This window comes from Azospirillum sp. Sh1, from assembly GCF_008365135.1.
Taxonomy (GTDB): Bacteria; Pseudomonadota; Alphaproteobacteria; order Azospirillales; family Azospirillaceae; genus Azospirillum; species Azospirillum oryzae.
The window spans coordinates 115012-172682 of record NZ_VTTK01000006.1; the positions used below are offsets into that span (position 1 = coordinate 115012).

General features: G+C 67.8%; 44 protein-coding genes, 1 pseudogene and 2 CRISPR repeat arrays (2 of these 47 only partly in view). Of the genes and pseudogenes, 21 read left to right on the forward strand and 24 right to left on the reverse strand.

The window, feature by feature from the left end; all coding sequences use genetic code 11:
* The 5 genes in view from FZ029_RS08785 to FZ029_RS08805 are tightly spaced (at most 38 nt apart) and all read left to right on the forward strand, a layout consistent with a single transcriptional unit that may run on beyond the window.
* Window positions 1-670, forward strand: the 3' portion of a protein-coding gene (locus tag FZ029_RS08785; protein WP_188051873.1) for a non-ribosomal peptide synthetase. 8114 nt of this gene lie to the left of the window's left edge; only the last 670 of its 8784 coding nucleotides appear in the window; its start codon lies off the left edge, out of view; the stop codon is at window positions 668-670.
* A complete protein-coding gene (locus FZ029_RS08790; protein ID WP_188051874.1) occupies window positions 670-3621 on the forward strand; it encodes an amino acid adenylation domain-containing protein in 2952 nt (983 codons plus the stop codon). The genes FZ029_RS08785 and FZ029_RS08790 overlap by 1 nt, the downstream gene beginning before the upstream one ends.
* 37 nt (window positions 3622-3658) lie before the next feature.
* A complete protein-coding gene (locus FZ029_RS08795) occupies window positions 3659-9598 on the forward strand; it encodes a non-ribosomal peptide synthetase (RefSeq protein ID WP_149268915.1) in 5940 nt (1979 codons plus the stop codon).
* Window positions 9599-9636: 38 nt separating this feature from the next.
* Window positions 9637-9873, forward strand: coding sequence for an AbrB/MazE/SpoVT family DNA-binding domain-containing protein (locus FZ029_RS08800; protein WP_149268916.1), 237 nt, complete (start codon window positions 9637-9639; stop codon window positions 9871-9873).
* 6 nt (window positions 9874-9879) lie between these two features.
* Window positions 9880-10287, forward strand: coding sequence for a type II toxin-antitoxin system VapC family toxin (locus tag FZ029_RS08805; RefSeq protein ID WP_149199757.1), 408 nt, complete (start codon window positions 9880-9882; stop codon window positions 10285-10287).
* Here the strand turns inward: FZ029_RS08805 and FZ029_RS08810 are convergent.
* The 7 genes from FZ029_RS08810 to FZ029_RS08840 form a co-directional block, all read right to left on the reverse strand.
* Entirely contained in the window at window positions 10265-12913 is a 2649-nt protein-coding gene (locus FZ029_RS08810) for an EAL domain-containing protein (RefSeq protein ID WP_149268917.1), read from the reverse strand. The two genes, FZ029_RS08805 and FZ029_RS08810, sit on opposite strands and share 23 nt — an antisense overlap.
* A 34-nt stretch (window positions 12914-12947) precedes the next feature.
* On the reverse strand, window positions 12948-14666 hold the full coding sequence (locus FZ029_RS08815) for a HAMP domain-containing methyl-accepting chemotaxis protein (protein ID WP_247892217.1): 1719 nt from the start codon (window positions 14664-14666) through the stop codon (window positions 12948-12950).
* Window positions 14663-15184 carry a DoxX family protein gene (locus FZ029_RS08820; protein WP_149268918.1) on the reverse strand — a complete coding sequence of 174 codons (522 nt, stop codon included), beginning with the start codon at window positions 15182-15184 and terminating at the stop codon, window positions 14663-14665. Before FZ029_RS08820 ends, FZ029_RS08815 begins: the two co-directional genes overlap by 4 nt.
* Window positions 15181-16005, reverse strand: a complete 825-nt coding sequence (locus FZ029_RS08825) for a putative DNA-binding domain-containing protein (protein ID WP_149268919.1) — start codon at window positions 16003-16005, stop codon at window positions 15181-15183. Before FZ029_RS08825 ends, FZ029_RS08820 begins: the two co-directional genes overlap by 4 nt.
* Window positions 15995-16888 carry a DUF692 domain-containing protein gene (locus FZ029_RS08830; protein ID WP_149268920.1) on the reverse strand — a complete coding sequence of 298 codons (894 nt, stop codon included), beginning with the start codon at window positions 16886-16888 and terminating at the stop codon, window positions 15995-15997. The genes FZ029_RS08825 and FZ029_RS08830 overlap by 11 nt, the downstream gene beginning before the upstream one ends.
* Before the next feature lie 4 nt (window positions 16889-16892).
* Window positions 16893-17195 (reverse strand): DUF2282 domain-containing protein, encoded by a 303-nt coding sequence (locus FZ029_RS08835; protein WP_149268921.1) that lies wholly within the window; start codon window positions 17193-17195, stop codon window positions 16893-16895.
* A gap of 71 nt (window positions 17196-17266) precedes the next feature.
* The gene (locus FZ029_RS08840) at window positions 17267-17932 is read right to left on the reverse strand and encodes a peroxiredoxin-like family protein (RefSeq protein WP_246457353.1); all 666 of its coding nucleotides are present in this window, start codon (window positions 17930-17932) and stop codon (window positions 17267-17269) included.
* Between the two features lie 147 nt (window positions 17933-18079).
* Here FZ029_RS08840 and FZ029_RS08845 point away from each other — a divergent pair, with 147 nt between their 5' ends.
* Window positions 18080-19015: a LysR family transcriptional regulator gene (locus tag FZ029_RS08845; protein WP_149268922.1), complete on the forward strand. Its 936-nt coding sequence runs from the start codon at window positions 18080-18082 to the stop codon at window positions 19013-19015.
* A 379-nt stretch (window positions 19016-19394) separates the two neighbouring features.
* A CRISPR array of direct repeats spans window positions 19395-21347; the repeat unit is 32 nt; unit sequence GTTTCAATCCACGCCCCCGCACGGAGGGCGAC.
* A 192-nt stretch (window positions 21348-21539) separates the two neighbouring features.
* On the opposite strand, the gene cas2 is transcribed toward FZ029_RS08845, so the two are convergent.
* The 14 genes from cas2 to FZ029_RS08915 all read right to left on the reverse strand — a co-directional run bounded on the left by cas2 (window position 21540) and on the right by FZ029_RS08915 (window position 40892).
* Window positions 21540-21830, reverse strand: a complete 291-nt coding sequence (gene cas2, locus FZ029_RS08850; RefSeq protein ID WP_149268923.1) for a CRISPR-associated endonuclease Cas2 — start codon at window positions 21828-21830, stop codon at window positions 21540-21542.
* 9 nt (window positions 21831-21839) lie between these two features.
* Window positions 21840-22889 (reverse strand): type I-C CRISPR-associated endonuclease Cas1c, encoded by a 1050-nt coding sequence (cas1c, locus tag FZ029_RS08855; protein WP_149268924.1) that lies wholly within the window; start codon window positions 22887-22889, stop codon window positions 21840-21842.
* A complete protein-coding gene (cas4, locus tag FZ029_RS08860) occupies window positions 22886-23545 on the reverse strand; it encodes a CRISPR-associated protein Cas4 (protein WP_149268925.1) in 660 nt (219 codons plus the stop codon). Before cas4 ends, cas1c begins: the two co-directional genes overlap by 4 nt.
* Before the next feature lie 3 nt (window positions 23546-23548).
* The gene (gene cas7c, locus FZ029_RS08865) at window positions 23549-24421 is read right to left on the reverse strand and encodes a type I-C CRISPR-associated protein Cas7/Csd2 (protein ID WP_149268926.1); all 873 of its coding nucleotides are present in this window, start codon (window positions 24419-24421) and stop codon (window positions 23549-23551) included.
* A 6-nt stretch (window positions 24422-24427) separates the two neighbouring features.
* A complete protein-coding gene (cas8c, locus tag FZ029_RS08870) occupies window positions 24428-26281 on the reverse strand; it encodes a type I-C CRISPR-associated protein Cas8c/Csd1 (RefSeq protein WP_188051875.1) in 1854 nt (617 codons plus the stop codon).
* On the reverse strand, window positions 26278-26973 hold the full coding sequence (gene cas5c / locus FZ029_RS08875) for a type I-C CRISPR-associated protein Cas5c (RefSeq protein WP_149268977.1): 696 nt from the start codon (window positions 26971-26973) through the stop codon (window positions 26278-26280). Before cas5c ends, cas8c begins: the two co-directional genes overlap by 4 nt.
* Window positions 26974-27107: 134 nt before the next feature.
* Window positions 27108-29396 carry a CRISPR-associated endonuclease Cas3'' gene (locus FZ029_RS08880; protein ID WP_149268928.1) on the reverse strand — a complete coding sequence of 763 codons (2289 nt, stop codon included), beginning with the start codon at window positions 29394-29396 and terminating at the stop codon, window positions 27108-27110.
* 227 nt (window positions 29397-29623) lie between these two features.
* A CRISPR array of direct repeats spans window positions 29624-31237; the repeat unit is 32 nt; unit sequence GTCGCCCTCCGTGCGGGGGCGTGGATTGAAAC.
* 226 nt (window positions 31238-31463) lie between these two features.
* A complete protein-coding gene (locus tag FZ029_RS08885) occupies window positions 31464-32333 on the reverse strand; it encodes a ParB/RepB/Spo0J family partition protein (RefSeq protein WP_149268929.1) in 870 nt (289 codons plus the stop codon).
* Window positions 32323-33351, reverse strand: a complete 1029-nt coding sequence (locus FZ029_RS08890; RefSeq protein WP_149268930.1) for an AAA family ATPase — start codon at window positions 33349-33351, stop codon at window positions 32323-32325. The genes FZ029_RS08885 and FZ029_RS08890 overlap by 11 nt, the downstream gene beginning before the upstream one ends.
* Window positions 33352-33526: 175 nt before the next feature.
* Window positions 33527-34462 (reverse strand): replication protein RepA, encoded by a 936-nt coding sequence (locus FZ029_RS08895; RefSeq protein ID WP_149268931.1) that lies wholly within the window; start codon window positions 34460-34462, stop codon window positions 33527-33529.
* 355 nt (window positions 34463-34817) lie between these two features.
* On the reverse strand, window positions 34818-38372 hold the full coding sequence (locus FZ029_RS08900) for a DEAD/DEAH box helicase (RefSeq protein WP_149268932.1): 3555 nt from the start codon (window positions 38370-38372) through the stop codon (window positions 34818-34820).
* Window positions 38373-38658: 286 nt separating this feature from the next.
* Entirely contained in the window at window positions 38659-39249 is a 591-nt protein-coding gene (locus tag FZ029_RS08905) for a hypothetical protein (protein ID WP_149268933.1), read from the reverse strand.
* Window positions 39242-39871, reverse strand: a complete 630-nt coding sequence (locus tag FZ029_RS08910; protein WP_188051876.1) for a ParA family protein — start codon at window positions 39869-39871, stop codon at window positions 39242-39244. Before FZ029_RS08910 ends, FZ029_RS08905 begins: the two co-directional genes overlap by 8 nt.
* Before the next feature lie 154 nt (window positions 39872-40025).
* Window positions 40026-40892: an NmrA family NAD(P)-binding protein gene (locus tag FZ029_RS08915; RefSeq protein ID WP_149268935.1), complete on the reverse strand. Its 867-nt coding sequence runs from the start codon at window positions 40890-40892 to the stop codon at window positions 40026-40028.
* Window positions 40893-40997: 105 nt separating this feature from the next.
* On the opposite strand from FZ029_RS08915, the gene FZ029_RS08920 reads away from it, so the two are divergent.
* The 12 genes from FZ029_RS08920 to FZ029_RS08975 all read left to right on the forward strand — a co-directional run bounded on the left by FZ029_RS08920 (window position 40998) and on the right by FZ029_RS08975 (window position 53430).
* Entirely contained in the window at window positions 40998-41891 is an 894-nt protein-coding gene (locus tag FZ029_RS08920; protein WP_149268978.1) for a LysR family transcriptional regulator, read from the forward strand.
* Between the two features lie 14 nt (window positions 41892-41905).
* Complete coding sequence (locus FZ029_RS08925; RefSeq protein ID WP_149268936.1) at window positions 41906-42160, forward strand: hypothetical protein; 255 nt, start codon at window positions 41906-41908, stop codon at window positions 42158-42160.
* A gap of 222 nt (window positions 42161-42382) precedes the next feature.
* Window positions 42383-43552: a transporter substrate-binding domain-containing protein gene (locus FZ029_RS08930; protein ID WP_149268937.1), complete on the forward strand. Its 1170-nt coding sequence runs from the start codon at window positions 42383-42385 to the stop codon at window positions 43550-43552.
* A gap of 22 nt (window positions 43553-43574) precedes the next feature.
* A complete protein-coding gene (locus tag FZ029_RS08935; protein ID WP_149268938.1) occupies window positions 43575-44180 on the forward strand; it encodes an ANTAR domain-containing protein in 606 nt (201 codons plus the stop codon).
* 539 nt (window positions 44181-44719) lie between these two features.
* Complete coding sequence (locus tag FZ029_RS08940; RefSeq protein WP_149268939.1) at window positions 44720-45967, forward strand: transporter substrate-binding domain-containing protein; 1248 nt, start codon at window positions 44720-44722, stop codon at window positions 45965-45967.
* A gap of 57 nt (window positions 45968-46024) precedes the next feature.
* Entirely contained in the window at window positions 46025-46894 is an 870-nt protein-coding gene (urtB, locus tag FZ029_RS08945) for an urea ABC transporter permease subunit UrtB (RefSeq protein WP_149268940.1), read from the forward strand.
* 119 nt (window positions 46895-47013) lie between these two features.
* Window positions 47014-48141 carry an urea ABC transporter permease subunit UrtC gene (urtC, locus tag FZ029_RS08950; protein ID WP_149268941.1) on the forward strand — a complete coding sequence of 376 codons (1128 nt, stop codon included), beginning with the start codon at window positions 47014-47016 and terminating at the stop codon, window positions 48139-48141.
* Window positions 48142-48155: 14 nt separating this feature from the next.
* Window positions 48156-48905, forward strand: coding sequence for an urea ABC transporter ATP-binding protein UrtD (gene urtD, locus FZ029_RS08955; RefSeq protein WP_149268942.1), 750 nt, complete (start codon window positions 48156-48158; stop codon window positions 48903-48905).
* Window positions 48898-49593, forward strand: coding sequence for an urea ABC transporter ATP-binding subunit UrtE (gene urtE / locus FZ029_RS08960; RefSeq protein ID WP_149268943.1), 696 nt, complete (start codon window positions 48898-48900; stop codon window positions 49591-49593). The genes urtD and urtE overlap by 8 nt, the downstream gene beginning before the upstream one ends.
* Window positions 49594-49712: 119 nt before the next feature.
* Window positions 49713-50753, forward strand: coding sequence for an aliphatic amidase (locus FZ029_RS08965; RefSeq protein WP_149268944.1), 1041 nt, complete (start codon window positions 49713-49715; stop codon window positions 50751-50753).
* An 84-nt stretch (window positions 50754-50837) separates the two neighbouring features.
* Entirely contained in the window at window positions 50838-51638 is an 801-nt protein-coding gene (locus FZ029_RS08970; RefSeq protein WP_149268945.1) for a CbbQ/NirQ/NorQ/GpvN family protein, read from the forward strand.
* 40 nt (window positions 51639-51678) lie between these two features.
* On the forward strand, window positions 51679-53430 hold the full coding sequence (locus FZ029_RS08975; RefSeq protein WP_188051877.1) for a VWA domain-containing protein: 1752 nt from the start codon (window positions 51679-51681) through the stop codon (window positions 53428-53430).
* Window positions 53431-53605: 175 nt separating this feature from the next.
* Here FZ029_RS08975 and FZ029_RS08980 read toward each other — a convergent pair whose 3' ends face one another.
* The 3 genes from FZ029_RS08980 to FZ029_RS33570 all read right to left on the reverse strand — a co-directional run bounded on the left by FZ029_RS08980 (window position 53606) and on the right by FZ029_RS33570 (window position 56650).
* Window positions 53606-54739, reverse strand: a complete 1134-nt coding sequence (locus FZ029_RS08980; RefSeq protein WP_247892218.1) for an AraC family transcriptional regulator — start codon at window positions 54737-54739, stop codon at window positions 53606-53608.
* A 61-nt stretch (window positions 54740-54800) separates the two neighbouring features.
* Complete coding sequence (locus FZ029_RS08985; protein ID WP_247892219.1) at window positions 54801-56081, reverse strand: DEAD/DEAH box helicase; 1281 nt, start codon at window positions 56079-56081, stop codon at window positions 54801-54803.
* A gap of 404 nt (window positions 56082-56485) precedes the next feature.
* Window positions 56486-56650, reverse strand: a complete 165-nt coding sequence (locus FZ029_RS33570) for a DUF6481 family protein (RefSeq protein WP_247892220.1) — start codon at window positions 56648-56650, stop codon at window positions 56486-56488.
* Between FZ029_RS33570 and FZ029_RS08990 the strand changes: the two are divergent.
* The 3 genes and pseudogenes from FZ029_RS08990 to FZ029_RS09000 form a co-directional block, all read left to right on the forward strand.
* A pseudogene (locus tag FZ029_RS08990) lies at window positions 56630-56740 on the forward strand (IS5/IS1182 family transposase); the annotation flags it as partial. The gene FZ029_RS33570 and the pseudogene FZ029_RS08990 overlap by 21 nt on opposite strands.
* A gap of 583 nt (window positions 56741-57323) precedes the next feature.
* On the forward strand, window positions 57324-57515 hold the full coding sequence (locus tag FZ029_RS34055) for a Thivi_2564 family membrane protein (protein ID WP_149268947.1): 192 nt from the start codon (window positions 57324-57326) through the stop codon (window positions 57513-57515).
* Between the two features lie 39 nt (window positions 57516-57554).
* On the forward strand, window positions 57555-57671 hold the 5' portion of the coding sequence (locus FZ029_RS09000) for a CsbD family protein (protein WP_149268948.1). It continues 69 nt past the right edge of the window; only the first 117 of its 186 coding nucleotides appear in the window; its start codon is at window positions 57555-57557; its stop codon lies off the right edge, out of view.

Below are 57671 nucleotides of genomic sequence, written 5' to 3' on the forward strand. Positions count from 1 at the left end.
CCACAACGAAAGCAGCCATCTGGACCGCTGGCCGCGCAAGCAGTGGTTCTTCGCCGAGCAGGTTGCGCCCGTCGGCGGCTGCACCCCCATCGTCGACTGCCGCCGGATGCTGACGCTCCTGCCGGCCGATCTGGTGACGATGCTGGAGACGCGCGGGCTGCTCTATGTCCGCACCTTCACGCCGCGTCTCGACGTCGATTGGCGCGATTTTTTCAAGACCGACGACCGCGCGGCGGTGGAAGCCCACTGTGCCGCCGGCGGGATCGACCTGCGCTGGCTCGACCCCGACACGCCGCAGACCCGGACCCGCAGCCCGGCGGTGATCCGCCATCCGCTGAGCGGCGAGCGCAGCTTCTTCAACCAGATGCAGCTCCACCACCCCGCCTGCCTGGAACCGGAGGTGCGGGCCGACCTGCTGGAGATGGCCGGTATCGAGCGTTTCCCCCGCAACGTCCTGTTCGGCGACGGCGAGACGATCCCGGACGAGACCATGGCCCTGATCGGCGAAGCGTATGAGGCCTGTGCGGTGCGTTTCCAATGGCTGCGCGGCGATGTGGTGATGGTGGACAACATGCTGACCGCCCACGCCCGCGATCCGTTCGAGGGGCCGCGCCGCATCGTGGTGGCCATGGGCGCCATCGTCGAACGCCGGGCCGTGGAGGTGCTGTGATGGACGAGTCGACCGCCCTGACGCCGCGCCAGCGCGACATCCTCGACGCCATCGCCAACGGCGCTCCCGACGGTTCGCCGCTGGAGCTGGTCATCGACCTGGACGGCCCGCTCGATCCCGACCGGATGCGCCAAGCGGTGGAGGAGGCTGCCGCGACCTTCGACGCGCTGCGCACGGCTCTGCTGCCGGTGCCGGGCTTCCGGACCCCGCGGCAGGTCGTCGGCGCCGAGCCTCTCGTCGCATGGACGGAGACCGATAGCGAGACGGCCATGCCGCTGGACCCCGCCGCCGGCCGGGTCTTCCGCGCGCAGCTGTCGCGGCACGGGGCCGAAAGTGCCACCCTGACGCTGGCCGTCTCACCACTGGTCTGCGACCGCGGTGGACTGACCCGGCTCGTCGCCGCCATCGCCGACCTTTATGCCGGCAGGACGCCCGCCGCCGGGATCGGCCTTGCCCGCTTCGCCGCATGGCGGGAGGAGCTGGACGCATCGGAGGATGCGGCGCACGGACGCGCCTATTGGGCCGGCCTGGGGCTGGAAGCCCTGACCGACCCGCGGCTCCCCGGCCCGGCCCCGGTCATGCCGGGGGCTGGCACCGCCACCCGCAGCATCCCGCCGCAGACCGCCGCCGGGCTCGGCAGCCTCGGGCAGCCGGTCGATGCCGTGCTGCAGGCCGCATGGTGGATGCTGATCGCGCGAATCACCGGCGAGGACGCGTTCCGCGGCCTGTGGATCAACGACCCGCGCCGCGACTACGACATGCTCGCCGACGGCATCGGCGCCTTCGAAGACACGCTGCCGCTGGCCCTGAGCCTGTCCGGCGACGAAACCATCGACAGGCTGCTCGCCCGTGTCACGTCGATGATGGACGCTCACCGCGACGCGCAGGAACAGCGACCGGACGGCGTCCTGTCGCCCGGTGCGGCGGCCTTCGCCCTGACGGACCCCCGGGAAACCATCGACAACGGGGGCCTGCGTTGGAAGCCGCGCGGCTGGCCGGCGCCGCGACCGGCCGGCGCCCTCACCCTGGAGGTGACGATGGCCGGCGGACAGCCGGTGGGCGTCACCCTGCACGCCGATCCCGCCCGCTTCAGCGTCGCCGCCATCGAGGCGCTGGCCGACCAATATCTCGCCGCCCTGGCTTCCCTTCCCGGCCATCGCGCCGGCCGCGTCGCCGACCTGCCGCTGCTGGCGGAGCGCGACCGCCGCTGCCACGCGGCTCTCGCCGGCCACGAACCCGCCGCCGCGCCGACCATCCCCGCCCTGCTGTCGGGCCTCGCCACCAGCCATCCCGACGCCCCGGCGCTGCAGGACGGCACACGCCGGTGGACCTATTGCGAACTCGACCAACTGGTCGGGTGTCTGGCCCGCCATCTGCACCGCGACGGGGTCGAACCTGGGCGGCGTGTGGTGCTGGCCCTGCCCCGCTCCGCCGAACTGGTCATCGCTCTGCATGCGGTGATGCGGGCCGGTGGCGCTTATGTGCCGGTCGATCCGGACTGGCCGGAAGCGCGGCGGACCGCGGTGATCGCGGCGGCCGACCCCTGCCGGGTGCTGGATGCCGCCGATTTGGCCGCCCTCCTGGCACAGCCGGCGCCCGACGCCGCATTGCCCATCGTCACCGCGCAGGATGCCGCCTACGTGCTGTTCACCTCCGGCTCCACCGGCACGCCGAAGGGCGTGGTGATCGAGCATGGACAGCTCGCATCCTATGTGGCGGCGTCCGGTGCGGCGCTCGACCTCGCCGCCTGCCGCCGCTTCGCCCTGACCTCGACCGTCGCCGCCGATCTCGGCAACACCTCGCTGTTCGGGGTGCTGGCCGCCGGCGGCTGCCTCGTGGTGGCCGACGAGGCGACGATGACCGACGGCGCCGCCTTCGCCCGCTTCATCGCCGACGAGGCAATCGATTGCGTGAAGATCGTGCCGTCCCATCTGGCGGCCCTGATCGACACGCCGGCTCCGGTGCTTCCCGGCACGCTCATTCTCGGCGGGGAGCCTACCGCCCGGCCGCTGCTGCAGGCCATCCGCGCCGCGGCCCCCCGCTGCCGCGTCTTCAACCATTACGGCCCGACCGAGACCACCGTCGGCGTGATGGTCCATGCGCTGCCGCCGGAAAGCCCGCTGCCGGACCAACTGCCGCTCGACCGCATGCTGGCGGGAAGCCGGGTGCTGCTGCTCGACCCGGCGGGACGGCCGGTGCCGATCGGCGCCGTCGGCGAACTCGTCATCGGCGGTGCCCAGGTCGCCCGCGGCTATCTCGGCCGCCCGGACGATCCCGCCTTCCGCGCCGATCCGGAACGCGACGGAGGGCGGCTGTACCGCACCGGCGACCTTGCCCGGCTGCTGCCGGACGGTGGCCTCCAGCTGGTCGGCCGCGCGGACGATCAGGTCAAGATCCGCGGCTTCCGCGTCGAACCGGCCGAGATCGTGGCCGCGATCCTCGCCCTGCCCGGCGTCGCCCAGGCGGCGGTGAAGGTCTGGGGCGAAGGGCGGCTGGTCGGCTATGCCGTTCCGTCCGCCGGGGCCGCCCTCGACCCGGCCGCGCTGCGGGAGGAGCTGCGGCGCCGGCTGCCCGACGCCATGGTCCCGGCGGAGCTGCTGCCGCTCGACCGCCTGCCGCGGCTCGGCAACGGCAAGATCGACCGGGCCGCCCTGCCGGAGACGGCGCGCTCCACCGCCGAAGCGGACGAGGCGGCGGCACCGCTGGAAACGCTCATCGCCGGGCTGTTCGCCGGCCTGCTGGAACGCGACCGGGTCGGCTTGGCCGAGAACCTGTTCGACCTTGGCGGCCATTCGCTGCTGGTGATCAAGCTGGTGTCGCGCCTGCGCAAGCGGCTGGGCGTGGAGGTGCCGCCGGGCATCGTCTTCGACCACCCGACCCCCGCCGGTCTCGCCCGTGCGCTCCGCGCGGAAGAGACCGAGCCGGGACAACTCGACCGGGCCGCTGCCTGACAGCTCCCCCCTTTCACGATACGGACGGTTCCGGTACATGGCCGACACGCTCGCCCCCACCCTGCACGACATCGCGCTGGGCTTCGCCCGCCTGCCGACGGAACGGCGGCGCGCCTTCCTCGACGCGCTGCGGGCACGCGGCATCGCCTTTTCCCGGCTGCCGGTGCCCCGCCGCGGCGATCCGACCGCACCGGCGCCGGCCTCCCCCGCGCAACGCCGTCTGTGGACCTTGCATCGGCTCGATCCTTCCTCGGCCGCCTACCACATGCCGGGGGTGTTCCGGCTGCGCGGCGCGCTCGATGCGGCGGCGCTGGAGGCCGCGCTGAACGCCGTCGCCGAGCGGCACGACATCCTGCGCACCGTCTACCGGGAAGACGGCGACGGCCGGCTGTGGACGGTCACGCGGCCACCCCGGCCGTTCCGTTTGGGTCGGTACGACCTGTCCGACCGTCCGGCCGACGCGCAAAGCCTCGCGGAACAGCTTGCCGCCGCACCCTTCGATTTGGAGCGGGCGGAACCCTGGCGCGCCGACCTGCTGCGGATCGCGCCCGACGACCATTGGCTGGTGGTCACGCTGCACCATATCGCCGCCGACGGCGCCAGCATCGGGCTGCTGATGGCCGACGTGGCGGCAGCTTACCGCGCGACCCGCCAAGGCCGCCTCCCCGATCTTCCCGATCTTCCCGGCCTGCCGGTCCAGTATGCCGACATCGCCGCATGGCAGGCGGCGTGGCTCGACGCCGGCGAGGCGGACCGCCAATCCACCTTCTGGCGTGACACCCTGTCCGGCGCACCGGCCCGTCTGGGCCTGCCCGGCAGCGAGAATGGCAACGGCAGTGAAGGCGGCGATGAAGGCGGCGAACAGACCGCCGTCCTTTCGCCTGAGCTTTCCGACCGGCTGAAGGGGCTGGCCGCCGGCGAAGGCTGCACGCCCTTCGTGTTGCTGCTGGCCGCCTATGCCCTGCTGCTGAGCCGGATGAGCGGACAGGACGACCTGATCGTCGGCATCCCTGTCGCCGGCCGCCGGCAACCGGAGGCGGAGCGGCCGATCGGCTGCTTCGTCAACACCCTGCCGTTGCGCCTGCGCCTCGCACCGTCCCGATCCTTCCGCGATTGGCTGCGCGAGGTCGCCCGGCTGGTGGCCGACGCCCAGGACAACCAGGATCTTCCCCTCGACGCCATCCTCGAAGCCGGCCGGCCGGAGCAGGGCGCAAGCCCGGCGGTTCAGGTCATGTTCGACCACCGCCCGGATCCAACGACCTTCGATGGACTCGATGGGCTGGAGGTGGAGCCGCTGGAGCTGCCGGTCCGCACCGCCAAATTCGACCTCGCCCTCGCGGGCAGCGGGCGGCCCGACGGCTCGATCCTCGTCCGCCTTGCCCATCGCGGCCCAGCCGGTCCCGCGGCGCGCATCCTGCGGCGCTGGCAGCGCCTGCTGGTCCAGGTCGCCGCCGATCCCGACCGTCCGCTGCGCGCCCTCGACCCGCGCAGCGAGGAGGAGATCCACGCGGTATCCTGCTGGTCGCGCGACCCTGGCTGGTCCGGAGCGACGCCCGATCCGGTGCCGGTCCTGCTCGCCCGCCTCGCCGCCGAACGGCCGGACGCCCCCGCCATCCTGTTCGGCGACGGCGTGCTGAGCCGGGGCGAGCTGGACCGCCATGCCAACCGTCTCGCCCACCGTCTGATCGCGCTGGGCGCCGGGCCGGAGCGGCGCATCGGCATCTGCCTGCCCCGCTCGCCCGAACTGATCGTCGCCTTCCTGGCGGTGCTGAAGTCCGGCGCCGCCTTCGTGCCGCTCGACCCCGCCCACCCAGCCGACCGGCAGCATGCCATCCGCGACGCCGCCGGCCTGTCGCTGCTGATCGCCGCCACCCCGCTGGACGGCGTTACGACACTCACCCCGCAGGACGCCGCCGACGAACCCGATCACGCCCCCGACGTGGCGATCCACCCGCGCAGCCTCGCCTATGTCATTCACACCTCCGGCTCCACCGGAACACCGAAAGGCGTGGCGGTGGAGCACGGCCCGCTCGCCATGCACTGCATCGCCACCGCCGCCGTCTACGACATGGGACCGGACAGCCGGGAGCTGCATTTCCTGTCCTTCACCTTCGACGGCGCGCACGAGCGCTGGATGACCGCCCTGGCGGCCGGCGGCGCCATCCTGCTGCGCGACGACAGCCTGTGGACCGCCGAGCAGACCTATGACGCCATCCGCCGCCATCGCCTGACCCATGCCGGCTTCCCACCCAAATACCTGCAGCAGCTGGCATCCTGGGCCGAGCAGCAGGGCGGCGAGCCACCGCCCGTCCAGCTCTATTCCTTCGGCGGGGAGGCGATGCCGCGCGCCGGGCTGGAGCGGCTGTTCCGCAGCCTGCGGCCCCGCCACGCCATCAACGGCTATGGCCCGACCGAGACGGTGGTGACGCCGCTGGTGTGGAAGGGCGACGGCAGCTGCCTCCCCGATTCCCCCTATGTGCCGATCGGCCGCCCGGTCGGCGACCGCAGCGCCCACATCCTCGACGACGACCTGAACCCGCTGCCGGTCGGCGTCACCGGCGAGCTGTGGATCGGCGGCGGCGGGCTTGCCCGCGGCTATCTCGATCGTCCGGCGGCGACGGCCGAGCGCTTCGTCCCCGACCCGTTCGGCGGTCCCGGTGCCCGCCTCTACCGCACCGGTGATCTTGCCCGCTGGCGCGAGGATGGAACCGTCGAGTTCCTCGGCCGGCGTGACCATCAGGTCAAGCTGCGCGGTTTCCGCATCGAGCTGGGCGAGATCGAGGCCCATCTCGCCGCCGAACCCGGTGTGCGCGAGGCGGTGGTGATCGCCCAGGAGACCGGCGGCGTCACCCGGCTCGTCGGCTATCTGGTGCCGGCCGCCGGCCATCGCCCCGATCCGGCGGCGGTGGCCACAGCGCTGGCCGGGCGCCTGCCCGCCCATATGGTGCCGGCGCGGCTGATGGTGCTGGACGCGATCCCGGTCACGCCGACCGGCAAGCTCGACCGCGCCGCCCTGCCGGCGCCGCGTTGGGAAACGGACGTGCAGGCCGCCCCCTCGACCCCGGTGGAGGAACTGCTGTCCCAGCTGTGGCGGGACGCGCTGAACGTCGAAAACGTCGGCGTCACCGACAATTTCTTCGAGATCGGCGGCGATTCCATCATCGCCCTGCAGATCGTCGCCCGCGCCCGCGCCGCCGGCCTGCGCATCACGCCCAAGCAGTTGCTGGAACGCCAGACCATCGCGGCCCTGGCCGTGGTGGCGGAGGAAGCGGCGCCGACCGTGGCCGTCGCCGAACCTCCCGCCGGCCCCTCGCCGCTGGCGCCGATCCAGTGCTGGTTCTTCGACCAGCCGATCCCCAACCGCAACCGCTGGAACCAGTCGGTCCTGCTCGCCGCGACGACGCCGGTGGACCCCGGACGGCTGGCGGCGGCGCTCGCCATGGTCGCAGGCCGGCATGCCGCCTTGCGCCTGCGCTTCACCCGGCAGCCGGATGGCGGCTGGACGCAGACCCATGCCGACGGGCCGGCCGCCATCCCGCTGGAGGAGGCGACGGCCGCCGACGATGCCGCCGTCACGCGGCTGTGCGACGAACTGCAAGGCGCCCTCGACCTCGCGCAGGGGCCGCTGTTGCGGGCGCTGCTGATCCGCAAGGCCGATGGTGGGCAGCGGCTGTTTCTGGTCGCCCATCATCTGGTGGTGGACGGCGTTTCCTGGCGCATCCTGCTGGAGGAACTGGCGGCGGCCTTGCAGGGTCCCTGCCTGCTGGACCGGCTGCCCGCCGCCGGCACGCCCTTCACCCTGTGGACGCGGCGGCTGGCCGACGCGGTTCCCGACTTCCTCGACCAATTGGACCATTGGCGCGCCGCGCTGGACACGCCGCCCCTGCCGACCATCGGCGAGCTTTCACTCAATACGCGGCGCCATGCCGTCACCCACAGCCTGCGGCTTGACGGAAAAGCGACCCGCCGGCTGCTGACCGAGGCGTCGGCCGCCTACCGCACCCGCATCGACACCCTTCTTCTCACCGCCGTCGCCCTTGCGGCCACCCGCCGCTTCGGACGCGACGCCCTGACCGTCCATGTCGAAGGGCACGGGCGCGACGCACTTTTCCCGGACATCGACATCGGCCGGACCGTCGGCTGGTTCACCAGCGTCTATCCCGTCCGTCTCGCACCGCCCGCCTCCTGCGACGGCGCCATCCGCCACGTCAAGGAGGTGCTGCGCGCGGTGCCCGATGGCGGCATCGGCTTCAACCTGCTGCGCCATCTGGGACCGCCGGAGGCCCGCGCCGCCCTGTCCGGCACGCCGACGGCCATCTCCTTCAATTATCTGGGCCGATTCGATGCCGCGGACGACGCTCCCTGGCGCCCGGCCCCGGAGGAATGCGGCGCCGGCACCGATCCCGATGCGCCGCTGGGCGCCATGATCTCCATCGACGGGCAGGTGATGGCGGGCGAACTGGTCCTGCATGCCCGTGCCAGCCGCGCCCTCTTCCCCGATGGGACGATCGACGGTCTGATGGACGATGTCCGGGCCACATTGGCGGAGTTGGCCGCCCACTGTGCCGGCGTCGAGGCGGGTCAGGCGACCCCATCCGATTTCCCGCTCGTCCGGCTGAGCCAGGCGCAGATCGATGCCCTGCCGGTGCCCGCCCCCGCCATCGCCGACATCCTGCCGCTGACTCCCATGCAGGCGGCGATGCTGCAACACGGCCTCGCCAACCCGCGGTCCCGGGCCTACACCGTCCAAGTCTGGGCAGTCATTGACGGGCTGGACGTCGATCGGTTGGCGGCGGTGTGGCGCACGGTGATCGCCCGTCACGACGTGCTGCGCGGCGCTTTGGTGCGCGACGGCGTCGACGAGCCGGTCATGGTCGTGCGCAAGACCGCGGAGATGCCCTTCACCCTTCTGGATTGGCAGGACGAACCCGATCCAGATGCATCCTGGCAGGACCTGTGCGACGACGAGTACCACCGTGGCTTCGACTTCGCCGAGGCGCCGCTGATGCGGGTCGTGCTGGCGCGCACCGGCCCTTCCACCCACCGCTTCCTGTGGACCTGGCACCATGCGCTGCTCGACGGCTGGAGCATGTCGCGCCTGCTGGGCGAGATCCTGCGGCTTTACGACGGGGAAACGGTGCCCCCGCCGGCAGCGCGGGTCCGCGATCTGGTCGCCTGGACCCAGGAGCGCAGCCGGGTGCAGGATCGCGCCGCCGCGCAAGCGCACTGGCGGTCCTGTCTTGCCGCCCTGCCGGCGCCCACCCGCCTGACCGCCATCCTGCCGCCCCCCGACGAACCGGGACCCGACGGGGCCGAGGAGCGCATCATCGACGAGGCGGCGGTGCGGCAACTCCAGCGCTTCGCCAGCGCCCGGAAGGTGACGCTGAACACGCTGATCCAGGCCGGCTGGCTGCGGCTTCTGGCCCGGCTGTGCGGACAGGACACGGTCGCCTTCGGTGCCGTCATGTCCGGCCGGTCCGTCGAGATGCCGGGGATCGACCAAGTGACCGGCCTGCTGGTGGGCGTCCTGCCGCTGGTCCACGAGGTGGTCGAAGCCGGCACCCACGAAGACGACCGGGAAGACGATTGGCTTCGCGGGCTGCTGGCCGCCAACATCGCCGCGCGACAGTACGAGCATGCGCCGCCGCCTGCCCTTCAATGCTGGACCGACCCGGCCTCCGCTCCCTTCGACAGCATCATGATCTTCGAGAATTATCCGGTCGACGACGCCCTGCGGCAGAGCGAACGAGCAACCCTGTCCTTCCGCGAGGTCGGCAACCGCGGTCGGATGAGCTATCCGCTGACCCTGGTGGTGGTTCCGCGCGACACGCTGGTCCTGCGGCTGGAATATGCCGGCGCCCTGTTCCACCCACGCGATGCGGCGGCATTGGTCGACGGGTTGGTCCGCGAGGTGGGGATTTTGGGTCAGTGCCAGCCTGCCGCTCCACCACTTGCGGAATGCCTTGGAACGCGCTAAGTAATACTCAGCATCGCACTGGTATTACCGAGGCGGCCATGGCCACGACGCTCACCACCAAGGGGCAAGTCACCATTCCCAAGCCCATCCGCGATCGGCTGGGCATCGGGCCCGGCAGTGCCGTGGAATTCGAGATTGCGGAGGACGGACGCGTCATTCTGAAACCGGCGGACCGAACGCTTCCGGCGAAGAGCCGGTTCGAGCGCCTGCGGGGCCGCGCCACCGCGGGCCTGAGCACCGACCAGATCATGGCGTTGACGCGCGGCGAGGACTGACCGCCGATGACTCTGGTCGACACCAATGTCCTCCTCGATCTGGTGACGAACGATCCGGTGTGGGCGGATTGGTCCATCCGGCAATTGGACGGTGCCGCCGTCAAGGGACCGCTGATCATCAACGACGTGGTCTATGCCGAACTGTCGGTTGGCTTTGAGCGGATCGAAGACCTCGACGATCTGCTCGACGAGGCCGGGATCGCCATGGAGGAGATCCCGCGCGAAGCCTTGTTCCTGGCCGGCAAGGCGTTTCGCCGCTATCGCACCGCAGGCGGCGCCCGCTCGGGCGTGCTGCCGGATTTCTTCATCGGCGCCCATGCCGCCGTGCTCGGGCTGCCGCTGCTGACCCGCGATGCCAAACGCTACCGTTCGTATTTCCCGTCCGTCGTTCTCATGGCGCCGGAAGCACAGTAGGGCCGGCGGCCGACAGCAGCGCCTCGGCATCGGCCACGGACAGCGGGCGGGCGAACAGATAGCCCTGGGCATAGTCGCAGCCGACCCGGGTGACGACCTCGCGCTCCGCCTCGGTCTCGATCCCTTCGGCGACGACCTCCAGCCCGATGCGGTGGGCCAGTTCGACGATGCCGCGCAGCAGCGATTCCTGCCTGGGATCGGAGCCGAGCGCGCTGATGAAGCTCTTGTCGATCTTCAGCACGTCGAAGGGCAGGCGGCTTAGCTGCGACAGCGAGGAATAGCCGGTGCCGAAATCGTCCATGCACAGCGCCACCCCCAGCGCATGGAAACGTTCCAAAATGGCGCGGGCCTGATCGTGATCGGTGACAATCATGCTCTCCGTCACCTCGATCTTCAGCCCTTCGCTGCGGCCGGCCGCCAGGAAGGCGAGCATGTCGTCGACATGGCGCTCGTCCAGCATCTGGCGCGCCGACAGGTTGACGTTGACGGTCAGGGCGGCCCCTCCCGCCAGCCGGCGCCAGCGGGCGAGCTGGTCCACGGCCCGTTCCAGAACATGGCGACCGAGCGGCAGGATCTGGCCCGTCTCCTCGGCGATGGGGATGAATTGCGCCGGGCTGACGAAGCCGAGGTCGGGGTGGCGCCAGCGCACCAGGGCTTCGAAACCGGCAAGCCGTCCGTCCGGCAGCGACAGGATGGGCTGGTAAACCAGGAAGATGTCGCCGGCCTCCAGCGCCGGGTTCAGATCGCGTTCCAGGCGGCTGCGGATCAGGATCGCCTCGCGCAGGGAGGCGTCGAACAGCACGGTGCGCCCCTTGCCATGTTCCTTGGCGCGGTAGAGCGCGATGTCGGCGTCACGCAACAGGCTGTCCGGATCGTCGCTGGTCCCGTCGTCGACCGCCAGACCGATGCTGAGCCCTACCCGCAATTCCATGCCGCCGGCAGAGAGCGGGCCTTTGAACGCGGATTCCAGCGCCTGGGCGCGGGCAATCGCCGCCTCGCGGCCGGCGGGGACCGTCACGACGAATTCGTCGCCGCCCAGCCGGGCGACGAACTCCCCCGGTTCCAGCAAGGCGGCGATCCGCTCCGCCGTCGCCACCAGCACGCGGTCGCCGACGGCATGGCCGAGGCTGTCGTTGATCAGCTTGAAACCGTCGAGATCGAGGAACAGCAGCGCCAGGTCGCTCCGCTCGCCGTCCTGCGCCGCCTGCCGGTCGTGCAGCCAGCGGACCAGGAAGGCCCGGTTGGGCAGCCCGGTCAGGAAATCGTGGGTGGCCTGATGGACCAGCCGCGCCTCGTAGGATTTGCGGTCGCTGATGTCTGCTGCGGAACCGGCCAGCCGCGCCACCCGGCCGTCCGGACCCGCGGCGACGATGCCGTGCAGATGGAGCCAGCCGGTGCCATGCTGCGGTCCCCCGCCCTCCTCCCCGATGCCTGGCGGCAGGACGCGGAACTCCACGTCGAAACTGGCGCCGTCGGCCCCCTGCTCCCCCTGGCGGATCGCCGAGAGCACGGCGTGCCGGTCGTCGGGATGGATGTGGGACAGCAAGGCCGCAAGGCCGGGTTCGCCGGCGGCGGCCGGAAGATGGAGCATCTGACGCAGCCGGGGCGACAGGAACAGGTCGCCGCTGTCCAGATCCCAGTCCCACAGGCCGTCGTTGGTGGCGGCGGCGGCCATGGCATAGCGGCGCTCGCTCTCGCCCAGCCGGCGGCCCTTCTCCTCGATGGCGGCGAACAGGCCGCGCAGGGCGACCCGGCTGTCCTCCAGGCTGCGGCCGAGCAGGCCCAACTCGTCGTGGCGGAAACCGCCATCCACCCTCCCCGCCTTGCCCCAGCCCTGGAACGACCGGTCGAGGTCGCGGCGGGCCAGCCGGCGGGCATCCTCCACCAGACGGCCGAGCGGACCGACGATGCGGCTGCGGGTGAACCACACCGCGGCGCCGGCCAGCCCCAGAACCAGAATGGCGATGACGCCGCCGCCGACCGCCATCAGCCGCTGCAGGGCTTCGATGTCGTCCAGTGTGGCGGCGGTCAGACGGGCGCGCTGCGCGCTCAGATGGCTGTTCAGCGCCGCCAGCCCCTTCACCGCGTCGCGGCGGCAGGTGTCGAAGGCATCCGCCGGGATAGCCGCCGCCGGGTCCTCCATCTGCACCTGGATGGCGTCGAGGAAGGCGGCGATGGCGGCGATGGCCCGCGCCTCGTTCTCGCTGGGGGTGACGATGTCGCGGTAGATCTCCAGATTGGCCCGCGACAGGGCGAGCGCCCGGTCCAGTGCCGCATGGTCGGCGGCGCCGCTCTCCGCCCCCTCGCGGTAACGGTCGATGACGCCGCCGAGGCCGAGATGCCCGCGCAGTTCCGAAAGCGCATCGGATTTGGTGGCAGCCTGCAGGTCGTAGTCGCGCCAGCCCTCGGCGACCGCACCCATGCCCTGCATCAATTGCAGCCCGACCGCCAGCATCACCGCCAGACAGACGACCAGCGCCGCCGCCAGAAGCAGCGCCGAGCGCGCGATGGTCAGGGTCCGGCGGCCCGAACCGGCGACCGGTCCGGATGCGGCCCGGGTCAACCGGCCGGAGATGGCCCCGGAATCTTCGCCGGTCCCGGCGTCCTCGCTGACGATGTCGCTCACGCCGCCCTTCCCTCTTCCCCCGACCCCGCGGGAATCACGCGCGCAACGCCTTCGAGAAGCTGTGCGCCGCGCCTTCCAGCCGCCTGGTCTCGCTGCCGAGCGATTGTGCGGCGGAGAACATGCTTTCCGCAACCGCGCCGGCCTGTTCGGCGGCCTGTGCAACCTCGGAAATCGCTGCGCTGACCGCACCGGCGGTGCCGGCGGTCTCCTGGATGTTGCGGGCGATCTCGCGTGTCGCCTCGTCCTGCTGGGTGACGGCGTCGGCGATCTCCTGCGCCATGCGGCAGACCTGCTCCAGGCTGCCGCCGATTCCCTGGATGGCGCCGACCGCGCCGTCGGTGGCACTGCGGATGGTCGCGATCTGCTGGGTGATGTCCTCGGTCGCCCGCGCGGTCTGGTTGGCGAGGTTCTTCACCTCCTGCGCCACCACGGCGAAGCCCTTCCCCGCCTCGCCGGCGCGGGCGGCCTCGATGGTGGCGTTCAGCGCCAGCAGGTTGGTCTGGCTGGCGATGGCGTTGATCAGCCCGACCACCTCGCCGATCCGCTGCACCGCTTCCGCCAGGCTGGCGACGGTGGCCGACGAGCGGTCGGCCTGTTCGACCGCCGCCGTGGTCATGGCGACCGAACCGCGCACCCGCTGCCCGATCTCGGCGATTGAGGCCGACAGTTCCTCGGTGGCGGCGGCAACCGCCTGGACGGTTCCGGCGGTGCGGGCGGCAGCGGCCGAGACCTCCTGCGTGCCGCCGATGGTCCGGCTGGAGGATTGCGCCAGTTCCTGCCCGGTGTGGTGCAGGGTGCCGGCCCGGCCGGCAAGGGCGGCGGCCAGCGCGCCGATCTCCGCTTCGAAGGAGCGGAGGTTGCGTTCCAGTTCCTCCTGGCGCCTGCGCGCCTGTTCGGCTTCGGCGCGTTCACGTTCGCCCGCTGCACGCAGCCGGACCAGCCCGTCGCGGAACACCCCGACGGTGCCGGCCATGGCGCCGATCTCGTCGCGGTGGCCGACCGACGGCACGGCACTCTCCAGATCGCCGCCGGCCAGCCGTTCCATATAGGCGGCCAGCCGGGCCAGGGGATGGACGATGCGGCGATGGGTGAACCACAGGAACAACCCGGCGATGGCGACCAACAGCACCAGCGCCACGCCGCCGCCGGTCAGCACCGTGCCGTTCAGGGCGGCGATGCCCTGGCGGTTGGCTTCGCCAAGAGCGGCACGCGCCCGCGTCAGTTCGCCGTTCAGCGTCCGCATGGCGGCCACCGCCGGCGCGGTGTCGAGTGCGGCGGTGCGGGCCAGCCGGTCGAGCGGGGTGTGAACCGCCACCGCGGCTTCCGCCTCCGTCAGCTTGGCCTCCAGCTGTGCCAGCGCCGCGGCGATGGTGTCGAGCGCCGCCCCCTCGGCCGTGGTCAGTTCGCCGGCATAGCGGTAGACCTCCAGATTGGCGGCGGCGGATTTCAGGCTCTGGCGCATCTCGGCGGCACGGGCCGGATCGGCGGTCAGCAGAAAGTCGCCGAACCGGTGGATCACCCCACCGAACCCCAACGCCCCGCGCAGGTCGGACAGGGCGTCGGCCTTGGCCGCGGCCCCCAGGTCGTAGGCGTTCCAGCGCTCGTCCACCTGCCGGATGCCCTGCACGGTGACGATGCTGACCGCCAGGACCAGCAGCAGCACGGCGACCAGCCCGGACGAGAGAAGCCAGCCGAGCTGGGCGATCCGCCGATGTCCGTGGGTTTCGGGAGTGGCGGGATGCGTGATGGTCATGGGCGGTCTCCATTCCGGCGGCTGAAACGTAGGAACCAGTGGTCGAGCGACAGCCGTCCGCCGCCACGCAGGATCAGACCGGTGAGCAGCAGCATCCAGAAGTAATGCTGCGGGTTGTTGAAGGCCGGGTTTTCGGCCCCCAGCACGAACTGGATCACCAGCGCCATCGCCAGCAGCGGCACCGCCGCCAGCCGTGTCGCCAGACCCAGCACCAGCAGGACCGGCATGGTCAGCTCGGTGGCGGCGGCCAGCAGCGCGGCGACGTCCGCCGGCAGCAGCGGCACCCGGTATTCCTCCTGGAACAGGAAGAGCGTCGCCTGCCAGTCGCCGATCTTCTGCAGGCCGGAGCGGAAGAAGATCGGCGCCATCGTCAGCCGGACCGCAAGGTCGAACAGCGGTACGGCATGGCGGTCGAGCCATCCGGCGACGTGGTCGCGGATCTCCGGCAAGCGGCCGAACCGGATGGGGGGCTGCCCGAACCTTGCGGACGATGACCGCGGCAACGGCGACGACGTCATGGGTCGATCCCTTCAGGTCGGGTGAAGGAAGGCGGCCGGTCCAGCGCGAAGCCGGCCAGCAAGCGGTTTTGCAGCAGAAGCGCCAGCAGGGATTGCAGGTCGGCGCCGGCAGAGGCCTCATCCCCGGCCGCCTCATCCAGGGTGGCGCCGGCCAGCAGCCGGCACGCGAGCGCTCCGTCGGCCGCGGTCAGGCGGGCGCAGCGCACCTCGCCGCCCGGGGCACCGCCCGTGGCGTCGACGTCCTCGTCCACAGGACTGCGGCCGACCAGAACCGCTTCCGGCTTCGGCAGCGGGATGGCGCCGCCGTCCTTCCACAGCGCATGGATGTTCCAGCCCGACCGCACCAGCCGGAGCGAGGGGTGCGGAACCAGCCGCAGGGATCCTGCCTGTACCGGCGGGATGGCTGCGAGCCGGGCGAGGTCGAGCGGTTCGGCATCGGCGGCGAACAGCGCCTCGTGCATCGCCCAGTCGAGCCGGGCGAGGTCAGGCACCCAGGCTTGACTGCCGCCGGCCGCGTCCAGGCCGTCCAGCCAGTCGGCGAAGCCGGCGCCATAGCTCCACAGCATCGGCAGGCGTGGCGGCGCCTCCGCCGCGAACCGGCAGGCGAGCGCGGTGAAACGCTCCTCCCCCAGGGCGCGGCACAGGGTGGGATGGGCATGGCCAAGGACGGCGGCCAGCGATCCCATCACCGTGTTGCGGTAGACCGCCAGCCGCCCGGCCGGCAGGTCCGGCCGCAGCGCCCCGGCAACGGTCGGATCGCCCTGCAGCAGAAAAGCGGCAAAGTCGCGCTGTAGTCCCGCCAATTTCACGTCAGCCGGCACAATGGACCTCCGGCATTTTCAGCTTCTGCATCGTCGCATCGAGCAGCCGTTGCGCCCTGCCCGCCTCGTCCAGCAGGTCGTCGAGCGGCGGCAGGTCGTTGTCCCATTCGATCAGCACCGGCCGTGGGCCGATGCGCTCCAGCACGTCGGCATAGAGAGCCATCACGGCGGCGCCGACGGCGCTGCCATGGTCGTCGACCAGCAGTTCCTCGCCACCGATGGTCATGCGGGCATGACCGGCCAGATGCAGTTCGCCGACCGCGTCCGCCGGGATGGCGTCGAGCCACGCCGACCGGTCGAAGCCGAGATTGACCGACGAGACGTAGAGGTTGTTGACGTCCAGCAGCAGGCCGCAGCCGGTACGGGCGGCCAGTTCCGCCAGGAATTCGGCTTCGGGAATGGTGCTGTCGGCGAAGGCGATGCAGGCCGCCGGATTCTCGACCAGGATGCGCCGGCCGAAAACGTCCTGGGCATGGTCGACGTTGCGGCGGACCCGGTCCAGGCTGTCCTCGGTATAGGGCAGCGGCAGCAGATCGTTGAGGTAGGTGGCGTCCGTGACGCTCCAGGACAAATGTTCGGAGATCAGCCCCGGTTCCAGCCGGTCGTAGAGCGCGCGCAGCCGCATCAGGTGGTCGGGGTCGAGACCGCCGGCGCTGCCCAGCGACAGGCCGACGCCGTGGCAGCTGACCGGCCGGTCGCGTCGGACCCGCAGGATGCCGGCCAGACGCGGCCCGCCCGGAACCAGGTAATTCTCCGGATGGATCTCGACCCAGGGGATCGGAGAACCGGCCGCGACGAATGCCTCCCGGTGCGGCTCGCGCAGGCCGATGCCGGCGGCGACCGGCACCAGCCGGGGGAGCGTGGAGGACACCGCCGCGACCATCGCCTCAGCCCTTCTTCTTCGGGTTGGCGCCGTCGAACGGCTTCAGCGATCCCATTTCCGTCGCACAGGTACCGGCCTTGACCAGCTTCCAGTCGCCGCCGTCATAGGTCAGGCTGGTGTTGCCGGCGCAGGAATGCAGGCCCTTGGCGTGGGCGCAGCCATTCTCGCCCGGCTTGGCGATGCCATAGCATTTTTCCATGTTGGACTGCGCCGCGGCCGGGCCGGCCATCAGGGTCAGCGCCCCGGCCAGCGCGCCGGCGATGGGGAGCAGGGCCAGGGTCTTGGCGGCGGTCTTGGTGGCGGTCATGGACGGATTCCTCTCTGCATGGATGGGCCGGCTGTGGGGGATGGCCGGTTGCGTGGAATGGCCGGCATCGGTCAGGATGCCGGCACGCGGTCGTGCAGCAGGTCGACGAGCGCCTGCGGCTCCGGGCGTTGGGTGAAGTCGGCGTCGATGGCGGCAAAGCGGACGACGCCGCTGGGCGACAACAGGTAGGTCGCCGGGATCGGCAGCTGCCAGGGCTCCCCGGGCGGGCGGCCCTGGCGGGCGTTGAGGTCGAGGCCGCGGTCGCGGTAGAGGTCGCGCAGCTCGTCCGGCACGCGGAAGACGAGGCCATAGCTGCGCGCCACCACCGCTCCGCTGTCGGACAGGATGTCGAAGTCGAGCGCGTTGCGCTCCGCCAGCGTCAGGCTGTGGTCGGGCAGTTCGGGCGACACCGCGACCAGCCGGGCGCCGCCGGCGGTCAGCTGCGGCAGCGCCATCTGCATGGCCCTGAGCTGGGCGCAACAATAAGGACACCATTCGCCGCGGTAGAACAGCAGGACGACCGGCCCCCGCTCCAGCGTCTCGTATAACGATACGGTCCGGCCGAGCTGGTTGGGCAAGGCGAAGTCGGGGGCCTGGAGTCCGGGGCGCAGCGCCCCCAATTCGACCCCGCGCGCCTTCAGGTCGGCGATCACCCGGTCCATCATCGCCAGCACCCCCGGCGGCAGGGACTTTCCGGCCTGCGCCCGGATGGTGCGGAGTTGGCGTTGAAGACGCATCGGGCAATTCCATGTCGGCGTGTCCGTTGAGCCGATCCTGGCAAAAGCCGGACTTGTGAAACATAGGGGGACACGCACAATATCTTTGCACAGAACGCAAGAATGCGCCCGATCCGATCGGGCTGATCGGGATATGGAGAGGACGGCATGGACCGGCTGGACGATCTGACGGTGCTGGTGGAGGTGGTGGATTGCGGCAGCCTGTCGGCGGCGGCGGAGAGCCTCGGGCTGTCCGCGTCGGCGATCAGCCGGCGGATCGCCCAGATGGAGAACAGGCTGGGCACCCGTCTGCTGGCGCGCACGACGCGGCGGATCGCGCTGACCGATGCCGGCGCCACTTTCTGCCTGCGGGCCCGCGCCATCCTGGCGGCGCTGGACGAGGCCGAACAGTCGCTGACCGAGATGGGCGAGGAGCCGCGCGGCACCCTGCGCGTCACCATGCCGGTGATGTTCGGGCAGATGCGGGTGGCGCCGCTGCTGCCCTCATACCTGCGCCGCTACCCCGGCGTGTCGCTGGAGGCCAGCCTGAGCGACCGCGTGCAGCGGCTGATCGACGACGGGTTCGATCTGGCGATCCGCGCCGGGCGGCTGGCCGATTCCTCCCTGATCGCCCGCCGCCTGCGGCCGCTGCGCCGCCATGTGGTGGCCAGCCCGGACTATCTGGAGCGCCGAGGCGTGCCGCAGTCGCCGTCCGACCTCTCCCGCCACGATTGCCTGACGCTGCTGTCGGGCTCCGGCCGGACGGAGTGGGAGTTCCTGGTCGGCGACCGGCGCGAAATCCTGCGTCCGGCCGGCGGCTTCCAGACCGACAGCCTTTGGCTGCTGCGCCATGCCGCGGTGGGCGGGCTGGGGCTGGCACGGCTGGCCGACTTCATCGTGGAGGACGACATCCGCGCCGGCCGCCTGATCCCGGTCCTGACGGACCTGGAGGTGACGGACGAGGCCATCCATGCCGTTTATCCGGCGACCCGCCATGTCTCGCCGAAGGTGCGCAGCTTCATCGAACATCTGCTGACCGGGCTGGGCGGACCGGGATCCACGGCCCCGGCCGGCCCTTCGGCGCCCGCAGGCACCGGGTCATGAAGCGGACGACCGTTGAACCGATCTTGCCTGTGCTTGGTATTCGCCTGCCCCGAGGCATGACACAAGCAACGGCAAGCCGACGCGGAGATTGGCCAATCTCCGTGAACAGGCCGCGCTCGACCTGCTGAAGGGCATGTTTCAATCCACGCCCCCGCACGGAGGGCGACCAAGCGACGCCGGGGAAGACCTCCGGGAACCGGGAGTTTCAATCCACGCCCCCGCACGGAGGGCGACTTGACCCCTTCACCGCTCGAGCCGACGTGGCGCACGTTTCAATCCACGCCCCCGCACGGAGGGCGACAGCGCTCACCGGCAGTGGCTTGACTCCAACATGTTTCAATCCACGCCCCCGCTCGCCGAAGATCGAGGCGGTGGCGGCGTTTCAATCCACGCCCCCGCACGGAGGGCGACCGCATGGTTTGACGTGATGTGGTCTGGGCCGGGTCAGTTTCAATCCACGCCCCCGCACGGAGGGCGACCGGCCCCCAGGATGGTGCGGGTGGAGACTGCGGTGTTTCAATCCACGCCCCCGCACGGAGGGCGACGCCCGCCGGATCGCATCCTCGGCACCCTGCCGAAGTTTCAATCCACGCCCCCGCACGGAGGGCGACAATATGTGATGGTCCGAGTCGACTTCCCCGGCGTGTTTCAATCCACGCCCCCGCACGGAGGGCGACTGTTCGAACGCCGTCTTGGCGTCAGCACCAGCCAGTTTCAATCCACGCCCCCGCACGGAGGGCGACAGTAACTGCAACGCGCACCGCCGTCCGCACCGCAGTTTCAATCCACGCCCCCGCACGGAGGGCGACTCTCGCGGCGGGGCGGAACGCGGCGGGAGGGGGTTTCAATCCACGCCCCCGCACGGAGGGCGACCCCCGTCGCCCGACGGCGGGCTGACGGCCGAGCAGTTTCAATCCACGCCCCCGCACGGAGGGCGACACGCCGCTGGTCGAAGGCGTCACCCCGTCGGCTCAGTTTCAATCCACGCCCCCGCACGGAGGGCGACTGCCGCCAGCGCATCCTTCCCGCCGTGCTTGGTGATGTTTCAATCCACGCCCCCGCACGGAGGGCGACCGTCCCGGTGGCCACAGCCTGTTCACCTCGGCGCTGTTTCAATCCACGCCCCCGCACGGAGGGCGACACAAGACCACCACGATACCGGCCCTGTTCCGCAAGTTTCAATCCACGCCCCCGCACGGAGGGCGACGACGAAATGATCGCGTGGGCGCGCCAGTTGGAGGTTGTTTCAATCCACGCCCCCGCACGGAGGGCGACGCGCCTCGTAGGCTTCATGGGCTTGGCCTTCGTGGGTTTCAATCCACGCCCCCGCACGGAGGGCGACCCGCCGTGATGGTGGGGCCGGCGTTCTCCTTGCGGTTTCAATCCACGCCCCCGCACGGAGGGCGACCTGCTGGATAAGCATGAGGCGCTGACGGAGGCCAAGTTTCAATCCACGCCCCCGCACGGAGGGCGACCAGCGGCGATCAGGCGGGCGTTGGCTTCCGCCGGGTTTCAATCCACGCCCCCGCACGGAGGGCGACGCACGCGCCCCTTCGGAGCCTTCAGCTCCAGCCCGTTTCAATCCACGCCCCCGCACGGAGGGCGACCCCCGCCCCGCCATGGACCCGCGTCCCGACGACGGTTTCAATCCACGCCCCCGCACGGAGGGCGACCAGCGACGGTCCTTCGCGCTCCAGCATCAGGGCGTTTCAATCCACGCCCCCGCACGGAGGGCGACGGTCATCGCCGCCAAAGTGCCGCTCGCGGACATGGTTTCAATCCACGCCCCCGCACGGAGGGCGACATTTGCGGCCCCGGCCGGGAGGCGCCTCTTGAAAGTTTCAATCCACGCCCCCGCACGGAGGGCGACTGCTGGTTCGTCAGCCGCCCCATTGCCATTGGAGAGTTTCAATCCACGCCCCCGCACGGAGGGCGACAACAAGCTGCGGAGTAAGACCATGGGCTGGCAGGTTTCAATCCACGCCCCCGCACGGAGGGCGACGCCGTCGATCCGCAGCCAGATCAGCGCCTGCCGGTTTCAATCCACGCCCCCGCACGGAGGGCGACGCGAGGCGGGCAGCATACAGCCGGTCATAGGGCGGTTTCAATCCACGCCCCCGCACGGAGGGCGACAACAGAAGACCCCATCGCCGACCATTTTTGCAAGAGTTTCAATCCACGCCCCCGCACGGAGGGCGACGACGAAGCCCCCAAAAATACACTCGGCAAAACGAGTTTCAATCCACGCCCCCGCACGGAGGGCGACTCACGAGCACAAGGCACTGTGCCCCTTCCATGCGGTTTCAATCCACGCCCCCGCACGGAGGGCGACGGCTCCAGCATAACCGGCTGGCCGGTCGCCGAAAATAGGTGTGGTTCCGCGAACCTTGGGCAAATTCTCATCTGCCGACCGGAGTTCACAGGCCGGCTCCGCAAAAGTTCGTCCGGTTTCAAGGAATAGACGAGCGCGCGAACCTTCCAGGGGATTCGTGGTCGCTTGGGGTTCGCGCAACAGCCGGGCGAGTCACAATATCAGGGGTTCGTCCAGGTCGGTGGGCGGGCGGCTGCCGACATGCTCCACCTTGTGCCGTGCCGACGAACCCAGCAGATAGAAGCGAAGGCTGTCGGTCTTCGGATCGATCAGGTCCAGCAGACGCGCGCGGAGTGCCGTCCATTGTGCCGGATCGACCATGCATTCGAACACCGAGAACTGAACGCGCACACCATGGTCCTGGCATGCCCTCGCCACACGGCGCAGGCGCCGCCGGCCTGCCGGAGTTTCGGTGGATACGTCATAGCAAACCAGCACGAGCACGGTCGCCGCTCACTTCCACAGGAATGGCGGATAGGCGTCGAGGTCGCCCCGCAGATGCCGCGCCAGCAGCCGCGCCTGGGCATGCCACATCAGCCCGAACGGCAGCTTTTCGTTCAGGAACGGATGGGTCAGCTCCTCCTTCTTGCGCTTCTGGTAGGCGACCAGAACCGCCTTGCGCGCGTCGCCGGTCAGGGTCACCGCACCGGTCTCCCCCAACTCGAAATCCTCCGGTGACAGTTCCTGCCGGTTGATCAGCGTCAGCACCAGCCGGTCGGCGAAGGGTGCGCGGAACTCCTCCACCAGATCGAGTGCCAGCGACGGGCGGCCGGGCCGGTCGGCGTGCAGGAAGCCCACCTGGGGATCCAGCCCCACCGTCTCCAGCGCACCGCGCACGTCGTGCGTCAGCAGCGTATAGACGAAGGATAGCAGGCAGTTCACCCGATCCAGCGGCGGCCGGCGGCTGCGCCCCCGGATGCGCCACTCCTCTCCGTCGCGCCGGATCATGACGCCGAATGCCGCGAAGTAGCAGGCAGCGGCATCCCCCTCGACCCCGCGCAAGCGGTCCACCTCCCCCACCGGGGCGCCCGCCGGATCCCGTGGTCGGTCGAGTTGCGTCAGCGCGCGGCTCAGCCCATCCTCCGCGACCGCCAGCGCCCCGCCGGGATCGTCATGGTCGCGGCGGTGGCGGCGCAGGACGGTGCGTTGGTTGGCGAGCTTGCCGGCCAGCATGTTGCGGGTGACCGCGGCGGCGCGCGGCGGATCGTCGGCGGCCCGGTACTGGGCGCGGCGCAGCAGGACATTGCCGGACACCGGCCCCTCGACCCTGGCCAGGAAGCGGCCGTTCTCGGTCAGGAACCCGACGGAGACACCCTGTTCGGCGCAATGGCCAAGGATGTAGGGGCTGGCGCCGACAGCGCCGAACGCCACCACCCCTTCCAGCGCCAGCAGCGGCACCAGCGTGCGCGCGCCGTCCTCGCGCCGCACCTCGATGGCTTCGCCCTCCTTCGACAGGTAGCTGCCGGGCGTGGTGACGTAGAGCGTGTTGAGCAGGCGCTTCACGGTTGATCATCCTCCCGAAGGGCCCGGGCCAGCCAGCCGGCGGCGGAGCGTCCGGCGGACGTCTTCGGCAGGCAGAAGGCTTCCAGAGAACAGGAGCGGCACTTCGCCCCCGGTTCCGGCGGCGGCGTCTCCCCACTGTCCAGCAGGGCGTGCACCGCCTTCGCCGCCTCCTCCGTCCGGGCACGCAGGGCGTCGTCGAAGGCGACCTCCTGACGCCGGCGCGGTTCGCCATAGAACAGGGCGCCGCGCGGCACCGGAATGCCCAGCATCTCTTCCAGGCACAGCGCCTGGGCGCACAGCTGCACGCGGTCGGCGTCGTGCGGCTTGGGCTTGCCGCGCTTGTACTCGACCGGATAGGGCTGCGGCGAACCGGAGCGGCGGGCGCGGAACTCCACCACGTCCGCCTTGCCGACCAGCCCCAGCCGCAGGCTGCGCAAAGCCACGCCGCGGGCGATGCGCACCCCGCGCCGGGTCTCTCCGGGGGCCTCGTCCACCCGTTCGTGCAGCACGCGGCCCTCGGCGGTCAGCAGATTCTCGGCCCAGGCGCCCTCCAGATGGATCAGCGCGCATTGGCGCGGGCAGAAGACCAGATGCTGAAGGGCCGACAACGGCACCAGGGCGGAGTCGGCGTCCGCAGCGGGGGCCGGCGCCGCCATCCCTTACAGCCGCTCCTCGATCTCGACGCCCTCGGGCAGGCCGTCGCGCGCGATGGTGACGGTGTAGTCGTCGAACCGGCGGGGGGCGGTGATGCCGTCCTTCAGCTGAACCTTCACCCGGTCCAGCAGCGTGTGCGCCGGCGCCTCGCCCAGGGGGGAGCGGTGGCGGAACACCACCAGCCGGCGCGCCGCCATCTCGCCGCGCGCGGCGGAGCGGTCATGGTCGAACATCAGCAGCAGCGCCTGGAAGAGCGCCTCCAGATCGGCATCGGAAAAGCCGGTCTGCTTCGCCAGATGCGGAGAGATGAAGCCGCGCGCCGCATACAGCCCATAGGGCACGATGTATTTGCGGCCCATGGTGCGGTTGTCGCCATGCTGCTTCTCGGCCTCGGCCTCCGTCGTCACCGCCATGCGGGTGACGGCGACCTCGGTCGGGACGACGGCGTCGATGCTCTCCGCGAAGGTCAGCTGCACCGGGCCGCGCACCTGCCCGCAATTGGTGTCCGTCGTCATCACCGCGCCGAAGGTACGGATGTCGAAGAAATTCCGGCACATCCACCCCGTCACCGCGGCGGCGCCTTCGCCCTTCGGCAGTTTCTTGGAATCGGACTTGATCCCGGTGGCTTCATAGGCGCGGGCATGCTGCTGGTTCAGCACCGCCTTTTCGCGGACGTAGATCTCGTACCCCGCTTCGCCGCCGCGGGTCAGTTCGATGAAATTGCGGATCTTGCGCTTCAGGCACACATCGGTGACCAGCCCGTGCCCGGTCTCCGGGTCCAGGCGCGGCATGTTGCCGGCGTCCGGATCGCCGTTCGGGTTGCCGTTGCGCACGTCGAACAGATAGACGAACTCGATGCGGGATTCGTGGATGCCCATGGCGGCTCACTCCGGGATGGGGATGGTGACGACCGGCGTGTCGTCTTCGATGTCGGCAGTATCGGAATCAGCGGAATTGGGGTCGGCTGCGGCGCCCTTGCCGGTCTTGCGGTCGGCGCGCTCGTGGTAATAGCCGAGGAAGAACAGCCCGCGCTGTTCCAGGTCCAGCGTCGCCGGAAAGCCGGTCAGCGGTCCCTGGATGTCCTGCAGCGCCGCGTCCAGCACGCGGGCGAGGCCGCCCTTGGTCCCGCGCACCTTCTTCAGGTGCTTCTGCGCCAGTTCCAACAGGAAGGGGAAGGCGGCGCGCGGCGTGGAGGACGCGGCGCCGATGTGCTTGTCGCGGATGGTGGCGTTCAGGTCGCGCCCGTCGGCGGCGGCCTGCTGGATGCGTTCCAGCACCGCGAACAGGCGGCCAAGCCGATAGCCGGGGTCGGTGCGGTTCGGATCGAGGCTCACGAGGCTGTCCCCCTCTTGCCCAAGGCCGGCAAGCCGCCGGCGGCGCACCAGCACCGCCTTCAGCAGCGCCATGCGCGGGTGGTTGATCGTGTGGTCGGCGCGGATGCGGTCGAGCAGGACGGCCAGCAGGCTGGCCGGATACGCCCCGCCGCCCAATACCGCGCGCAGCAGGTCGCCCTGCAGCTTGGCCAAGCCCTTGTCGTTCGGGTCGGGGCGGGCATGGTCGCCGTCGCGGCGGTACTTGGCCTTGGTCTCGTTGGCCAACGCCCAGACGGTGGGGCGGCGGGGCTGGTTGTCCCATTGGGTGATCAGGTCGAGGTCGCGGAAATGCTGGGCCAGCCGGTCGGCCATCGCGCCCAGCCCGTCGGCCACCCAGAAGCGCACCGCCAGCCGCGCGGCGTTGCCCGACAGGCCGAGCACGAAGAAGCGCGCCCCGACCTCCTCCGAAAACAGCCCGTCGCGGCCCTTCGCCAGCCGGTCGAGCGCCGCCCCGATCTCGCGGGCCAGATCCTTGTCTTCCGCCCGCTCCTCCGGCCGGCCGAAGACGAGGCCGACATCCTTCTCGAACCGGGTGGGCCGGTCGGTCCAGTACAGGACGGAGACCTCGCCGATGACGATGTGCCGTTCGCCCCGCTGGGCCAGCAGATGGTTCAGCACCGCCGTATAGCCGTGCGCCGCCCGCGTGGACATCGGGGCGTTGAAGTTCTGCGTCTTGCCGTAGGAGGTATAGGCGTCGTCGTTGAAAGAGACCAGCGCCGCCCCGGCGGTCTGGGCGCCCGGCACACCCTTCACCGCGGGGTGGATGCGGGCGATGGGCTGCCCCTCCTCCCCGGTGGCGAGGCACTGACCGACTGCGGCCCCCTCCTCCTCCGCCAGCAGGGTCCGTTCCCAGGCGGCGCGGATCTCCGGCAGATCGTGGATGAAATCCTCGTCATTGCGCTGGCGGAAGACCAGCCAGCCCGACAGGATCTCCGGGTCCGACACGGGCGGCATCCGCCCCGGTTCCCAACTGCGGAAAAAGTCCAACACGGCGCGGGCGGCAGGGTGATTTATTCCCGCCAGCACCGCCTCGTGCCGCACACGGGATGCGGCGAACTGGTCCAGCGCCCGCGCCTGCTTGTCTCTCTCCGCCACGCCGAACAGATAGGCGGCGGAATCGCACAGGAAGCCGGGCAGGATCGCGACCGTCCGGCGCGGCGGCTGCGGCGCGTCGATCAGCAGGGGCCGCTTCACCATCTTCTTGCCGGCGGCGACGTCCTGCCGCATGTCTTCGACGGTGAGGACGCCGCCGTCGGGATGCAGCACGACGCAGCCCGTGACCTTCTCGGTGGAGAAGCCGTAAGGCGGCAGATCGCCGGCATCGCGCAGCCGCTCGTAATAGCGGAACAGCTCGGTGATGATCATCGCCCACCCCCAGAACGGGGAAGCGGCGGCACCTCGATCACCCCGTCCACCATGGTGGCGCGGAAAAAATGCGGGACACATTGATCCGTGCAGCGGTGCTGACCAGTGATCGATGAACTTTCGTCATGTTCGATGTCGTGCAGCATCCAGCCCAAGTCGCGCGTGCCGCGCAGCTCTTCCGCGATTTCGGGCATGCCATCGACCGGTGCGAACCAGGCGGGGAACTCGCGGCAGCCCAGGCAGGGCTGCCAGACACATTGGCCGCGCGCGATCCGGCGGCGGGCCATCTCCGCATGCTTGCCGGGATTGTCCGCCGCGCCTGCCTTGGCCGTCATTTCGAAATGCGCATCGATGACATAGCTGACATTGCGCAGCAGGACGCTGGCCCGCTGCTGCCGTTCCTCCTCGGCGTAGAGCGCCGGAGCCGCGCCGCCCGCCATGCCCTGGCGCGCGGTGGCGTAGGATGCCTTGGACCCCACCTCGTTACGCCGGATGGTGTCGAAGCGGATCGGCTTCAGCACATGGATGCGGTCGATGACCCAGCGGATCGCCGGCTTCCAATGGATCGCCTCCAGCACCCCGCGTGCGGCGGACGGGGTGATGACGTCGTAGGACACGCGTTCCGCCTTCATCTCCGGACGCGAAAACAGGGCGCGCTCACCCCAGACGTGAACTCGGATGCCTTGGGACATGGATTCACTCACCCTGGCGCTGCAAGGGACAAACCAACGCTGCTCAGGCAACCGGATTGAGTCAACCAGGGAGAGAAAATGCCGCAGGTGCATGGGGCGGCTCCTCGACCGCCCTTCACACCGCTCCCAATCCTTCAGACAATATTGCTCTCTTCATCTCTCTCCCGCGGATCCCGCGCCCTAAGACCAAGGTGGTCGTCGTACGCATCTCCATCCGCAAGCACGAGGAACTGCCTGTCCGGACCCACCGCCTGCACCGTCCCGGCGGCAAGCAGGCGCAGTGCCCTCGACCGGGGCAGTGACACCGTGTGCCGTTGCAGCTTGCGCGCCAGGGCCGCCGGACGTTCCGCCGTGCGCAGGGCGGCGACCCAACCGCGGGCCGCATCCGTGCGGGGCGTGATCACCGCCATCTGGTCGTCGTCGATCAACCGGAACCGCTCCGCCACCTCCCGGAACGGCAAGGCGTCCAGCCGCCCTGCCCCACCGAAGGCCGCCCACGCGCCGCAGACGTCGAAGGGGTCGCCGCCATTGCTGCTCCGCCCCCGTCGTCCCGTCGCGTACAGGGCGCGGAAGTAGGACTCCAGCACCGCCGGATCCAGGGCGTCGTTCCAGTCGCGGCCATAGAGCACCTCGCGCGCCTTGTCGCGGCGGCGGTTCAGGTCGGCCAGCTTCAAGGCGCGCTCCGTCTCGAACACCAGCACGGAGCCCAGCGCGCCCTCCCCCAGCTCTCCGTGCCGGTTGCAGCGCCCGGCGCTCTGGGCCACCGAATCGAGTCCGGCCATCGCCCGCAGCACCAGCGGAAAGCTGACATCCACCCCGGCTTCGACCAGCTGTGTGGAGACGACCCGGCAGGGCCTGCCGTTCCTAAGGTCGTCACGGATGGCATCGAGCACCACAGTGCGGTGTTCGGCGCACATGGCGGCGGACAGATGGCGAAGGCCCGTCACCTTCCGCTCCCTCAGCCGCAGGAACAGGTCGGCGGCATGCGGTCGGGTGTCGACCACGCACAGCGCCTGCGGAGCGTCGGCAAGACGGTCGGCCAGCGCCTCGTCGTCGAGGGGGCCGGCATGCTCGACGCGGACCCGCCTCATGGCATGGTGCAGGCGCTCTGGATCCGGCATGATCGGCGTGATGTCCGGAAGCCCGAAATCCAGCGGCCGGTCCTTGCCCAGCGCCGGCTGCGTCGCCGTGCACAGCAAGACCGTGCAGCCATAGCGCTCCACCAGTTCGCGCAGCACGGCCAGACAGGGGCGCAGATGCGGCACCGGCAGCAATTGCGCCTCGTCCAGCACGATCACCGAGCCGGCAACATTGTGCAGCTTGCGGCAGCGCGACGGCCGGCCGGCGAAGAAGGATTCGAAGAACTGCACCGCCGTGGTGACGACAACCGGCGCGTCCCAGTTTTCCGCCGCCAGCTTGTGCCGGTCGGGGCCGCTACCCTCCTCCGCCACACTGCCATTCGCATCCTGCGGCGGACGGTAGGCGCAATGATGCTCCACCACCGCACCGGGCAGGCCGGCGAAGACCTTGTCGCGGAACTCCTGTGCGGTCTGCTCGATGATGCTCAGATAGGGGATCACATAGATCACCCGCCGCAAGCCGCGCTCGCGGTGGTGACGCAGGTGGGCCAACGCGAAGGCCAGCGAGGACAGAGTCTTGCCGCCCCCCGTCGGCACGGCCAGGGAAAACACCCCCGGCGGCCCAAGGGCGGCGGCGCGGCAGCGGTCCAGCACTTCTTCCCGGATGCGGTTGACGGGGCTGCCGCCTTCGGCCTTCGCCTCCACCATCTTGTTCGCCAGATAGCGGTCGAGCGCCACCGCAAGCGCGTCGGGATCGGGCGCGTGGCCGCGCTCCGCCGCCATATCCGGATCGGCAAAGCTCTCGGTCGCCAGCGCGTCCGCATCGGTCAGGCAGGAGAACAGCATCCGCACGAACAGCGACGCCTGGAACCCGTCGCGGAATGTCGGCGGTGGCAGGCCGTCCGGCAGCAAAGGCGCAACCTCTGCCATGAACCCGGCGCGCGCCGCGGCAGCCGAGGGTGATTCGGCGATCCGCTTTTGCAGGCTGCCGCGCTCCCCTGCCCCGCCGTCCGGAAGCCCGGCGTGGTGGCCGGCCACCGCATAGGCCAGCATCCAGCCGGCTTGATCCTTGTACCGCTCCAGCGCATAGACGGCCCCGGCGGTGGAATGGTCGACCTGCCCCCGCCTGCCGTTCGCGGTTGACAGATAGTCCTGAAAGGCCTGAGCATATTTCCCGGAATCGTGCAGCAGGCCCAGCGCCCGTGCGAACGCCGCCGCCGACCCGTCCGCCAACAGTTGGGCACCGAATCCGTGCGCGATCTGGGCGACGAGTTCAAGATGCTTCCGCAGCGGCTCCCATTCGGTCTTGGGCCGATCGGGAAGCGTATGGGCGTAACAGTCCATGACAACCTCGCGCGATGGTGGTTTCCCACCTTACCAGCGCAAGCGAACCTGCGCGAACCCCAAGCTCCCATGGCGATGCCAGGGGGTTCGCACAGCCGAATGACACAGGAGTGCCAACGGATCGAGCGCTGCGCAGGCAAAGGCTCGCCACCTTCCCGGATTTGAGGAGGCAGGTTCGCGCAAACAGGCCTATTCTCCATGCAACAACAAAATCTTATACTCGGGCGGTCGCCCTCCGTGCGGGGGCGTGGATTGAAACCGCATTCTCTGCATGTTGTGCCGTTTTTTATCAGGTCGCCCTCCGTGCGGGGGCGTGGATTGAAACCTGATCGGCAAGCACGGATCGAAGCAGAAGGCCTGTCGCCCTCCGTGCGGGGGCGTGGATTGAAACACGCTGGATCGCACTGGCGCTGTCCAGCGCTCCGCGGTCGCCCTCCGTGCGGGGGCGTGGATTGAAACCCCACACTCGGCTGCATGGGTCCATCCCCATCGCGTCGCCCTCCGTGCGGGGGCGTGGATTGAAACTGTTCATTGTGCATCTCGTCCCGCAGCCGCACGTCGCCCTCCGTGCGGGGGCGTGGATTGAAACACTCCGCAGCGGCCGGCACGCGCCGGCTGGATGTCGCCCTCCGTGCGGGGGCGTGGATTGAAACACCGTCTCCCCAGCATCGCCGCAGCGCCTTCGATCAGTCGCCCTCCGTGCGGGGGCGTGGATTGAAACTTCGCGAGTTGGATGGTCTGTGGCTATCCATCGTCGCCCTCCGTGCGGGGGCGTGGATTGAAACTCCCCCTCCTGCGCGGCCAACGCCGCGGTCCCAGGTCGCCCTCCGTGCGGGGGCGTGGATTGAAACATGAACAAGGCGTGGGACCGGTTTGTCCCCGGCCGTCGCCCTCCGTGCGGGGGCGTGGATTGAAACAACCGGACCAAGAACCAAGTGCTCGGCAACTCCGCGTCGCCCTCCGTGCGGGGGCGTGGATTGAAACAGCGCGTCATGACCGACAGGCCCGTTATTCGCTCCTGTCGCCCTCCGTGCGGGGGCGTGGATTGAAACTACATAAACAACGCTGAGTTCGTAACGATTGCGCAGGTCGCCCTCCGTGCGGGGGCGTGGATTGAAACGTGTCTGATGAAAAAGGTTGCGGTGGCCTGTGCGTCGCCCTCCGTGCGGGGGCGTGGATTGAAACTGCGATATCGCAATATCGTAATATCACGATATCATGTCGCCCTCCGTGCGGGGGCGTGGATTGAAACACGTCTATGCCCGCGCTCTCGCCTGCCATCTGGGTCGCCCTCCGTGCGGGGGCGTGGATTGAAACGGGCTTTGGGTGTCCAGATACTCGAAGAGGAAAAGTCGCCCTCCGTGCGGGGGCGTGGATTGAAACCGGTACAGCACCTGCGGATCCTGGGCGAAGATGGTCGCCCTCCGTGCGGGGGCGTGGATTGAAACTTGCCGGTGATGTCGGCGCTGTCGCGGCTGCGGGTCGCCCTCCGTGCGGGGGCGTGGATTGAAACGAGATCGAATGGGCGGTCTGACCGGGCGTCAGCGGTCGCCCTCCGTGCGGGGGCGTGGATTGAAACCGCGGCCTGCATCCAGGTAAATTTGACACACCCCCGTCGCCCTCCGTGCGGGGGCGTGGATTGAAACTGGTCGTCGGAGTTCGGCGTCCAGTTGATCGTCGTCGCCCTCCGTGCGGGGGCGTGGATTGAAACATGCTGCTTGGACTGTACAACACCGACACCGCCGGTCGCCCTCCCTGCGGGGGCGTGGATTGAAACCCATGGGAAGCGGTCTTTATGGTGATCCCACCGTCGCCCTCCCTGCGAGGGCGGGTGTTGGAACGATAGCAACGGCGGAGGGGCTGAGGAGGTCCGCCGGCGCGGTCACCGGAATGCTGGCCGCCATGGTCATTGTCCGTCGGGCGGTCGCGGAGAAAATGCCCAGCAGTCGCAAAATTCCGGCAGCGCTCGCCCGGTTCAGCATCTCCGGAGGAGGGGAGGGGGGTTATTAGACGTCTAATAGCGCGGGGATCGGTAAGGCCTCGGCTTATTAGACGTCTAATAGCGTGTCACTCGCCGAGCAGCGTATCGATGGCGCTGCGCAGCGTGCGCAGAGCCTCGCGGTCGGCATCGTCGAGCCGGCTGCCGCCGTCGCTGAGATCGCGCAAGCTTGCAACTCCCTTGTGCAGCGCCCGCAGGGTCGTTCGGTGCGCGGCGGGGGCAGGGGAGGAGGCTTTGCGCTGTTGCTTGGCCTCGCGCACCGCTTTCACCGTGAGGCCGGCTTTCGCACGCTCCCACAACTGGGCCTGCAGCGTGGCGTCGCCGAGTTCCGACAGCTCCATCAGCACCGAGACCGACACATGGCTCTGCTGCGGCGCATCTTCCTGGATCGCCGTCGGCAGCCGCAGAATGCCGAGCAGCCGGGCCACGTACTCTTGCGATTTGCCGATCAGGACCGCCGCCTGATCCTGTGTCAGCCCCTTGTCCTCGACCAACCGCTCCAGCGAGCGCGCGACGTCGATGGCGTGCAGGTCGACACGCTGGACGTTCTCGATCAGCGCCAACGCCTGGGCGTCGTCGGTGTCGAGCACCAGCGCCGGGATGGTCTCGCGGTCGAGCTGGCGGAAGGCCCAGTAGCGCCGTTCGCCGGCAATGATCATGAAGCGGTCGACGGCGATCTCGCGGACGTTGATCGGCTGCAGCAACCCCTTCTGCTCGATCGACGCGGCCAGCGTAGCGATGTCGGCTTCCTGGGCGTTGCGCCGCGGCTGATCGGGATCCGGTTCGATCTGGCCAAGCGGGATTTCCCGGAAACGCATCTTGCCGCTCAGTCCGAACAGCGCCCTGTTGCTGGTCCCGCCACCGCCGGCGGCGGCGCGGCTGATCGTCCGCTTCAGCAGTCCGGTGTTGGCGACATCGAGCCCCTTCTTAGACGCCATGGCCAACCTCCGCCCGCGCCAGCGCCAACAGCGCCTCGGTGATTTCCTGGTAGCTGTCCGCTCCGGCGGAATTCGGATTCATCGCCAGCCCCGGCCGGCCGGCCAATACGCTCTTGGTGTAATCGGCGGCCCGGCGCACCGGCGCGAACAGGCGCAGGTTCTCCGACGCCGCCATCGCCTGCAGTTCGGTCAGGATCTGCTCGTCCTGCAGCCGGCGCGGGCTGAACATCGTCGGCAGGATGCCGAGGATCCGCAGCCGCGGGTTGACCAGCTCGCGTACGCCGGCGATGGTCTCGAACAGTTGGGGAATACCCATCAGCGACAGCATCTCCGTCTGAGTCGGGATGAGAAGCTGGTCGGCGGCGTTCAGCACCGACACGGTCAGTTCGCCCAAATGCGGCGGGCAGTCGAGAATGATGAAATCATAGTGGCCGGACAGCTGGGCGATCTTCGCGCGCAGGATCAGTGTCCCGTTGGGCTGGCGCAGCAGTTCGCGGTCGGCCGCCGCCAACGAGATGGAGGAGGGCAGCAGATCGAAGGCGCCGTCGCACACCGGGGTGACGAATTCCCGCAGCGGGCGCGTCGAGCGCAACGCATGGGTCAGCGTCTCCTTGACCACCTCGCGCTCGTGCGGGTCGACGCCGAGGTGGACGGTCGCGTTCGCCTGCGGGTCGCAGTCGACCAGCAGCACCCGCTGGCCCTGCCGGCTCAGCAGCCACGCGACATTCACGCAGGTCGTCGTCTTGCCGACCCCGCCCTTCTGGTTGGCGGCGCACAGCACGAGCGGAGCATTGCGCGGGCTGGAAGCGGCCGGTATGCCGACGGGACTGGTCGACGCCTTTAGGGCTGCGCCGACGGTTTGCGGAATGCGCTCCGCTCCGGTTTCCCAGCGGGAGATCTTGGCGCGGTCATAGCGGCGGCCGAGCCGCTCGTTGAGCCAGACCACCAACTCCTGCTGATTCATGCCGCGGTCTTCGCGGTAGCGGCGCAGTTCCTCGCCGCTCATCTCATGCGCCATAGGGTATTGCTCACTCCGGGAGGTGAATTCCCGGAACGATGAGCGACGTTGACGGCACTGTCAACCGATGTGCATCTTGTTGTGCCGCACACGCCATGCCAGACGGTGCCGTGCCCAAGGAACCCTTAGCGCGTACTCTTGCGATGGGGCCTCGCAAGAGTACGTGGTCCTCCGGTCATCGCAAGAGTGCGAACTGCCGTTCCGGCACCGGCGGACGGGAAGGGTGGAGGACGAGGCCGGCATCGTCGATGCTGACCTTCGCATCGGGGTAGACCGCCAGTGCTGCTCTCAGGGCGTCCTGAAAGCGTGGCTTGAACTGGAAAATGTTCTTGTAGCCGGCGCCGAACTGGCCATGCAGGGCGGTCCAGGTCACCGGTGTGGCGGCCCCCAGCACATGCAGGCGGTAGGCGAGCCAGATATAGATGTCGATCGCCATCGATTTGTTGGAGATCAGCTTGATCGCCGGCTCCCACACCGGCACGGGATGCTCGCGCAAGGCCTTGAAGAAGCTGTCGGACAGGCGCACCGTGTCCACCCACAGGCGCAATTGCTGGTCGTCGTCGGTATCGTAGAGCTGGATGCCGCCCTTGACGATGGTGTCCTTGGCGAATTCTGCCTTCTTGCCCTGGCGTTCCCAGATGAAGGTCAGATTGCAGGCGCTGATCCGGTTCGCCTGTTCCTTGACGTCACGGTACGACTTGCCGCCGGTGGAGACGTTCATCCGGCTCATCCAATCGCGCATCGACGCGCCCAGTTCGACCTCCGGGCTGCCGGTCTGGATGGCGCGGGTCTGCAGGTAAAGCAGGATGAGACGGGCCCGCGAGCCATAAGGGACGCCGAACAGCCGTGTCGTGCCGTCATTGTCGGGCAGACGGCCCGGTTCGATGATCAGCTTGACCTTGTGTCCGGGGCGTTCCCAATGCTGCTCGTCCGGCAACGCCTTGTGTGGCAGACTGGTCAGGCAGAAGCCGGCATAGGTGATACCGAGGGCCTTGCTCTCGGTCGCCAGTGCTTCCGCTGCCAGATCGACGAAGGGGCGCTCCTGTTCCGGGACGAGACGGCGGGCATCGTCGGCGCCATGCGTCCTGATCAGTTCGTGAAGCGTACCCACGGGTCATCCCTCCTGCCAGAGCTGTCAGGAGTGTGACCTGTCGGGCTATGAACCGCAACGCGTACTCTTGAGAGCATAGCTAGTAGGAATCCTATTTGAGACTCTATTAGTTGATTCATCGCAAGAGTACGGGGGAAAAGCCGAGTCGATCCGAGTCGCGTATCGCAAGAGTGCGTATCGGCATCGCAACAATACGCGGGACAAGCCGGCGCCGCCGCTTGGCTGGGCGATCGGTCATCGCAAGAGTACGCAATCGGGCTGCGAATCGGCAATCGGAGAGGACGGCGGCCGGCATGTTCATCGCAAGAGTACGCGGGCCCATGGTGCGGAGGCCTGGGGTACCCTCCGGTCGGCGTCATTCCTTGATCGGGGCCAGCAGGAAATCGAGGTCGTCGGCGGTCAGCAGGTCCTCGGCGGTCCGGCCCTGGTCGTAAATCGCCTCACCCAGCCGGCGCTTGCGCTCCTGAAGCTGCACCATGCGCTCCTCCACCGTGCCGGTGGTGACCAGCTTGTAGACGAAGACCGGCTTGTCCTGGCCGATGCGGTGGGCGCGATCGGTCGCCTGGTCCTCCACCGCCGGATTCCACCAGGGATCATAGTGGATCACCGTGTCGGCGGCGGTCAGGTTCAGTCCGGTGCCGCCGGCCTTCAGGCTGATGAGGAACAGCGGCACCTCGCCCGCCTGGAAACGCCTGACCGGCGTCTCTCGGTCCCTGGTGTCGCCGGTCAGCTCAACGAAAGGGATGGAGAGCCGGTCGAGTTCCGGCTTGATCAGGTCGAGCATCGAGGTGAACTGCGAGAACAGCAGGATGCGCCGGCCGTCGGCCAGCAGTTCCGGCAGCATGTCCAGAAGCCGGTCCAGCTTCGCCGAGTCCGCTCCCTTCGCCACCCGCTTGCGCGTGCTCTCCAGCTTGACCAGCCGCGGATCGCAGCAGACCTGCCGCAGCTTCAGCAGCGCGTCCAGAATGGTGATCCGGCTGCGCGCCAACCCCTTGCGCGCCACCTCGTCACGCACACGCCGGTCCATGGTCAGGCGGATGGTCTCGTAGAGGTCGCGCTGGCCGCCGCCGGGCTCCACCGTCTCCAGGATTTCGGTCTTGGGCGGCAGCTCCGCCGCCACCTCCTCCTTGGTCCGGCGCAGCAGGAAGGGGCGGACGCGGCGGGCGAGCACGCGCTGGCGGTCTGCATCGCCATGCTTTTCGATGGGCGTGCGGAATGTCTTCCGATAGCCGGTACGGTCGCCGAACAGCGAGGGCACGCTGACCGCGAACAGCGCCCACAGCTCGTCCAGGGTGTTCTCAACCGGGGTGCCGGTCAGGCACAGGCGCTGGCGCGCCTGCAGCGCCTGCGCTGCCTTGCTCGCCTGGCCGCCGGGGTTTTTGAGATACTGTGCTTCGTCGAAGATCGCCAGATGCCAAGGCTGGGCCGTCAGCACCTCGCGGTCGCGCGGCAGCAGGGCGTAGGAGGTCACCACCAGATCGTATTCGGCCAGCGACCCGTGAGCCGTTTTGCGCTGTGGACCGTGCAGGACGAGCGTGCGCAAGGCCGGCGCGAAACGCCGCACCTCCGCCCGCCAGTTGCCGAGCACGCTGGTCGGCGCCACCAGCAGGCTTGGGCGATCGAGCCGGCCGGCCTCCTTTTCCACCAGCAGATGGGCCAACGCCTGCAGCGTCTTGCCCAACCCCATGTCGTCGGCGAGGATGCCGCCGAAGCCGTGGGCGGCGAGGAACTGCAGCCAGTCGAGCCCGGTCTGCTGATAGGGCCGCAAGGTGGCGCGCAGCCCCTGCGGCGGCGCCACCGTCGGCAGCCCGTCCGCCTCGCTCAGAGCCTTGGCCATACCGCGCACGGCATCGGCGCCGAGCAGTGGAATGCCGGCGGCCGACGCGGCTTCCTCCAGCGCCGATAGGTCGCCCAGATGGGACCGGCCGATGCGCAGCGTCCCACCGGTGGGCTGCAGGCCGAACAGCTCCATCAGCACGCCGATCATCGGCGCCATCCGCTCCACCGCCAGCGGCAGGTAACGGGTGTCCCCGATCCGCACGAACATCGTTCCGGATGGCGCCAACTGCTCCAGCACCGCCTCCAGCCCTGGCGCTCGTCCGTCCATCCCGTCGGTGCCGTCCTCCACTTCGACGACCTCGTCGAAAATTTCGGTGTCGAGGAGGTACGGATCAATCCGGGCGAGCGCATCGATCACCTCGCGCAGCACCGGCAACAGGTCGATGCGCTCGTCGGCGACATCCACCCCAAGCGACAGGCCGAACCAGTCGATCCCCGAGCCGTCCTCGACCTCGAACGCCCAATCCTTCGGCGCATCGAGAACCTCGAAGGGGAAATCCGGCGCGATCTCGATGGTCCAGCCGGCGGCCCGCAGTTCGGGGAGCACCGAATGGCAGAAGTTCAGCCAGACCGACTGTTCATCGAATTCATCGCCAGGGACGGCGAACAGCTCGTTGGCAACCGGCGGAGCGCCACCGATGCTGAGCGGCATTGGTGGGATGGCGAAGCCGGCCTCCTCCAGCCGCTTTATCGCCTTCTTTTCCTCTTTCGGTTGAGGCTCCGCGGTGACGAGGACACCGTCCTCCATCCATTGCAACGGCGGGCCCCGCCGTTTCCAATGCAGGCAGGTGCCGGCATAGTCGAAGTGCAGGTCGGCAACCGGGAGTTCAATCACCGCCGTCGACCCATAGCCGGTCTGGTACAGGTAGGAGGCCCCTAACAATGTAGCAACTTTTAGTTGCAATTTCGGCCGTGGCACAAGACGGCGCCGTTCTGTCCGCGCTGGAGGAGTCGGCAGCACTGGCAGCCGGTCGCCGAGCCGTTCCGCCTCGGCTCGGAAGGCGGCCACCTCGTCCGGCGGTAGCGGCGGGGCCGTCAGAAGTGCGACGGCGATGTGTGGAGACACCGCTGTCGCATCGACCGGGCCGTAGGTGGCGTTCGTCGGATCGACATAGAGCAGTGGCACCGTTGGCAGCACGACGGTCGCCAGCGTGTCGGCACCGTTCGGCATGACCGTGATGGTGAAGCGCTGGCGGCCCGCGCTATCAGTCTCCCAACACGGCGTCCCGGTCAGGACGGGGCCTGAGTGCAGCGGTTTGCCGGTGCGGAAATCCTGCCAATACAGCCGGCCAGTGCGCAGCATGCGCTCGATCAACCAGGGGGCCACATCGGCCGGCAGCAGGAACCCCTGTGTACCGGTCTGTGCATTGCGCGACACGGCATTCAGCAGCGCGTGATCGGTCGGGGTGACGAACTTCGCCGAACCCAGCGTGCCGAACTGATAGGTATCATACGCTTTGTCATCGTTGGCGAACTGGCCGTCCTTGCGCAGGGTGGCGGAGATGATACGGAGCACCAGCGTCCGCTCGCCGGAGGGATGGTCATCCAGGCGCAGGACATAGAGCAGCCGCTTGCGGACGGTGTCGGCGTACTGATCTGTGGTTTCGCGCAGCACTGCCGTATTGAGCCGTGCAAGCAAGTCCTTCACCGTAACCGGGAGCCCGGGGTCCTTGGGAGTCATTTTGTCCTGAACGGCAACTGCCGCCGGTGTCGCTGACGATGAGATGGGACCAGCGGTGGATAACCGTTCAGACTGCCGGCCGGCGGAGGGAATGTTGGAGGCGCGCTCTGCCCAGGCCATTATCGCCGCGGCGACATGCTTGCAATTGTAACCCACCGGACAGTCGCACTCGCCATCCACCTGTTTCAGCACGCCGTCGGCGATTTTCACCCTGATATCCTGACCATAGAGCGCGCGACCCGAGCCCCGGACCGTCGACGTCACGCTCCAGTCAATCCCCCGCCGCAACTGAGCCTCAACGGTTCGGACGCGGCCGTCCCGCCAATATTGCCGGCCCCGTTCGAGAGAGCCTGGATCGATGAAGTGGCGCAGACCGGACAGGGCGAACACGCGGCATGTCTCCTGTTGGATGTCCGAATATGGCGCATTATCCGTGGCGGGCTTCTTGGTCGCAAGTGGCAGCGGCCGTGTTCCGGAGCATGGTGTAGGAGCTTGGGGGAGCCGGCCCGCCTACGCCAGCCACGGGGCGGCGCATCGGCGGGGATGACTCACAACCGCTCGACCACCGCCTTGGGCGCTGTGACGGACAGCGCGTAACCGCCGTTCCGCTTCGCAAGACACAGTCGGAACTCACTGTTGCTCGAAGCCGTTCTTCGGCGGCCGGAACCGTACGGCGTCAGGCGAGGGCGGAAAGCTCCCGGTCGATGTCGGCGACACGGGCAAGAAGCCGCTGCTTTTCCGCTTCCAGCGTCGCCCGGCGGTCGTCTTCGCGCTGTGCTGCGTTCGTCCGGACGCGCCGTTTGAAAGCGACGATCTCGGTGCGGCGCATGTCTGGGCGGATCACGCCTTCGGCGACGGCCTGGGCACGCTCGGTGTCGGACAGCGTTGCCGCATGATAGACCACCGAATAACCGGCTGCCTCGACGCCCGGCGGCAACAGGCCGGCGGTCACCGCGCGGTATGCGGTCATGATCTGGCTGCGGACGACCTTGCCGAAGCGCAGGCGCTCGATCACATGGGCAAACTGCTCCGCCGAAAGCTTCTTCTGCGCCTCGTCCAGATAGCGTCCGATGGCAAGGAAGCTTTTCTGTGCCTCCTCCCACAAGCGGTCGATGGTTTCGACATACTCATCCGGCGTCGTGGGTTCCGGGGCCTGTGCATCACCATGGTCGGACGCACGATTCGACGGCAGGCGTTGCGCCAGCGGGGCGATGGACCGTTTGATCTCGTCCGCGTCGAACAGTTTGAGCGGGGGGCGCTTAGCCATGCTCCGCCTCCATCAGGGACGCCACTTCGGCGGCGATGGCGCCGAAGTCTTCGCGCGCCTCTGGTGCTGCGAGCGGCGCGCCATTCCAGGAGGCCTGTTGATAAGCGGTGCGGGCCGGCAGGTCGGCGCTCAGCACCGGCACGCCCATCACCTCGAGCTGGGCGCGGGTGTGTCCGGTCACCTGGGCGCGCCGGTTGACCTGGGTCAGCACGGCGGCGTGGAGGATTTTGCGGCGGACCATCTTGCCGGCCGATTCGATCAGTTCCTGGGTACGCACCGCCTCGACCACGTCCTTCCGGTCGGTCTTGCACGGCATCAGCACGAAGTCCGCGGCGCTGATGGCGTACAGCATGCCTCTCTGCAGGGCGCCGGCCACATCGATCAGCACATAGTCGGAGCGTTCGACCGCGCGTGCCACACCGTCGATCACCGCTTCCTCCTCGACCGGCGTGCACGGGATGCCGTTTCGCGGTTCGGACAGCCAGTCGTGAAGGTTGCGGTTGGGATCGGTGTCGATGCATTCCACACTTCGGCCTTGCCTGTGGAGAAGGTCGGCAAGGCCGGCAGCCAGCGTGGTTTTTCCCGAACCACCCTTGGAGGTGGCTATTGCGATTACGGGCACGATGCCGCTCCGAGTTTGACCGGTCAAACAGGGGAGCAAGTTGCGGGAAAGCGGACCCGGGTGTCAACCGGATGGGGAGATGTCCACCGGACCGGAGCACGATCACTCCGCGCCATCCCCCGAACTTTGCGACCGAAGCGGGGATCGTGGATCCTCAGCCGGCGGCGATCGCGGCGGCGAAGCTGCGATAGCTGTGCAGCGGGCGTCCCAGCAGGGCGGTCAGACGCACGACGTCGCCGGCATTGGGGATCATGCCGTCGCTGACATAGCGCTCGGCCATCAGGCGCATCTCATAGGCGGTCCATTTTGGCATGACGGAGGCCATGGTCTGCTCGAACCCGCTGGGATCGTCACCGCCATAGGTCACGGTGCGGCCCAGCAGATCGGACCAGATTGCGGCGACCTGGATGCCGGTCAGCGTGTCGGGGCCGACCAGGTTGATGGTCTCGACCGGCAGCTTGCCCGGTGCGCGGTCGCGGCGGATCAGTTCGATGGCCGCGACCTCCGCGATGTCCCGTGCATCGACCATCGCGACGCCCTTGCTGCCGATCGGCATTGGGTAGATGCCGTGGTTGACGACGACGTCCTTGATCATCACCTCGTTGTCGATGAAGTAGGTCGGACGCAGGATGGTGGCGCTGAAGCCCATCCGGTCGAGCATGCGCTCGGCGCCGAACTTCACCGCGAAATGCGGCACGTTCACCGCGCGGTCGGCTTCGAACACCGACAGATAGACGACCCGCTCGACACCCGCCTCGCGGGCGATGTTCAGGGTGATGATCGCTTGGGTGAATTCATCGCCGGTGACGGCGTTCAACAGGAACAAGGTGCGGACACCGCGGAAGGCGGCACGCAGCGCGTCGATGTCCAGCATGTCGCCCTGGGCGACTTCCACCCCGGCGGGGACGGCGGCTTTCGACGGATCGCGGGTCAGCACGCGTACATCGGCGCCGCGCTTCGTCAGCTGGTCGACGACATGGCGGCCGACACGGCCGGTGGCGCCGGTAACGAGGATGGTCATGGGGATCACTCCGGTTTCTGGGTGAGAAGATGTCCTTGACAATAGCGATCCACGACAGGCCCGATAGACAGCGGATTTGGACGGACCGTCTCACTGGTGGAACGGATGGACTTGCTTGCCCTGACCGATTTCAATCTGGTCGCCCGGCACGGCGGATTCGGAAAGGCCGCGCGTGCATCCGGGCGCCCGAAGGCGACCCTGTCGCGACGGGTGGCCGAGTTGGAGGCGAGCCTCGACCTGCGTCTGTTCGAGCGGGGCGCCCGTTCACTCAAACTCACGGCGGAGGGGAGGGCCCTGTTCGAGCGGACGGGCGCCTTGCTGACCGAACTTGACGAGACGGCGAAGGCGATTGCCTCGGGTGGCCGGAGTCCCCGCGGCCGGTTGCGAATCAGCGCGCCGCTGCTGTTCTCGCAGACCGCGATGGGAAAGCTGGCGGCGGGATTCCTGCGCAAATATCCGGAGGTCCGGCTTGAGATCACGACGGAAGACCGCGCCGTCGACTTGATCGATGAAGCCTATGATCTGGTCATCCGCGTCAATCCGCCTCCCGATGCGAGCCTTGTCGGCCGCATCTTCCTTCGTGATCGGCTGGTCGTGGCGGCCAGCCCTGACCTGCCGCCCCCGGCGGGCCGCGATGCCGTTCCCGCCGTAACCCGCGGATCGCTGGGCCAGCCGGAACTATGGGAGGTCACGACTCCGTCGGGACCGTCGAGCATCGCAGTCGAGCCGGTTCTCAGCCTTTCCTCGTTCGTCATGATCCGCGACGCGGTTCGCATGGGGGTGGGAGCCGCCCGCCTGCCGCTGTCGCTTGCCAGCCCCGATCTGGCCGCCGGCAGGCTGGTGAGCTGGGGCGATGTGATCGGGCACGAGACGGCGCTTTGGGTGCTCTATCCGACGCGCCGGCTGCTCAACGCCCGCGTATCCGCCTTTCTCGACCATTTGAAAGCGGCCTTTCCGCAGGGAAGCGCCGACGAACTCGCGGCCTATGCCGGGGGGTGAAGGGGAGGGTGTCCATGCCGAAGGTGATGCCGGAGCCGGCGAGCGCCGTGCGGTTCCCTGGGTGGAGCTGTGATCTCGTCCCGGCCATGCTTCCGAAGGTGATCACCGACGGCGAGCCCCGGATCGAGGACCGTCGCGGCCTGATGGACTGTCGGAAGCACCGCCAGCTCTCGAAGCGCCCGTGGTTGGGCCCGCAGGAGTTCCGCCTGGAAGACGTGGAGGAGACCCTCGCAAAACAGGAGTCGCCAAACAATCCGTCCTTGTCATAGTATGTAAGTCCATATCTGTCCGACGTCACGCCAGGGGGCCGCGGCTGGGTTTCAGCGGGGTCCCGACGTGACGGAGCGGGCCGGAGCAATGGCGCTCCAATCCGGGCCGGCCGCCCTGATTGGGGCTTTTTTTGTTTGAATTCCAACCGGAAGGGCACCGGTTGGCCACTGGTTAGTCTGGGTGTGGGTTAGGGCGTGAGCGCGACGAAGAGGTGGATGCAGATGGATTGTACCCCCAAGACCGGTGAACCGTGGAGAGTCGGCGTGCTGTTCTCGCAGACCGGGGTCACGGCGGGAATCGAACGCACCCAGCTCCAGGGCACACTGATGGCGATTGAGGAGATCAATGCCGGCGGTGGGGTCAACGGCCGGGAGATCCTGCCGATCGTCGAGGATCCGCAGTCCGATCCGCCGCTGTTCGCGGCTCTCGCAGAGCGACTGATGACCGAGGAGCGGGTCAGCGTCCTGTTCGGCTGCTACATGTCGAGCACGCGCAAGGCGATCCTGCCGGTGGTGGAGCGGCGCAACGGGCTGCTGCTCTATTCGACCCTCTATGAGGGGTTCGAATGCTCGCGCAACGTCATCTACACCGGCGCCGCCCCCAACCAGAACGGCCGGCAACTGGCCGACTATCTGACGCGGGAATATGGCAGCCGCGTCTACATGGTGGGGTCGGACTATATCTATCCCTATGAATCCAGCCGGATCATGCGGGAACTGGTGCTCCAGCGTTCCGGCAAGATCCTCGCGGAGAAGTACCTGCCGCTGAATGCGACGCAGAAGGCGTTCGCCCCGGTCATTCGCGACATCCGGCGCAAGGAGCCGGACTTCATCTTCTCCACGGTGGTCGGCGCCGCCACCGCCCATCTCTACCATGCCTATGCCGAGGCGGGGTTCGATCCGGCACGGATGCCGATTGCCAGCCTGACCACCAGCGAGGCGGAAATCAGCGACATCGGCGTCGCCGCCTCGCGCGGGCACGTCACCGCCGCTCCCTATTTCGATTCCATCGACAGCGAGGCCAACCGCCGCTTCGTCGCCCGCTACCGCGACCGGTTCGGGGTGCATGAGCGGACCAACGCGTCGTGCGAGGCCGCCTATTTCCAGGTCCACCTGTTCGCCCAGGCCCTGCGCATCGCCAACTGCATGGACACCGACCGGCTGCGCGACGCCATCTTCGGGCAGGAGTTCGATGCCCCCCAGGGGCGGGTTCGGATCGATCCCGACAACAACCACACCTATCTATGGCCGCGCGTCGGCCGGGTCGATGCGGATGGCCGGTTCGAGATCGTCGCGGAATCGCCGGTGGCGATGAAGCCCGATCCTTATCTGGTGGATCACAACGCTGCCGACGAGGCGGACATCCGCCGGCGGCGGCAGGCCACGGTCTGACAGCAAACGGGGCAAACGCCGCATGTCGATCAACCTGCTCCGTGACATCCGTTCCTTTCGCGTCGTGGTCATCCACCCGCAGGACGCCGAGGCGGAGGAACTGTTGCGCCAACTCCACCGGATCGGCTGCCAGGCCCGGGCCGAATGGCCGCCGCCCAAGGATCGCCCCAGCGGCGTCGATCTGATCTTCCTCGACATGACCCGATTGCTGTCGGGGCAGGGACGGCTATCCTGGTCCACCGCCGACGAAGGACCGCCGATCGTCGCCGTGCTCGATTATGAGAGCCCGACCGTGCTGAAGGCCCTGGTCGATTACGGGGTGCGCGGCTTCGTCAGCAAGCCGATCCGCGCCTTCGGCCTGCTGACCACCATGTTCATGGCCCACCGCGCCGCGGAGGGCGAGCGCGGCATGCGCAAGCGCCTCCAGAAGGTCGAGCAGCGGCTGGACGGCATCAAGAAGGTGAGCAAGGCCAAGGCGATCCTGATCGAGCAGCGGCGGATCACCGAGGAGGAGGCCTACCGATTCATCCGCGAACGCGCCATGGCCCGGCGGACGACCATCGAGGCGGTCGCCGCCGCCATCATCGACGCTAGCGAAATGCTTATGGCCGAAAATCCGACTCACTGATCATTTTTGGTGTTGACGGTACCGCAACGGAATGTGCATCTTACTAAGCAAGTGAAGCAAATCGCTCGCGTCCGCCAATGATGTCGGATTGACGAGCAGGCGATGGGGCCCCGGAAGGTGTGAAAGCCTTGCTGGGGTCTTTTTGTTTCTGAACTTAACGTACCGACGCGCACTCCGGCACCACAGATGCGAGGAAGGCCGATGGGAAGGTTTGGGCAGGGATAAGTCCGATCGTTCAATCTGTACGAACCGGCGCGACGCATGTCTTGTCGCGCAACGCTTTTTCTTTGCTTGGCGACGGAGACATTCGGCGCCGGTAAGCAGACGGCTGCGGAAAAAGCACAACAGCTAGTTGAATATTTTAAAAACAGCTCGTATAACTTGAGAACGCACCAGGTGCACCCCGCCGATGACGCCGGGAGATGCGCCGAGGCAATGAAGCCCCAGCAGGCCGCCGGCCTGAGTGGGGCTTTTTTTGTGCGTTCTCCCGTCCGTGCCGAAGAACCAGCAAGAACAGGCAAACGAGGAGGAAACACGTCATGACCTTCACACGGCGTACTTTTCTGAAATCGACGGCCATCGCCGGGGTAGCCGGATCGGTCGGCTTCCCCCACATCTGGATAAAGGACAGCGGTCTCGCCTGGGCGGCAAACGGCGAGATCAAGGTCGGCGTTCTCTTCTCACTGACCGGCACCACCGCGGTCGTCGAGAAGTCGATGCACAATGCCACCATGATGGCCATCGACGAGATCAACGCCGCCGGCGGCATCAACGGGATGAAGCTGACCGCTGTCGTCGAGGACCCGGCCTCCGACCCCGCCACCTTCGCCGACAAGGCCAACAAGCTGGTGCTGAACGACAAGTGCGTCAGTGTCTTCGGCTCCTACACCTCCGCTTCGCGCAAGGCGGTGCTGCCGGTCTTCGAGAAGCGCAAGAATCTCTACTGGTACCCGACGCTCTATGAAGGCCGGGAGTGCTCGAAGAACGTCATGTACACCGGGGCGGTACCCAACCAGCAGCAGAAGGAGTTCATCCCCTGGTTGGTCAAGACCTTCGGCAAGAAGTTCTATCTGATCGGCTCCAACTACATCTATCCGAAGGAAGAAAACAACGTCTGCAAGATCCTGCTGAAGGAGCTGGGCGGCGAGGTGGTCGGCGAGGAATATGTGCCGCTCGGCCATTCGGAGTTCGGATCGGTGCTGAACAAGTTCCGCGAGACCAAGCCGGACGTGATCTTCTCCACCGTGGTCGGCGACAGCGTGATTGCGCTGCACAAGCAATACAAGGCGGCGGGTTTCAGCCCGGACAAGATGCCGATGGCCAGCCTGACCACCTCGGAGGTGGAGATCGCGGCGATGGGCGGCGAGTACGCCGCCGGCCATTTCACCTCCGCCCCGTATTTCATGGGCCACCAGTCCAAGGAGAACGAGGCCTTCGTCGAGAACTACCAGAAGCGCTTCGGCAAGGATTCGGTGACGCACTTCGTGTCGGAGGCGGCGTATTTCCAGATGCACCTGTTCCGTAAGGCGGTGGAGAAGCTCGGCAAGGGCGACATCAACCCGATCGCCATCCGCGATGCCACGGCGGGTCTGGAGATCATGGCGCCGCAGGGCAAGGTGAAGGTCGATGGCGACAACCTGCACTGCTACCTGTGGCCGAAGATCGGTCAGGCCCAGGCCGACGGCCAGTTCAAGGTCATCCAGCAGTCGGCGGATTGGGTGAAGCCGGAGCCCTATTGGGCCTATCCGGGCCAGAGCTGCACCAAGGACGGTCTGAAGGGTGCTTGAGCACTAAGAACGGGCAGGGGAGGGCGTTGTCTGACGTCCTCCCCGTCGGAGGGGCTTATGGATATTTTCTTCGGTCAACTCTTCACCGGGCTCAGCATCGCCTCGATCCTGCTACTGGTGGCGCTCGGGCTTGCGATCATCTACGGCTCGATGGGGGTCATCAACCTCGCCCATGGCGAGTTCGTCATGCTCGGCGCCTACGGAACCTGGTTCCTCCAGTCGCAGTTCGGCCTGCCGCTGATCCCCTGCCTGCTGCTGGTATTCTTCATGGTGGCGGCGGCCGGCTGGGTGGTCGAGAGCACGGTGGTCCGCTTCCTCTACCACCGGCCGCTCGACACCATCCTGGCGACCTGGGGCATCGGCATCATGCTGCAACAGGCGGTGCGCCTGTCCGCCGGGGCCGAGCTGCGTTATGTCCAGACGCCGGAGTTCCTGTCTGGCAGCATCGAGATCGCCGGGGTCGGCGTTCCAAGCTACCGCCTGTTCATCCTGGCGTTGACCGCCGCCCTGTTGGCGCTGACCTGGTTCGTCGTCCAGCGGACCGAGTTCGGCATGAAGCTGCGCGCCGTCACCCAGAACCGCGAGATCGCCAGCTGTTACGGCATCAACAGCGCCAGGATCTACAGCCTGACCTTCGCCTTCGGCTCCGGCCTTGCCGGGCTGGCCGGCGCGCTGGTGGCGCCGATCAAGAGCGTGGCGCCGGACATGGGCACCAATTTCGTGGTCGATGCCTTCATGGTGGTGGTGGTCGGCGGCGTCGGCAGCCTGGTCGGCACGGTGGTCAGTTCCGGCCTGCTCGGCAGCGGCACCGCGGGCATTGCCTTCCTGCTGAACGACACGCTGGCCAAGGCGCTGGTCTTCCTGGCGGTGGTGGTCCTGATCCGCTTCCGTCCGCAGGGCCTGTTCGTCGATCAGCGGCGCCGGTGAGGGGGACCAAGTCGATGACCAGTGTCCAGTTCCCAGACGACCAACCTTCCAACCTCCGCCAACCAGAACTCCGTAACGGGGCCAGTCCCCCGGTCAGTCCCGTCGCCCGGAGCCCGCTTATGTCGAAATCGACCCTGTCGCGCAGCAAGCCGTATGCGCAGTTCGCAGCCTATCTCCTGTTCTGCGCCGTCATCCTGGCGGTTCCCAGCTTCGTCACCGACGCCTTTCTGCTGAACAAGTTCGCCCGCTATCTGGCGCTCGGCCTCGCCGCTGCCGCATTGGCTTTGAGCTGGGGCTATGCCGGCATCCTCAATCTGGGGCAGGGGGTCAGCTTCGGCATCGGCGCCTACGCCATCGCCATGCATCTGAAGCTGAAGACCAGCCCGGTCCACACCGGATCGGCCGGCCTGCCGGACTTCATGGTGTGGAACAACCTCGACCACCTGCCCTGGTTCTGGCAGCCCTTCCATTCCAGCCTGTTCGCGGTTCTGGCCGGCATCCTGGTTCCGGTGGTGGTGGCGTTGCTGCTCGGGTCCTTCATGTTCCGCGCCCGGATCGCCGGGGTCTATGTCGCCATCATCACGCTCGCCATGCTGGCGGTGGTCAACCTGCTGTTCATCGACCAGCAGGCCTACACCGGTGGCTTCAACGGCATCACCGATCTGGCGTGGCTGGAGGTCGGCAGCATCACCTTCGATCCCTACAGTCCGGCCTTCTACTATCTGTCCGCCGGGGCGCTGTCGCTGTGCCTGCTGCTCGGCCTCGCCTTCACCCGCAGCAAGGCCGGGCTGATCCTTCAGGCCATCCGCAATGACGCCGACCGGGTGCGCTTCTTCGGCTATGACGTCGCCGCCTACCAGTCGCTTGCCTTCGCGGTGTCGGCCGGCATGGCCGGGCTGGCTGGCATGCTCTACGCCATGGTGCTGGAATTCGCCTCGCCCACCTTCATGGGGGTGGCGCTCAGCCTGTCCATGGTGATCTGGGCGGCTGTCGGCGGGCGCGGCTCGCTGATGGGCGCCGCCATCGGCGCCATCCTGGTCAACTTCATGCAGGGCAGCCTGTCCGAGAGCTTTCTCGACACTTGGCAGCTCATTCTCGGCGGCATGTTCATCCTGGTCGTGGTCTTCCTGCCCAACGGGTTGTCGAGCCTGATCGGCATCCTGGCGGACCGCCTGACCCGCCCGGCCCGGTCCAGGCCGGACGCCGGCCTTGCCGATGCGCCGCACGCCCGCCGCAAGCTGAGCTGAAGGAGACGACCGACATGGCCTATCTCGAACTCCACGGCCTCGAAGTCAGCTTCGACGGCTTCAAGGCGGTCAACGGCCTGGATCTGGCGGTCGAGCGCGGCGAGCTGCGCTGCCTGCTGGGCGCCAATGGGGCTGGGAAGTCCACCACCCTGGACCTGATCTGCGGCCGCACCCAGCCGACCGGCGGGCGCATCCTGCTCGACGGGCAGGACATCACCAATGCGCCGGAATATCGGCGGGCGCGCTATGGGGTGGGCCGCAAGTTCCAGGTGCCCAGCGTGTTCAAGGAGCTGACGGTGCGCGAAAACCTGGAGGTGGCGCACTCCCGGCTCCCCAGCCCGGCACGGACCGTCCGCCTATTCCCCGGTCTCCGCCTCAACCGGCGCATCGCCGAGGTGCTGGAGATCGTCGAGCTGGCCGATGAGCTGGACACCAGGGCCGCCTTCCTGTCGCATGGCCAGACGCAATGGCTGGAGATCGCCATGCTGCTGGTCCAGGACAGCGCCCTGATCCTGATGGACGAGCCGACCGCCGGCATGACCATCCAGGAGACCGGCAAGACCTCGCGCATCTTCCAGCGGATGCGTGGAAAGCACACGCTGATCGTGGTCGAGCACGACATGGGCTTCGTCCGCGAGATCGCCGAGACCATCACCGTTCTGCACCAGGGCAAGCGCCTTTCCGAAGGATCGATCCACCATGTGGAGAACGATCCCAATGTGCGCGAGGCCTATCTCGGAAGCGGGGGCATCTCCCATGCTTGACATGACCGACGTCTATTCCTTCTACGGCAGCAGTCCGGTGTTGCAAAACGTCAGCTTCGCGGTTCCCAGGGGCAGCCTGCTCAGCGTGCTGGGCCGCAACGGAGTGGGGAAGACCACGCTGATGCGGACCATCATGGGGCTGACCGACCGGGTCACCGGCTGGATCGGGCTGGGCGGCAGCGACATCCGGAACGAGCCGACCCACCGCCGCGCCGGCCTCGGCATCGGCTACGTCCCGCAGGGGCGCGGCATCATCGGTAAATTCACCATCCGCGAGAACATCCTGATGGGCACCTTCGCCCGTCCGGATGGCAAGCGCGAGATCCCGCCCCTGGTGTTCGAGATGTTCCCCTATCTGCGGGACAACCTGAACCGGAAGGGCGGCGACCTGTCCGGCGGGCAACAGCAGCAGCTGGCGATCGCGCGGGCGCTGGCCGCAAATCCGCAGGTCCTGCTGCTGGACGAACCGACCGAGGGCATTCAGCCCAACATCGTCGAACAGATCCAGAGCGTGATCATGACCCTGAACCGCCAGTACGGCATCACCGTCGTGCTGGTCGAACAGAACGTGAGGTTCGCAAGGCAGGCCTCCGACCATTTCCTGATGCTCGACAAGGGGCGGGTCGCTGCCCACGGGCCGACGGAAAACCTGACCGACGATCTGGTGCACCGGCACATGGCGGTTTAGGGGCCGTCTAGGCCGCGGTTCCGGTCCCATTCCTCTCAACCCCGAAACACGGGTCTGCCGTCCCGCCTCGCGCCGGGACGGGATGCCCTCCCCTTGTCCCACCAAGAAGGAAACGCACCATGTTGCACGGCGATATTTCCAGCAGCAAGGACACCGTCGGCGTCGCGGTCGTGAACTATAAGATGCCGCGCATGCATACCAAGGCCGAAGTCCTCGACAACGCCCGCAAGATCGCGGAGATGGTCCAGGGCATGAAGGTCGGCCTGCCGGGCATGGATCTGGTGATCTTCCCGGAATATTCGACCCACGGTATCATGTACGACTCCAAGGAGATGTACGAGACCGCCTCGTCGATCCCCGGCGACGAGACCGAGATTTTCGCGGACGCCTGCCGCAAGGCCAAGGTCTGGGGCGTCTTCTCCCTGACCGGCGAGCGGCATGAGGAGCATCCGCACAAGGCGCCCTACAACACGCTGATCCTGATGAACGACAAGGGCGAGATCGTTCAGAAATACCGCAAGATCATGCCGTGGGTGCCGATCGAGGGCTGGTATCCCGGCAACTGCACCTTCGTCACCGAAGGGCCGAAGGGGTTGAAGATCAGCCTGATCATCTGTGATGACGGCAACTATCCGGAGATCTGGCGCGACTGCGCCATGAAGGGCGCCGAGTTGATCATCCGCTGCCAGGGCTACATGTATCCGGCCAAGGAGCAGCAGGTCATCATGTCCAAGGCGATGGCCTGGGCCAACAACACCTACGTCGCGGTGGCGAACGCCGCCGGCTTCGACGGCGTCTATTCCTACTTTGGGCATTCCGCCATCATCGGCTTCGACGGCCGGACGCTGGGCGAGTGCGGCACCGAGGAGAACGGCATCCAGTATGCCCAGCTCTCCACCTCGCTGATCCGCGACGCGCGCAAGAACATGCAGTCGCAGAATCACCTCTTCAAGCTGGTCCACCGCGGCTACACCGGCAAGATCAACTCCGGGGAGGATTCGAAGGGCGAGGCGGTCTGCGCCTACAGCTTCTACCACGACTGGATCAACGATCCGGAAGGGACCCGCGCCCGCGTCGAGGCGATGACCCGCGGCACCGTCGGCACCGAGGAATGCCCCATCGACGGCATCCCCAACCCGGAGACCGCGCTGCATCGCTAAGGGGATGGGCTGAAGGCGCGGCGGGTGTCGGGAGACGCCCGCCGCATCTCTCCGGACCGAGACCATTCACAAGGAGACGCGCCGATGGCGCTGGACGCACACCGGATTCTGGAGGAGCCCTATTACCGGCCGGTCGCCGGAGAGGTGGCGCTGTTCGAGGCCGCCTATGCCGCGCGCATGCCGATGATGCTGAAGGGCCCCACCGGCTGCGGCAAGACCCGCTTCATCGAGCACATGGCATGGCGGCTTCGCCGGCCGCTGGTGACGGTGGCCTGCCACGAGGACATGACCGCGTCGGATCTGGTCGGCCGCTTTCTGCTCGACCCCGGCGGTACCGTCTGGCACGACGGGCCGCTGACCCAGGCGGTGCGGCACGGCGCCATCTGCTACCTCGACGAGATCGTCGAAGCCCGCCAGGACACCACCGTCGTCATCCACCCGCTGACCGACGCCCGCCGCATCCTGCCTTTGGAGAAACGCAACGAGCTGGTCCAGGCGCATCCGGACTTCCAGTTGGTGATCTCCTACAACCCCGGCTACCAGAGCGTCCTGAAGGACCTGAAGGAATCGACCAAGCAGCGCTTCGCCGCCATCGAATTCGGCTATCCCGGCGCCGCGGTGGAGGCGGAGATCGTCGCCCATGAATCGGGCGTCGCCGCCGACACCGCGGCGTTGCTGGTCCGCATCGCCGCAAGTTCGCGCAATTTGAAGGGCCATGGACTGCAGGAGGGGGTTTCCACCCGCATGCTGATCCATGCCGGCCGGCTGGTGGCGCAGGGGATCCCCCTGGAGACCGCCTGCCGGATCGCGTTGGTCCTGCCGATCACCGACGACGCCGACGTGCGGGATGCCTTCTCCGCCGCCGTGTCGGCGGCGATTGCTTAACTCATCCCTTTCCGGGAGAGGGAACAAGACCGGAGACCAAATGCCCGACGATCAGTCGCGCCAGCTTCCCGCCGACACCGCCTTCTCCTCCGTCGAGCGCCGGTTAGTCGCCTATCTGGTCGCCCTGTGGCGGTTGCGGGTGCCGATCCGCCATGCCAAGCCGGATAGAGCCGGCAATCCGCGGCGGCGGGTCAGCCTTTCGGACGGGCTGATCTGGATGCCCGGAACCTTCCGCGGCGTCGATGGCCGCCGCTCCGACGCGCTGTTCCGCGCGGCTTTGGTCCATGCCGGGGCGCATCTGCGCTTCACCGGCCCGCGCTTTCCGGCTGCCGGGCTGAAGCCGATGCAGCTGGCGCTTGTCTCGCTGATCGAGGACGCCCGGGTCGAGCAGCTGGCGATGCGCGAGCATCCCGGCCTGCTGCGGGTCTGGCGGCCCTTTCACGTCGCCGAACCGAACGGTGCCGGCACCGCACCCGCCCTGATGGCGCGGTTGGCCCGCGCGCTGATCGACCCCGAATACCGCGACGACGACGCCTGGGTCGCCAAGGGCAAGCGCCTGTTCTTCGAGGCGGAGTCCGAGTGGCACAGCCCGGCGGTAAGCCGCCTGATCGGCGGGTTGCTGGGCAACGACCTCGGCCAGATGCGGGTACAGTTCAATTCCAAGGATTACGTCGTCGAGCCGGCCTACCGCGACGACAATCTTGGCCTGTGGGACCATGGCGAGGCGCCGCCGACCTCGCCCAGCGACGCCGAGACCGTGTTCGAGGCATTCCGCACCGAGCAGGAGGAGCGCGACCACGGCCGCCCGGACGAGCAGGTGGGGGAGGGTGCCACCCCGGCCAGGCTGTCCGCCATCGACGTCCCCGCCCGCGCGGTGGGGGAGGAGGAGATCACCGCTCCGCCGGTGCGCTACCCGGAATGGGACTACCGCGTCGGCATCGACCGTCCCGACTGGGTCGTGCTGAACGAACGTCGGACCGAGCCCGGCGACCCCGCCGCCATCGCCCGCATCGTCGAGCTTCATCAGGCGACCGCCGACCGGCTGACCGTGCTGGTCCGCTCGGCCAAGGTCAGCCGGCCGGTGCGGCTGCGCCGCCAGCCGGAGGGCGACCGCATGGATCTGGACGCCTGCATCGACGCGATGGTCAGCTACCGCCGTGGCGAGGCTCCCGACCCGCGGGTGCATGAGGTGCTGGTCCGCCGCAACCGCGACCTGTCGGTCCTGCTGCTGCTCGACGTCTCCGCCTCGACCGGCGATCCGGTTGCCGGGGGCGGACGCAGCGTGCTGTCGGTGGAGCGGGAGGCCGCGACCCTGTTCGCCCAGGCGCTGGACGAACTGGGCGATCCCTTCGCCATCCATGCCTTCCGCTCCAACGGTCGACAGGACGTCAGCTATTACCGCATCAAGGCGTTCCGTCAGCCTTACGATGCCGCGGCCAAGGGGCGGCTGGCCGGATTGAAGGCCGGGCTGTCCACCCGGCTCGGCGCCGCGCTGCGCCATGCCGGCCGGCTGCTGGAGCAGCAATCGACCCATCGCCGCCTGCTGCTGGTGGTGACCGACGGCGAGCCGTCGGACATCGACGTCGCCGACCGCCGCTATCTGCTGGACGACGCCCGCCGCGCCGTGCTGGGGCTGGCGGCGCGAGGGATCGACTGCTTCGTGATCGGGCTCGATCCCCGGGGCCGCGATTATCTGACCCGGATGTTCGGGGCACGCAACGTCATGGTGATCGACCGCGCCGAAAAGCTGCCGGAAGTGCTGCCGACCTTCTATCTGCGGCTATCGACATAATTGAATGGGCTGCAGCGGGGCGCGGTGCAGGCGGCCTGATCGCTCGCTGCGGTGGGCGATCCGGAGTGAGCGACGAAGCTCCGATGGATGCGGCAACCGCGGTGTCCGTGACCGGCTCATCCCGGCGTTGGTGCAGAAATCGGCTTTGTTGCAAACGCCAGGACGGACGGGAGCGCTACTTCAGCGGCAAAAATAGTTCCGCGACCGCCTCATGCTCCGGCACTTCCGGGAAGAAGCTCATTCGCTGGCAATAGATCGGGAAGTCGCGTGCTTCCTCACCGCTGGCTGGAAGCCAGTCGCGATAAAGGTAGAGCGCGGCGGGCTCCAGATTGTCGGTGTTGCCGACGACGCGCAGCACCGCGCAACGTCCGCCAGGAATCTCACCGGCTTTGATCTGCTCGCCGTTCGCCTTGATCGGTTGGTCGGTCCCGACACAAAGGTCCACGCTATAATCGGCGGCCGACGCAGGACACCGCTCGGAACGCCAGACATTGAAGGTCGGACTTGTCTTGGGGTGTAGGCCAGCGGCCTTACGCCACGCGATGAACCGCTGGATGGTGGCCCCGAGCGTCGTCGGATCGCCCCGATGTTCCATGATCGCCACCGGCGTGGGGGGCACATCGCGAATGATCACGTCGTCAGTGGTAAAAGTCCTCTGCATGAGCTTGCTCCTTGCGGTGTCGAGAGGCCCGAAGGCCGCAAGCCACGGCTCCCAGTCGGGAGACTTCCGGAACGACGACGGTGATTGCCCGAACCGTTGTCGGAAGGCGCGGGCGAAGGCGTCTGGTGCATCGTAACCGGCATCCATCGCTATGTCCGTGATGCTTTGGGCATCCCTGTAGGCTAACCGGAATGAAGCGCGCTTCATGCGCACGAGTTGGATATAGCGATGTACGGACAGCCCGAAGGTCGCCGTAAACTGTCGGTGGAAATGATATTTCGAGTAGGCTGCGACGCTGCTTAGCGCGTCCAGGTCCAGATCGTCGTCCAAATGCCGGTCTATGTGGTCCAGCACCCGCTGCATCCGGGCATGGTAGTTTTGAAGCGCCGCCTTCATCGTTCTTTCCTCCGTGGCAGCACCAGCTAAGCGCACGTAGATATGACGTGCTCGTTCAATCTTGCGGTTCTGTAACGGGTCGCAGAAAATCGCAACGCCGATCAGCAGCAGCTCCAGCACGCCGGCGGCGATCAAAATTTCCGCGCATCGGATGATACGCGCGGTAGAATCCACCCGCCGAAAGGGTGTCGCGAAAAGGAGCGGCTGGCCCCATTTTTCCGTGACATTGCCCGGCGTCGGCTTCAGGCCCACAAGAAATCAGGCGCGGTCCCGGGGGACCGCGCCTGATTTGGTCATCCTGCCTGAACGGCGCTTACCAGCGTCCGGCGCGGGCCTGTGACGGCCTGCCCTGGCCGCCGTCGCGCTGCCACGGCCTCGCTCCTCCGCGGCCACCGGCCGGGCGCCCCGCCGGCCGTCCTCCACCGCCGGAGAAGGCGCGTTGCGGCTCGATGCCCGAAATCGTGTGGATCGCCAGCGTCGCGCCGGTGAAGCGTTCGATCCGGGACAGCGTTTCGCGATCGGATCGCGAAGCGAAGGACACCGCGATACCCGATGCACCCGCCCGGCCGGTGCGGCCGATGCGGTGGACATAGTCTTCGGCCGAGCGCGGCAGGTCGAAGTTGATGACGTGGGTGATGTCGCGCACGTCGATGCCGCGTGCCGCCACGTCGGTCGCCACCAGCAGACGGACCTGGCCGGTGCGCAAGCGCTGAAGCGTGCGGTTGCGCTTGGACTGGTCCATGTCGCCATGCAGGGCGGCGGCGGCATGGCCGGCGGCGCTCAGCTCCTCGGCCAGTGCGTCGGCATCGCGCTTGGTCGCGGCGAAGATGATCGCCTTGCCGACCTCTTCCTGGCCGGCGAAGTGCATCAGCAGGCGGCGCTTGTGGTCCATGTCGTCGGCATGGTGCAGGCGCTGTTCCACGTTGATCGCGGTGGCCTGGCTTTCGACGGCGACGCGTTCCGGGTTGCGCAGCAGCTTGCCGGCAAGCTGGCTCATGCGGCGGTCAAGCGTGGCCGTGAACAGCAACGTCTGGCGGTCGGCCTTGCAGGCATCGGCGATCCGCTCGACGTCGTCGAGGAAGCCCATGTCCAGCATGCGGTCCGCTTCGTCGAGGATCAGCACCTCGACGGCGCTGAGATCGATCCGCTGACGGTCGATGTGGTCGATCAGACGCCCGGGGGTCGCCACCACGACATGCACCGGGCGCGACAGCATGCGAAGCTGCTCGCCATACGGCATGCCGCCGACCACATCGATGATGTTCATGCGCAGCGGCTTGGCGTATTTGCGCGCCGCCTGGGTGACCTGGCTCGCCAGCTCACGCGTCGGGGCAAGGACGAGGATGCGCGGCGCGGCAATACCCGGAACGGGCAATTCGGCCACGCGGGTCAGGGCCGGCAGCATGAAGGCCGCGGTCTTGCCGGTACCGGTTTCGGCGGTGGCCAGGATGTCACGGCCGGCCAGCGCCGGCGGGATGGCCGCCGCCTGGACCGGCGTCGGCGTGGTATAGCCATGCTCACCGAGAGCCTGGGCGATTTTGAAATGAATGCCGAGTTCAGCGAAAGTCTGTTCGGAAACAATCTGTTCGGACAAGGAGTGGAACCTTCTACAAGCATGACGGCGCAAAGCGGACCACGCCCCCGATTGGGGAACGGTCAAGCGCCGACGATCTCGCCAGGAGGGGGGTCGAACGAGGGAGTTGCGACTTGCTGAAGAGCGCAGCAGAGTGCCACGCCATGAAACCTACCGCGTCTCTCTCAAGAGACGTTCAAGCCTCCAGCGATCAATAGGCGCATAATAGGGTATCGCGTCGCAATATCAAGATTATTCGGCGTTCAGGAAGAAAACCGGATGCTTGCCAGCCATGCGCAAGATTTATTGCATGGCCTGTCGAGACTTGAAGCGGAACGGCAGAGGTTTCCCAATCTTCCGCTTCTCATCTTCGGCCGCCCAACTCAGGGCTGTCCAGCGTCCAGGCTTGGCAGCCTCCCAGGGCCTTATCGACTCCTGGCCTTGCGGGCTGCATAGCGGGCGTCGCGGGCGGTTTTCGCCTCCGTCGCCATGGCCACCTGGCGCGCGGCCTGCCGGGCGGTTTCCTGCGCCTCCAATGCCTCTTGCGCAGCGGCCTCACCGCGGCCACCGGCTTGCGCAAAACGCGTCATCGCTGCACGGCCCGCGTCGGTTGGATGTTCACCCTGACCGCCACCGCCTACACCCTGATCCGTCTGCCCAAGCTGCAGGCGGCTGCATAATCATGCCCGGAGTCCGCTTGAACGGCGGCTCCGGAAGCCTCCGGGCGTGGAAAAGCGCTCCATTCCGACCAAAACGGGCACAGCCGGTCCCATTTTCAGGCCATAACGGAGGAAAGGCCGCCGCACGGGTCTGTGCTTCCGCGTCCTGCCAGCTCGTCCTATGGGGCTACCCCTTATAGTCGCTCTGGGAAGGAGCCGGTCGCTCGTAATCATTCGTCTTCATCCCAGGGTGGCCGCATGCCTCGAAAGAGTTATTGTCTGAATTATAAGTATCTCGTAATATAAACCACTATCAAATCCTTCGCGAAAGCGGAGCGGACTGCGCAACGGTGCCTGGAACAGCGCCTGGATTCGGATTGATAGTTTGAGCGCCGGGAGTGAATGTTTCCGGACGAGGTTGCCTGCTCTCGAAGCCCCCGAGGATTGGCGGGTGGATACCGTCTGCCACGTCATGGCGGCCGTCGTGCGGTTCATCTAACCGAGCAGCGTGGCAATCAAAGCCTTCGCCTAAGCCTTGAGCATTCATTTGGGTCACGAAAATCCACAATCGTGCCACCAACCAAAGAATGTAAGGAGATTTGACATGCCTCTTATCAACCTTGTCATCATCCTGATTGTGGTTGGCGTGCTGTTATGGGCTGTCAACAACTACATTCCGATGGATTCAAAGATTAAAACGATCCTCAACGTCGTTGTTGTGATCGCAGTCGTCTTTTGGCTTCTTAACGTTTTTGGAGTTCTAAATTCGATTAGTAGTGTTCATGTTGGCCGATAGCGCCGATGGTTACAACATACAACAAAAGGACGTCAGACCATGGACAAGGACCGCATCAAGGGATCGATCAAGCAGGTTACGGGCAACATCAAAGAAATGGCCGGCAAGATCCTTGGCGACAACAAGGTTGAAGCCGAGGGAAAGGCAGAGCAGGTG

Excerpts from the sequence above, each read along its gene's own strand:
- FZ029_RS08790 (WP_188051874.1), top strand. The coding sequence starts at position 670 with ATGGACGAGTCGACCGCCCTGACGCCGCGCCAGCGCGACATCCTCGAC.
- FZ029_RS08795 (WP_149268915.1), top strand. The coding sequence starts at position 3,659 with ATGGCCGACACGCTCGCCCCCACCCTGCACGACATCGCGCTGGGCTTC.
- FZ029_RS08800 (WP_149268916.1), top strand. The coding sequence starts at position 9,637 with ATGGCCACGACGCTCACCACCAAGGGGCAAGTCACCATTCCCAAGCCC.
- FZ029_RS08805 (WP_149199757.1), top strand. The coding sequence starts at position 9,880 with ATGACTCTGGTCGACACCAATGTCCTCCTCGATCTGGTGACGAACGAT.
- FZ029_RS08815 (WP_247892217.1), bottom strand. The coding sequence starts at position 14,666 with ATGACCATCACGCATCCCGCCACTCCCGAAACCCACGGACATCGGCGG.
- FZ029_RS08820 (WP_149268918.1), bottom strand. The coding sequence starts at position 15,184 with ATGACGTCGTCGCCGTTGCCGCGGTCATCGTCCGCAAGGTTCGGGCAG.
- FZ029_RS08830 (WP_149268920.1), bottom strand. The coding sequence starts at position 16,888 with ATGGTCGCGGCGGTGTCCTCCACGCTCCCCCGGCTGGTGCCGGTCGCC.
- FZ029_RS08835 (WP_149268921.1), bottom strand. The coding sequence starts at position 17,195 with ATGACCGCCACCAAGACCGCCGCCAAGACCCTGGCCCTGCTCCCCATC.
- FZ029_RS08840 (WP_246457353.1), bottom strand. The coding sequence starts at position 17,932 with ATGCGTCTTCAACGCCAACTCCGCACCATCCGGGCGCAGGCCGGAAAG.
- FZ029_RS08845 (WP_149268922.1), top strand. The coding sequence starts at position 18,080 with ATGGACCGGCTGGACGATCTGACGGTGCTGGTGGAGGTGGTGGATTGC.
- cas4 (WP_149268925.1), bottom strand. The coding sequence starts at position 23,545 with ATGGCGGCGCCGGCCCCCGCTGCGGACGCCGACTCCGCCCTGGTGCCG.
- cas7c (WP_149268926.1), bottom strand. The coding sequence starts at position 24,421 with ATGGGCATCCACGAATCCCGCATCGAGTTCGTCTATCTGTTCGACGTG.
- cas8c (WP_188051875.1), bottom strand. The coding sequence starts at position 26,281 with ATGATCATCACCGAGCTGTTCCGCTATTACGAGCGGCTGCGCGATGCC.
- cas5c (WP_149268977.1), bottom strand. The coding sequence starts at position 26,973 with ATGTCCCAAGGCATCCGAGTTCACGTCTGGGGTGAGCGCGCCCTGTTT.
- FZ029_RS08880 (WP_149268928.1), bottom strand. The coding sequence starts at position 29,396 with ATGGACTGTTACGCCCATACGCTTCCCGATCGGCCCAAGACCGAATGG.
- FZ029_RS08885 (WP_149268929.1), bottom strand. The coding sequence starts at position 32,333 with ATGGCGTCTAAGAAGGGGCTCGATGTCGCCAACACCGGACTGCTGAAG.
- FZ029_RS08890 (WP_149268930.1), bottom strand. The coding sequence starts at position 33,351 with ATGGCGCATGAGATGAGCGGCGAGGAACTGCGCCGCTACCGCGAAGAC.
- FZ029_RS08905 (WP_149268933.1), bottom strand. The coding sequence starts at position 39,249 with ATGGCTAAGCGCCCCCCGCTCAAACTGTTCGACGCGGACGAGATCAAA.
- FZ029_RS08915 (WP_149268935.1), bottom strand. The coding sequence starts at position 40,892 with ATGACCATCCTCGTTACCGGCGCCACCGGCCGTGTCGGCCGCCATGTC.
- FZ029_RS08920 (WP_149268978.1), top strand. The coding sequence starts at position 40,998 with ATGGACTTGCTTGCCCTGACCGATTTCAATCTGGTCGCCCGGCACGGC.
- FZ029_RS08925 (WP_149268936.1), top strand. The coding sequence starts at position 41,906 with ATGCCGAAGGTGATGCCGGAGCCGGCGAGCGCCGTGCGGTTCCCTGGG.
- FZ029_RS08930 (WP_149268937.1), top strand. The coding sequence starts at position 42,383 with ATGGATTGTACCCCCAAGACCGGTGAACCGTGGAGAGTCGGCGTGCTG.
- FZ029_RS08935 (WP_149268938.1), top strand. The coding sequence starts at position 43,575 with ATGTCGATCAACCTGCTCCGTGACATCCGTTCCTTTCGCGTCGTGGTC.
- FZ029_RS08940 (WP_149268939.1), top strand. The coding sequence starts at position 44,720 with ATGACCTTCACACGGCGTACTTTTCTGAAATCGACGGCCATCGCCGGG.
- urtB (WP_149268940.1), top strand. The coding sequence starts at position 46,025 with ATGGATATTTTCTTCGGTCAACTCTTCACCGGGCTCAGCATCGCCTCG.
- urtC (WP_149268941.1), top strand. The coding sequence starts at position 47,014 with ATGTCGAAATCGACCCTGTCGCGCAGCAAGCCGTATGCGCAGTTCGCA.
- urtD (WP_149268942.1), top strand. The coding sequence starts at position 48,156 with ATGGCCTATCTCGAACTCCACGGCCTCGAAGTCAGCTTCGACGGCTTC.
- urtE (WP_149268943.1), top strand. The coding sequence starts at position 48,898 with ATGCTTGACATGACCGACGTCTATTCCTTCTACGGCAGCAGTCCGGTG.
- FZ029_RS08965 (WP_149268944.1), top strand. The coding sequence starts at position 49,713 with ATGTTGCACGGCGATATTTCCAGCAGCAAGGACACCGTCGGCGTCGCG.
- FZ029_RS08970 (WP_149268945.1), top strand. The coding sequence starts at position 50,838 with ATGGCGCTGGACGCACACCGGATTCTGGAGGAGCCCTATTACCGGCCG.
- FZ029_RS08975 (WP_188051877.1), top strand. The coding sequence starts at position 51,679 with ATGCCCGACGATCAGTCGCGCCAGCTTCCCGCCGACACCGCCTTCTCC.
- FZ029_RS33570 (WP_247892220.1), bottom strand. The coding sequence starts at position 56,650 with ATGACGCGTTTTGCGCAAGCCGGTGGCCGCGGTGAGGCCGCTGCGCAA.
- FZ029_RS34055 (WP_149268947.1), top strand. The coding sequence starts at position 57,324 with ATGCCTCTTATCAACCTTGTCATCATCCTGATTGTGGTTGGCGTGCTG.